44 protein-coding genes (2 of these 44 only partly in view) are annotated in these 57,671 nt (G+C 57.8%); 17 read left to right on the forward strand and 27 right to left on the reverse strand.

Translation table 11 applies throughout. The annotated features are described in order from the left end of the window. The 3 genes in view from bcsG to bcsE are tightly spaced (each overlapping or abutting the next) and all read right to left on the reverse strand, a layout consistent with a single transcriptional unit that may run on beyond the window. Positions 1–1,343: the 5' portion of a cellulose biosynthesis protein BcsG gene (gene bcsG, locus FKM52_RS11195; RefSeq protein ID WP_141176264.1), read on the reverse strand. 319 nt of this gene lie to the left of the window's left edge; only the first 1,343 of its 1,662 coding nucleotides appear in the window; it begins with the start codon at positions 1,341–1,343; its stop codon lies beyond the left edge, outside the window. Continuing rightward, positions 1,343–1,531 carry a cellulose biosynthesis protein BcsF gene (gene bcsF / locus FKM52_RS11200; RefSeq protein ID WP_141176265.1) on the reverse strand — a complete coding sequence of 63 codons (189 nt, stop codon included), beginning with the start codon at positions 1,529–1,531 and terminating at the stop codon, positions 1,343–1,345. Before bcsF ends, bcsG begins: the two co-directional genes overlap by 1 nt. Beyond that, positions 1,528–3,081 (reverse strand): cellulose biosynthesis protein BcsE, encoded by a 1,554-nt coding sequence (gene bcsE, locus FKM52_RS11205; RefSeq protein WP_141176266.1) that lies wholly within the window; start codon positions 3,079–3,081, stop codon positions 1,528–1,530. Before bcsE ends, bcsF begins: the two co-directional genes overlap by 4 nt. 172 nt (positions 3,082–3,253) lie before the next feature. On the opposite strand from bcsE, the gene bcsR reads away from it, so the two are divergent. The 9 genes from bcsR (at position 3,254) to FKM52_RS11250 (ending at position 19,483) form a co-directional block, all read left to right on the forward strand. After that, positions 3,254–3,463 (forward strand): cellulose biosynthesis protein BcsR, encoded by a 210-nt coding sequence (gene bcsR / locus FKM52_RS11210; RefSeq protein ID WP_141176267.1) that lies wholly within the window; start codon positions 3,254–3,256, stop codon positions 3,461–3,463. Beyond that, complete coding sequence (gene bcsQ / locus FKM52_RS11215) at positions 3,451–4,182, forward strand: cellulose biosynthesis protein BcsQ (RefSeq protein WP_141176268.1); 732 nt, start codon at positions 3,451–3,453, stop codon at positions 4,180–4,182. The genes bcsR and bcsQ overlap by 13 nt, the downstream gene beginning before the upstream one ends. After that, complete coding sequence (bcsA, locus tag FKM52_RS11220) at positions 4,179–6,785, forward strand: UDP-forming cellulose synthase catalytic subunit (protein ID WP_141176269.1); 2,607 nt, start codon at positions 4,179–4,181, stop codon at positions 6,783–6,785. Before bcsQ ends, bcsA begins: the two co-directional genes overlap by 4 nt. Before the next feature lie 19 nt (positions 6,786–6,804). Next, positions 6,805–9,105 carry a cellulose biosynthesis cyclic di-GMP-binding regulatory protein BcsB gene (gene bcsB, locus FKM52_RS11225; RefSeq protein ID WP_141176270.1) on the forward strand — a complete coding sequence of 767 codons (2,301 nt, stop codon included), beginning with the start codon at positions 6,805–6,807 and terminating at the stop codon, positions 9,103–9,105. A gap of 23 nt (positions 9,106–9,128) precedes the next feature. Beyond that, a complete protein-coding gene (gene bcsZ / locus FKM52_RS11230) occupies positions 9,129–10,214 on the forward strand; it encodes a cellulose synthase complex periplasmic endoglucanase BcsZ (RefSeq protein ID WP_141176271.1) in 1,086 nt (361 codons plus the stop codon). Beyond that, positions 10,202–13,696 carry a cellulose synthase complex outer membrane protein BcsC gene (bcsC, locus tag FKM52_RS11235; RefSeq protein ID WP_141176272.1) on the forward strand — a complete coding sequence of 1,165 codons (3,495 nt, stop codon included), beginning with the start codon at positions 10,202–10,204 and terminating at the stop codon, positions 13,694–13,696. Before bcsZ ends, bcsC begins: the two co-directional genes overlap by 13 nt. 113 nt (positions 13,697–13,809) lie before the next feature. Continuing rightward, complete coding sequence (gene hmsP, locus FKM52_RS11240) at positions 13,810–15,825, forward strand: biofilm formation regulator HmsP (protein WP_181407929.1); 2,016 nt, start codon at positions 13,810–13,812, stop codon at positions 15,823–15,825. 338 nt (positions 15,826–16,163) lie between these two features. Next, positions 16,164–17,453, forward strand: coding sequence for a dicarboxylate/amino acid:cation symporter (locus FKM52_RS11245; protein WP_141176274.1), 1,290 nt, complete (start codon positions 16,164–16,166; stop codon positions 17,451–17,453). A 536-nt stretch (positions 17,454–17,989) separates the two neighbouring features. Further along, positions 17,990–19,483 carry a M16 family metallopeptidase gene (locus FKM52_RS11250; protein ID WP_141176275.1) on the forward strand — a complete coding sequence of 498 codons (1,494 nt, stop codon included), beginning with the start codon at positions 17,990–17,992 and terminating at the stop codon, positions 19,481–19,483. A 115-nt stretch (positions 19,484–19,598) separates the two neighbouring features. On the opposite strand, the gene FKM52_RS11255 is transcribed toward FKM52_RS11250, so the two are convergent. From FKM52_RS11255 to kdgK, 3 genes are all read right to left on the reverse strand, one after another. After that, positions 19,599–20,489 (reverse strand): alpha/beta hydrolase, encoded by an 891-nt coding sequence (locus FKM52_RS11255; RefSeq protein WP_141176276.1) that lies wholly within the window; start codon positions 20,487–20,489, stop codon positions 19,599–19,601. Between the two features lie 350 nt (positions 20,490–20,839). Beyond that, positions 20,840–21,487 (reverse strand): glutathione S-transferase family protein, encoded by a 648-nt coding sequence (locus FKM52_RS11260; protein WP_141176277.1) that lies wholly within the window; start codon positions 21,485–21,487, stop codon positions 20,840–20,842. 46 nt (positions 21,488–21,533) lie between these two features. After that, positions 21,534–22,469: a 2-dehydro-3-deoxygluconokinase gene (gene kdgK / locus FKM52_RS11265; RefSeq protein WP_141176481.1), complete on the reverse strand. Its 936-nt coding sequence runs from the start codon at positions 22,467–22,469 to the stop codon at positions 21,534–21,536. Between the two features lie 264 nt (positions 22,470–22,733). Here kdgK and pdeH point away from each other — a divergent pair, with 264 nt between their 5' ends. Both pdeH and FKM52_RS11275 read left to right on the forward strand, forming a co-directional pair. Continuing rightward, complete coding sequence (gene pdeH, locus FKM52_RS11270) at positions 22,734–23,507, forward strand: cyclic-guanylate-specific phosphodiesterase (protein ID WP_141176278.1); 774 nt, start codon at positions 22,734–22,736, stop codon at positions 23,505–23,507. 59 nt (positions 23,508–23,566) lie between these two features. Beyond that, positions 23,567–25,624, forward strand: coding sequence for an AsmA family protein (locus FKM52_RS11275; RefSeq protein WP_141176279.1), 2,058 nt, complete (start codon positions 23,567–23,569; stop codon positions 25,622–25,624). A 104-nt stretch (positions 25,625–25,728) separates the two neighbouring features. Here FKM52_RS11275 and FKM52_RS11280 read toward each other — a convergent pair whose 3' ends face one another. Both FKM52_RS11280 and FKM52_RS22220 read right to left on the reverse strand, forming a co-directional pair. Then, the gene (locus tag FKM52_RS11280) at positions 25,729–26,025 is read right to left on the reverse strand and encodes a YwqG family protein (protein ID WP_141176280.1); all 297 of its coding nucleotides are present in this window, start codon (positions 26,023–26,025) and stop codon (positions 25,729–25,731) included. Between the two features lie 169 nt (positions 26,026–26,194). After that, entirely contained in the window at positions 26,195–26,275 is an 81-nt protein-coding gene (locus FKM52_RS22220; RefSeq protein ID WP_425462652.1) for a hypothetical protein, read from the reverse strand. Positions 26,276–26,823: 548 nt separating this feature from the next. On the opposite strand from FKM52_RS22220, the gene FKM52_RS22110 reads away from it, so the two are divergent. Further along, positions 26,824–26,955 carry a hypothetical protein gene (locus FKM52_RS22110; RefSeq protein ID WP_281284984.1) on the forward strand — a complete coding sequence of 44 codons (132 nt, stop codon included), beginning with the start codon at positions 26,824–26,826 and terminating at the stop codon, positions 26,953–26,955. 543 nt (positions 26,956–27,498) lie between these two features. Here FKM52_RS22110 and FKM52_RS11290 read toward each other — a convergent pair. The 14 genes from FKM52_RS11290 to FKM52_RS11350 all read right to left on the reverse strand — a co-directional run bounded on the left by FKM52_RS11290 (position 27,499) and on the right by FKM52_RS11350 (position 47,689). Continuing rightward, positions 27,499–28,395 (reverse strand): leucine-rich repeat domain-containing protein, encoded by an 897-nt coding sequence (locus tag FKM52_RS11290; protein WP_141176281.1) that lies wholly within the window; start codon positions 28,393–28,395, stop codon positions 27,499–27,501. Then, on the reverse strand, positions 28,395–32,537 hold the full coding sequence (locus tag FKM52_RS11295) for an RHS repeat-associated core domain-containing protein (protein ID WP_141176282.1): 4,143 nt from the start codon (positions 32,535–32,537) through the stop codon (positions 28,395–28,397). The genes FKM52_RS11290 and FKM52_RS11295 overlap by 1 nt, the downstream gene beginning before the upstream one ends. A gap of 22 nt (positions 32,538–32,559) precedes the next feature. After that, positions 32,560–32,688 carry a hypothetical protein gene (locus FKM52_RS22115; RefSeq protein WP_280115524.1) on the reverse strand — a complete coding sequence of 43 codons (129 nt, stop codon included), beginning with the start codon at positions 32,686–32,688 and terminating at the stop codon, positions 32,560–32,562. Beyond that, a complete protein-coding gene (locus tag FKM52_RS11300; RefSeq protein ID WP_141176283.1) occupies positions 32,685–34,292 on the reverse strand; it encodes an ATP-binding protein in 1,608 nt (535 codons plus the stop codon). Before FKM52_RS11300 ends, FKM52_RS22115 begins: the two co-directional genes overlap by 4 nt. A 32-nt stretch (positions 34,293–34,324) precedes the next feature. After that, positions 34,325–36,610, reverse strand: a complete 2,286-nt coding sequence (locus FKM52_RS11305; protein WP_141176284.1) for a type VI secretion system Vgr family protein — start codon at positions 36,608–36,610, stop codon at positions 34,325–34,327. A 273-nt stretch (positions 36,611–36,883) separates the two neighbouring features. Beyond that, the gene (locus FKM52_RS11310) at positions 36,884–38,215 is read right to left on the reverse strand and encodes an MFS transporter (RefSeq protein ID WP_141176285.1); all 1,332 of its coding nucleotides are present in this window, start codon (positions 38,213–38,215) and stop codon (positions 36,884–36,886) included. Positions 38,216–38,500: 285 nt separating this feature from the next. After that, on the reverse strand, positions 38,501–39,508 hold the full coding sequence (gene yhjD, locus FKM52_RS11315) for an inner membrane protein YhjD (RefSeq protein WP_141176286.1): 1,008 nt from the start codon (positions 39,506–39,508) through the stop codon (positions 38,501–38,503). Between the two features lie 55 nt (positions 39,509–39,563). Next, the gene (locus tag FKM52_RS11320) at positions 39,564–40,463 is read right to left on the reverse strand and encodes a LysR family transcriptional regulator (protein ID WP_141176287.1); all 900 of its coding nucleotides are present in this window, start codon (positions 40,461–40,463) and stop codon (positions 39,564–39,566) included. Positions 40,464–40,850: 387 nt separating this feature from the next. Next, entirely contained in the window at positions 40,851–41,702 is an 852-nt protein-coding gene (locus tag FKM52_RS11325) for a PhzF family phenazine biosynthesis protein (protein WP_141176288.1), read from the reverse strand. A 157-nt stretch (positions 41,703–41,859) separates the two neighbouring features. Then, positions 41,860–44,259 carry a phosphoketolase family protein gene (locus FKM52_RS11330; protein WP_141176289.1) on the reverse strand — a complete coding sequence of 800 codons (2,400 nt, stop codon included), beginning with the start codon at positions 44,257–44,259 and terminating at the stop codon, positions 41,860–41,862. A 203-nt stretch (positions 44,260–44,462) separates the two neighbouring features. Beyond that, entirely contained in the window at positions 44,463–46,067 is a 1,605-nt protein-coding gene (mqo, locus tag FKM52_RS11335; protein WP_141176290.1) for a malate dehydrogenase (quinone), read from the reverse strand. A gap of 357 nt (positions 46,068–46,424) precedes the next feature. Beyond that, positions 46,425–46,820, reverse strand: a complete 396-nt coding sequence (locus tag FKM52_RS11340) for a YgiW/YdeI family stress tolerance OB fold protein (RefSeq protein WP_141176291.1) — start codon at positions 46,818–46,820, stop codon at positions 46,425–46,427. Between the two features lie 48 nt (positions 46,821–46,868). After that, positions 46,869–47,264 carry a YgiW/YdeI family stress tolerance OB fold protein gene (locus tag FKM52_RS11345; protein ID WP_141176292.1) on the reverse strand — a complete coding sequence of 132 codons (396 nt, stop codon included), beginning with the start codon at positions 47,262–47,264 and terminating at the stop codon, positions 46,869–46,871. 182 nt (positions 47,265–47,446) lie between these two features. After that, positions 47,447–47,689, reverse strand: coding sequence for a DUF1158 family protein (locus tag FKM52_RS11350; protein ID WP_141176293.1), 243 nt, complete (start codon positions 47,687–47,689; stop codon positions 47,447–47,449). A 1,142-nt stretch (positions 47,690–48,831) separates the two neighbouring features. Here FKM52_RS11350 and FKM52_RS11360 point away from each other — a divergent pair. Continuing rightward, positions 48,832–49,755, forward strand: coding sequence for an alpha/beta fold hydrolase (locus FKM52_RS11360; RefSeq protein ID WP_141176294.1), 924 nt, complete (start codon positions 48,832–48,834; stop codon positions 49,753–49,755). Beyond that, positions 49,748–51,139, forward strand: a complete 1,392-nt coding sequence (locus FKM52_RS11365; RefSeq protein ID WP_141176295.1) for a hypothetical protein — start codon at positions 49,748–49,750, stop codon at positions 51,137–51,139. The genes FKM52_RS11360 and FKM52_RS11365 overlap by 8 nt, the downstream gene beginning before the upstream one ends. A gap of 81 nt (positions 51,140–51,220) precedes the next feature. On the opposite strand, the gene FKM52_RS11370 is transcribed toward FKM52_RS11365, so the two are convergent. The 4 genes from FKM52_RS11370 to FKM52_RS11385 form a co-directional block, all read right to left on the reverse strand. Next, entirely contained in the window at positions 51,221–51,697 is a 477-nt protein-coding gene (locus tag FKM52_RS11370; RefSeq protein ID WP_141176296.1) for a YciE/YciF ferroxidase family protein, read from the reverse strand. A gap of 296 nt (positions 51,698–51,993) precedes the next feature. Then, the gene (locus tag FKM52_RS11375; protein WP_038629516.1) at positions 51,994–52,158 is read right to left on the reverse strand and encodes a con-10 family general stress protein; all 165 of its coding nucleotides are present in this window, start codon (positions 52,156–52,158) and stop codon (positions 51,994–51,996) included. 617 nt (positions 52,159–52,775) lie between these two features. Then, entirely contained in the window at positions 52,776–53,705 is a 930-nt protein-coding gene (locus FKM52_RS11380) for a nucleoside hydrolase (protein WP_141176297.1), read from the reverse strand. 122 nt (positions 53,706–53,827) lie between these two features. Next, positions 53,828–54,976: an acetyltransferase domain-containing protein gene (locus FKM52_RS11385; protein WP_141176298.1), complete on the reverse strand. Its 1,149-nt coding sequence runs from the start codon at positions 54,974–54,976 to the stop codon at positions 53,828–53,830. Between the two features lie 328 nt (positions 54,977–55,304). On the opposite strand from FKM52_RS11385, the gene crcB reads away from it, so the two are divergent. Next, on the forward strand, positions 55,305–55,682 hold the full coding sequence (gene crcB / locus FKM52_RS11390) for a fluoride efflux transporter CrcB (protein WP_141176483.1): 378 nt from the start codon (positions 55,305–55,307) through the stop codon (positions 55,680–55,682). A gap of 77 nt (positions 55,683–55,759) precedes the next feature. Further along, positions 55,760–56,578, forward strand: a complete 819-nt coding sequence (locus FKM52_RS11395; protein ID WP_141176299.1) for a sugar phosphate isomerase/epimerase family protein — start codon at positions 55,760–55,762, stop codon at positions 56,576–56,578. On the opposite strand, the gene FKM52_RS11400 is transcribed toward FKM52_RS11395, so the two are convergent. After that, the gene (locus tag FKM52_RS11400; protein WP_141176300.1) at positions 56,573–57,187 is read right to left on the reverse strand and encodes an alpha/beta hydrolase; all 615 of its coding nucleotides are present in this window, start codon (positions 57,185–57,187) and stop codon (positions 56,573–56,575) included. The genes FKM52_RS11395 and FKM52_RS11400 overlap by 6 nt on opposite strands. A gap of 225 nt (positions 57,188–57,412) precedes the next feature. Between FKM52_RS11400 and FKM52_RS11405 the strand changes: the two genes are divergently transcribed. Then, positions 57,413–57,671 carry the start of an ABC transporter ATP-binding protein gene (locus tag FKM52_RS11405; protein ID WP_141176484.1) on the forward strand. The gene runs 1,574 nt beyond the window's last position, so the window shows 259 of its 1,833 coding nt (coding positions 1–259); it begins with the start codon at positions 57,413–57,415; its stop codon lies beyond the right edge, outside the window.

Genomic DNA, 57,671 nt, shown 5'->3' on the forward strand with positions numbered 1-57,671 from the left:
ATTTGCATCTTATCGCCCACCACCGCCGCGCCATGCTCCGGCACCACCATCACCATTACCCGCCGTCCCGATTTTTCCAGCTTAGTCAGGAAAGCGTCGAGCTGATCGAACAGCACCTGCGCGCGCGGCTTCCAGGGCGCGGTGCTGGTGGAACCCAGCTCGCGCGTGCCGTCATGCAGCGGGATCAGGTTATAGAAGGTGGCGGTGCGCGCCTCGCTGCTTTTGGTGCGCTCGTCCAGCCAGCGCTGCATCAGCTGCGCATCGTTAAATACCGGCGAGCCGTCAAACGAGGTCAGCTCCGGCGCAATGCCTGCCTGCGACATCAGCGGCGCCTGCAGATCGCCCTCTTCGCGCAGCTCTTTCAGGTAGTTACCGAACACGCCGGTATGGTCCATCATCAGCTGTTCTTTAAAACCCAGCTGCGCCAGATTATCAAACAGATAGCACTGCTGCTGCGTCGGCTTATAGAGATCGCTGTGCGATGCCTGACCGCAGCTGGCGCGCAACAGGCGAATCCCCGCCGGGCCGCTGTAGCCGGTCGCGGAATTGTAGTTGTTAAGCAGAATATCAAAGTGCTGCCACAGCGGATGATCGCGCAGCTGCGCCGCATCGATATCTGACCAGGCAAGCGAGCAGATATTGATAATCAAAATATCGAACGGCTGAGAATCGGGCGATAACGACGCGGGAAAATGGGTGACGCGCTGCTTCTCCGTCTGGTAAAAGCGGTTCAGATAAGCGGTCAGGTTAGCGCTGGTGGGCGGCGCGGATTCGTCCAGCGCGCCGTTATCCGCCGCGGCGTTGCCGACGGACGGTTTGCTGTTCAGCACCACTTCCGGCGTGGCGGCCCGCGACGGCAGCAGCGAAATCGAGGGGCCGGCGATATTAATCACGTTTATCCAGATCAGCAGCAGCGTAACCAGCACGGTGATACGCACCCACTGCGAGATAAACAGATAGAGCACCAGCATGACAAAGGCGACGCCCACCATCTGCCAGTTTATGAACCGGTTAAAAAGATCGAGCAGGTAGGCGCCGGAAAAGCCCGCCACCTGTCCGCCCTGGCTGAGAATGCTCTGCGGGCCGGGCAGCCAGGTATCGTGCCAGAACAGGCCAATAGCGATCGGCAGCGAAATCCAGTGGCGCAGGCGATGCAGGCGCACTGAAGGCAACGGCAGCAGCAGCCAGGCAAGAAAAACCAGGTTCGCCAGCGCGTGGAAGTTAAGATAGCCGAACCACAGCAGGGCGAACTTAATCAGAAAATAGAAGTTCCAGCCGCCCAGTCCGCGCCAGCTGCGCCAGAAAGCCGCGGTGGCCGGCTGCGTCTTTTTACCGTCAGTCATTATTTTTCTTTATCCGTCTTGGTAGAGCGGCGTTGCCAGGCGCCTTCATATTTTAACGAGCGGGGCGGCAGCAGCCGCTGCGTCAGGCCGCGCCAGCGGGCAGGCAGCCAGCGGGTGTAGAGCGGTTTCGTCAACAAGGCGATCAGCAGCAGCAGAATCAGGATCTGCACTCCATCCATTAAGGTCATTCGTGCGGCGTCCCGGTTGGTTGAATGCTGAGCGTTACCGGCTGCGGCGTCTGGCGCAGCGTCGCCGCAGGCGCCGGCGCGACGCTGGCTGGCGCGACGTTAAGCTTCGGCGGCATATCTTTCCACGCTTCCGGCGCCAGCGCCTTCAGCTGTCTGACTTCGGAAAGGATTTGCAGATCCTCGAACCACACCAGCCGGTTGGAGAACAGCTCGTCGTGCGGCAGGCGGAAGATAAACTTCAGCGCGGTATCAAGATCGTTATAACGGCACGAAGAGAGAAACAGATAGAGACGATCGCCCAGCAGCGTCACCAGATCGCCGTAGCGTCGCGGTTTACAGAGCGTCAGCGCCTGCTCCGGCTTTAGCCCCGGCACCGGTCGCAGCGCCACCAGCAACCCTTTGCCGTTTTCCGGCAGCAGCGTATTGTCCACCAGCTGCGTCACCGCCTGGCAAAAGCGCTCCAGCGGTAAGAAGCCGCGTAGCTGTAGGGGCTGAAGCGAAAATAGCAGCGCCTCCAGGTTGACGGGTACGTGGCGGTTATAGCGCTGGCCCTGCAGGCTCTCCAGCGTGGTCAAAAAGCGCGACATCGGCGCGCCGAACGGCACGATAGCGTTAACGCCGCAGGCCAGCAGCAAACGCTCATCGCTGTAGCGCAGGCTGGTTTGCATCTCGCGGATAACGATTTTCAGCCCGGCGCCGCGCGACAGCCGCAGGCTGTGTACCTGCTGCGCCAGGGCGCGGATCTGTTCGTTATGGCTCAGCGAGAAGATCACCGTGGCGGAATCGGCCTGCTGAGCGCGCGAGGCGACCAGCTCATTGCTGTCAAACAGCTGCCAGTAGCTGGAGAGCGGCGGCGCGCCTTCCAGCACCTGCTTTTCCGCAATGCAGACCGCTTCGTCATTGAGCGTCAGCGGCGTGTTCTGCTCCTTTTCATGGATAGCGGCAAAACCCGTCTGCCGACAGGAGAGACGCAGTGCGCGATCCGCCATCAAACGATGATGATGGCACCACCAGCTAACGCGATAATTCCAGCTGTCCGGTTGATATTCCAGATGCGCCAGGCCATTTAGCTGACGAAAAGTATTAAGTAATGACTGACGTAAATTATTTACCCCTGAACCAGAAGTAATAATTAACAGGCAGCAATTACGTACGGAAAGTGTGTGATTAATTTTTTTTAGCCAGATAATTAATTCCGCAGGTGATAGTTTTTCAATGAAAGAAAAATCATTAAAAAATAAAATCAGCCGTGGCTTTGCTGAAAGGATTCGCGCTAAATCTTCCGGTAAATCCAATAACGCCCGGCGTTTTTCCGCCAGCGAATAGCATGGAATACGATCTGGCCCGTGCGCAAGAACCGGTTCCAGCAGCGACTGCGGCTTTTCGCCGGCGCTAATTAACGTGAGCGCGCTTTGCGCCGCTATAACCTGCCGCGCCAGCCTGCGCGCGTCCTCAGGCCGGTTAACGGTAAGCCAATAGCAGCCGGGCGGCTGCATATCGATTAATTCATTCTGAACCTGCTCAATACCGAGCGTAAAAGAGATTGCCATAGAAGTTTCGCAAATTGGTTCAACCGAAGCTATTTTATTATAGACAGCGATTTATTTCGCCTGGATAATTTTAATGAATATAATAAAAAAACGGGCCGCAGGTATCGCCTGTACTTTTACCGCAGGTCTCAAAAATTAACGCTGGTCGGCGTCCTCTTTGATGGCAAGATAAATGAAGCAACCGCAAGAAATTTCTGCAATAAACGCGAATACCGCAATGCCGGATGATATCAGTACGCTCGGTGAGGTATTTTCTTTTTCTGCATTTCGCTATGTCGATATTGCACGCGAAGAGAGGCTGACGGCGATTCTGGCTCGCTGGCCGTTACTGCATGAGCTCTCTACAGCGCAGCAGGAACAGGAAAACCTATGCCGGTTTTAGCGCTACAGGGCGTGCGCGGCGGCACTGGCGCCACCTCGATTACCGCGGCGCTGGCCTGGGCTTTGCAGCAGCTGGGCGAAACGGCGATCGCTATGGACTGGTCGCCGGCGAATCAGCTGCGCCTGCATTTTAATACGCCGCAGCGCGAGACGCGCGGCTGGGTACGCGCGGCGCTGGACGGCGAAGCGGCGTCACAGGCGGCGCTGCGCTATCCGGACGGCCCCGATTTCATTCCCTTCGGCCAGCTTAGCGGCGAGGAGCGCAGGCGCTTTTATTCCGATCCCGCGCCCTTCGTTACGCCCTGGCTGCAGCACCTGGCGGCGCTGAGAAGCCAGTACCGCTGGGTATTGCTCGATCTTCCCGGCGATGAGCAGCCCTGGCTGCAGCCGGTGTATGCGCAGGTCGATCGCCTGATTCAGCTGCTGACGGCGGACGGCAACTGCCATATGCGGCTGCACCAGTCCGGCGCTGCCGTGCCGCCGCTTTATCTGCTTAATCTGTTTAACGCCAACAGCAAGGTTCAGCAGGATCTGCACCAGCTGTGGATCGGCACCCTGCGTAACCTGATTCCGCTGCTGATTCATCGCGACGAGGCGCTGTCGGAAGCGCTGCTGAACAAGCAGCCGGTGGGCGAGTATCGCCCGCACGCGCTGGCCAGCGAAGAGATCGTCACCCTGGCGAACTGGCTGATTATGCATACCGGCGGGGAGGCAGCATGAATCCGTTACGCTGGCTGATCGCCGCGCCGGCCTGGCGAATGCTGAGCGCGCGCTACGACGGCTATCGCCTGGCGGGCGCCTCCGCGCTGGCGGCGGGCATTCACTGCTGCTGGCTGGCGCTGGGCTGGGCGCTGCTGCGCTTTGAGGCGCCGGGCTGGCAGCGTATTATCGCCCGCCGCCGCACGCTCTGGCCGCATATCTCGCCGGAACGCCCGCGCCCGCTCGATATCCTGCGTTTTCTCACGCAGAGCCTCTGGCTGCTGCTGTTGCTGCCGCAGGACGGCAGCGCCCGCAGCCAGCGCAAAAGGTTCAACGCCTTTCATCGTCTGTTCAGCTGGCGTCAGCAGGCGCTTCTCTGGCTCGATCGCCTGCCGCAGCGCATTCAGCAGGGGGAGCGGCTGGAAGAGCGGCTTAACCGCCTGGCGCCCGGCCTGCGCCGGCTGCTGTTTATCGGCGGCAGCCTGGTCGCCGCTGCGCTGGCGCTGCTCTGTATTTCGCAGCCGTTCGATCTCTTCACGCAGTTTATTTTCGTGCTGATGCTCTGGGGACTGGCGCTGGTGGTACGGCGCGTGCCGGGGCGGCTGGCGACCATGATGCTGATCGTACTGTCGCTAACCGTCTCCTGTCGTTACCTGTGGTGGCGCTATACCTCGACGCTCAACTGGGACGATCCGGTGAGCCTGACCTTCGGCCTGCTGCTGATCGCGGCGGAAACCTACGCCTGGGTGGTGCTGGTGCTGGGCTATTTTCAGACGCTGTGGCCGCTGCATCGCCAGCCGGTCTCGCTGCCGGACGACACGCGCCTCTGGCCCAGCGTCGATCTGCTGGTGCCGACCTATAACGAGCCGATGAGCGTGGTTAAGCCGACCATCTACGCCGCGCTGGGCATCGACTGGCCGAAAGATAAGCTCACTATTTACATCCTCGACGACGGCAACCGCGCGGAGTTCCGCGAATTCGCCGCCAGCGTCGGCGTGAAATATGTGGCGCGCCCGACCCATGAACATGCGAAGGCGGGCAATATCAATAACGCGCTGCGCACCGAGTGTAACAGCGAGTTCGTCACTATTTTCGACTGCGACCATGTGCCGACGCGCTCTTTCCTGCAGATGACGCTGGGCTGGTTTGTGAAGGATAACCAGCTGGCGATGCTGCAAACGCCGCACCACTTCTTCTCGCCCGATCCCTTTGAGCGCAACCTCGGCCGTTTCCGCCGCACGCCGAATGAGGGTACGCTGTTTTACGGCCTGGTGCAGGACGGCAACGATACCTGGGACGCCACCTTTTTCTGCGGCTCCTGCGCGGTGCTGCGCCGTAGCGCGCTGGATGAGATTGGCGGTATCGCGGTCGAGACGGTAACGGAAGATGCGCACACCTCGCTGCGCCTGCACCGGCGCGGCCATACTTCGGCCTATATCCGCATCCCGCAGGCGGCGGGACTGGCGACGGAGAGCCTGTCGGCGCATATTGGCCAGCGTATCCGCTGGGCGCGCGGCATGGTACAGATTTTCCGTCTCGATAATCCGCTGCTGGGGCGCGGCCTGAAGCTGGTGCAGCGCCTCTGCTACGCCAACGCCATGCTGCACTTTCTCTCCGGCATTCCGCGTTTGATCTTCCTGCTGGCGCCGCTCGCCTTCCTGCTGTTCCACGCCTATATCATCTTCGCGCCGGCGCTGGCGATCGCCATTTACGTGCTGCCGCATATGCTGCACACCAGCCTGACCAACTCGCGTATTCAGGGGCGCTATCGTCACTCTTTCTGGAGCGAAGTGTATGAAACAGTGCTCGCCTGGTATATCGCCCGCCCAACGACGGTGGCGCTGTTTAATCCGCATAAGGGCAAATTTAACGTCACGGCGAAAGGCGGCCTGGTAGAGGAACAGCATCTCGACTGGGTGATCACCAAACCCTATATGATTCTGGTGCTGCTTAACCTGGCGGGCGTCGCCATGGCGGGCTGGCGCATCTTTTATGGCCCGCAAAATGAAGTATTAACGGTGCTGGTGAGCCTGCTGTGGGTGTTCTACAACATGATTATCCTCGGCGGCGCGGTGGCGGTTTCGGTCGAGGCGCGCCAGATCCGCGAGGCGCATCGCGTGGAGATGGCGATGCCCGCCGCCATCGCCCGTAACGATGGTCATATGCTGCCCTGCACGCTGCGCGACTATTCGGACGGCGGCGTCGGCGTCGAGCTGCGCGAGCCGGATGCGCTTGGCGACGGCGAAGCGATTCACCTGCTGCTGCGGCGCGGCCAGCAGGAGTTTAGCTTTCCCGCCACGGTGCAGCGCGTCTTCGGGCGTCGGGCCGGTATCCGCCTGAGCCAGCTCACCACGGAACAGCATATCGATTTTATTCAGTGCACCTTTGCGCGCGCCGACACTTGGGCGCTGTGGCAGGACGGTTTCCCGGAAGACAAACCGGTGCAGAGCCTGACCGACATTATGATTCTGGGCTTTAAGGGCTATATCCGGCTGGCGGAGTATGGGCCGGCCCGCCTGCGCCGCCTGTTCCGAATGCTGACCGCCTTCCTCTGCTGGCTGGCGTCGTTTTTTCCCCAAGGCGTGGGAAGCGCGCCGGCAGGCATTGCCGGTGTAAAACCGTGACTTAACTGATGATGCGACAATGACGAGAAAAATAAGCTGGTTTACCGCCGTGCTGATGGGCCTGACGCCGCTGGCCTATGGCGCTCCTGAATCTAACCCGGCCCCGGCCCCGGCGTCGGCCGGCATGGCGCAGCCAGCCGAGGCGCCGGCGGGCAGCGCCGCGCCGGTCGATCCGGCAGCGCCGGTGCGCAGCAGCGCGCTGCTGTTCAGCAACGTCGCGCCTGCGCCAGGCAGCTTTAAGCTGCAGGGGACGCGTCCGGACGGGCAGATTGAGTTCGGCGTGCGCAGCGATGAGCTGGTCACCCAGGCGGTGCTGCATCTCAGCTATCGGCCTTCGCCCGCGCTGCTGCCGACGCTGTCGCATGTGAAAGTCTATCTGAATGACGAGCTGGTGGGGCTGGTGACTATCACGCCGGAGCAGCTGGGCAAAGAGAGCCAGACGACGCTAGCCATCGATCCGCGCTTTATCGGCGATTTTAACCGCGTGCGCTTTGAGCTGGTAGGCCACTACACCAACATCTGTGAAAATCCGGCCAGCAGCGCCATCTGGGTGGATATCGGTAAAGCGAGCCGCCTCGATCTCACTTTGCAGAAGCTGCCGCTGAAAAACGATCTCGCCGATTTCCCGGAGCCGTTTTTCGACAGTCGCGATAACCGTCCGCTCCAGCTGCCGATGGTGTTTGCCGCCGCGCCGGATCGGGCGCAGCAGCACGCTGCGGCGCTGCTGGCCTCCTGGTTCGGCGTGCAGGCGCAGTGGCGCGGCCAGTCGTTTCCGGTGCTCTATAATCAGCTGCCGCAACAGCAGCATGCGGTGGTGTTCGCCACCAATGCGCAGCGGCCCGACTTCCTGAAAGATTACCCGCCGGTGGATAAGCCTACCGTGGAGCTTATCAGCCAGCCCGACAATCCTTATCAGAAAATGCTGCTGGTGCTGGGCCGCAACGATGCCGATCTGCTGACGGCGGCGACAGGCATCGCCCAGGGCGAGCTGCTGCTGCGCGGTCAGTCCGCTACCGTTGAGGCGGTAAAAGCGCTGGCGCCGCGCCAGCCTTATGATGCGCCTAACTGGGTGCGCACCGACCGCGCCACCAGGTTTTCCGAGCTGCAACAGTATGAAAATCAGCTGCAGGGCGATGGTATTCAGCCCTGGCCGGTCAGCCTGACGCTGAATCTGCCGCCGGATCTCTTTCTGGTACGTGCGCGCGGTATCAATATGGATATCGCCTATCGTTATACCTCGCCGCGGCAAAACGACGGCTCGCGGCTGGCGATCCATCTAAACAATCAGTTTATGCAGGACTATCCGCTGCAGGTCAAAAGCGACAGCGGCAAGCAGCTGCTGCATATTCCGCTGATTCAGGGTTTGCAGGATAACAGCGCCTCGCTGACCATTCCGGCGCTGCGGCTGGGCGTGGTAAACCAGCTGCGCTTCGATTTTGACTACGCCTCGACCGTTATCGGCGGCAGCAGCGAAACGCGCTGTGAAACGGTGACGCCGGTGACCAATCATGTGGTAGTGGACGGCGACTCCACCATCGATTTTTCCGGCTATCGCCACTATATCGAAATGCCGTCGCTGCGCGCTTTCGCCAACGCGGGCTTCCCCTTCAGCCGGCTGGCCGATCTGTCGCAAACCCTGGTGCTGGTCAACGCGCAGCCGCGAGCCGACCAGGTCAGCGCGCTGCTGAACGCGCTGGGTAATATCGGCGCGCAGACCGGCTTCCCGGCGCTTAACGTGCAGATCACCGACGACTGGTCAAAAGCTAAATCAACCGATGCCGATTTGCTGATGATCGGCGCGATTCCCGCCGATCTGCGTGAAGACAGCCGCATTAACCTGCTGGTGGATGCGGCAAAGAGCTGGGTGAAAATGCCGGTGCGCCAGGCGCCGCTGGATAATATGAGCGCGCCCGCCGGCGATCGCGCCGTCGCCAGCCAGACCACCATTGTCTCTGACGGGCCGATGGCGGCGATTGTCGGCTTTCAGTCGCCGTTTCACCAGCAGCGCAGCGTGGTAGCGCTGCTGGCGGATAGCCCTCGTGCTTATCAGCTGCTCAATAACGCGCTGCTCGATAGCGGCAAGCGCGCCGCCATCTACGGTTCCGCCGCGATTATTCGTGAGTCGGGCGTTAACAGCCTGCGCGTCGGGGATACCTACTTTGTCGGCCATCTGCCGTGGTGGGAGCGGCTGTGGCATGCGCTGGCTACCCATCCGGCTCTGCTGGCGCTGTTCGCGGTGATCGTGGTGGTTATTGTGGCGATGATGGTCTGGCGCCTGATGCGTCTGGTTACCCGTCGTCGTCTTGGAGATGATGATTGAGGCGCCTGAGGTTACGGCTGGCAATGGCGCTGATGCTGCTGGTCACGGCGGTAAGCGCCGGCGCGCAGTGCATTAGCTGGCCCGACTGGGAACAGTTCAAACGCGATTACATTAGCGAACAGGGGCGAGTAATCGATCCCAGCGACGGCAAAAATATCACCACCTCTGAAGGGCAGAGCTATGCGCTGTTTTTCGCGCTGGCGGCTAACGACCGCCCGATGTTCGATCTGCTGCTGGGCTGGACGGAGAACAACCTGGCGGCGGGCGATTTGACGCAGCGCCTGCCTGCCTGGCTTTGGGGGCAGGAGAGCGCCAGCCAGAAATGGCAGGTGCTGGATAACAATCCCGCCGCCGATGCCGATCTCTGGATCGGCTGGACGCTGCTGCAGGCAGGGCGGCTGTGGCACAGCCGCAGCTATCAGGTTACCGGTACGCTGTTGCTGAACCGGGCGGCGAAAGAGGAAGTCGCCGATCTTACCGGCTTCGGCCTGATGCTGATGCCGGGCAAATATGGCTTTATCCATGACGGCAGCTGGATGATCAACCCCAGCTACCTGCCTTTGCAGCTGCTGGCGGGCGTTGCCCATCTGCCGGGACCGTGGGCGGAGGTTAATCGCAACGCGCTGCGCCTGCTACAGCAGAGCGCGCCGAGAGGACTGGCGCCCGACTGGTATCGCTGGCAGCGCGACAGCGGCTGGCATCCCGATAAGTCGAAGGGGCCGCTGGGCGGCTACGACGCTATCCGCGTCTATTTGTGGGCCGGAATGCTTAGCGATGACGATCCGCGCAAGGCCGCGCTGCTGACCCACTTTGCGCCGATGGCGCGTCTGACGGAAGAACAGGGCGCTCCGCCGGAGCGGGTAAACGTGCTGACCGGCGCCGCAACTAACCAGGGCAATGTCGGCTTTTCCGCCGCGCTGCTGCCCTTTCTGCAAGGCTCTTTCGCTCTGACGGCGCAGCAGCAGCGCGTCCGGCAGCAGCCTCCCGGCAGCGATGCCTATTACAGTAGCGTGCTAGCGCTGTTTGGCGTCGGCTGGGATGAAAAACGTTTTCGCTTTAGCGCGCAGGGCGATCTGCTGCCGGTCTGGGATCAACCATGCAAAAATTGAAATTACGCTGCCTGAGCCTGCTGCTGCCGGGCCTGACAGGCCTGGGCGGCCCCGTTTTTGCGGCGCAAGAGGCTGCGCCGACGCGTGAGGTAGCGCCGGTGGCCTGGCTGCTGGAGCAGGTGCGCGCCGGCGAGGCGACCAATAAATATGATCTGGTGAACCAGGCGATCTACCGGCTGGAGAAGATCGCGCCCGATGACCCGGAGGTAATTGCCGCGCAGCTGCGTCTGGCGCTGCATCAGGGCGATCGGGCAAAAGCGCAGCAGCTTATGGCGCGGCTTAAGCAGGGCGCCCCCGATGCGCCGGCGACGCGGGAGGCGCAGGCCGCGCTGCTGTTAACCAGCCCCGAAGGGCGGCAGCAGCTACAGCAGGCGCGCCTGCTGGCGACCTCCGGGCGGGCGGCGGAAGCGCGCGCCGCCTGGGATCGGTTGTTTAACGGCAGTTTCCCCGGCGTGGATATCGCGCTGGAATACTGGAGCCTGGTGGCGCGTATCGACGGTCAACGTGCCGTGGCGCTGGCTAATTTGCAGGCGCTGGACCGCCGTTATCCCGGCAACGTCGGCGTCAGGTTGCAGCTGGCGCGGCTGCAGTATCAGAACAATAACCCCGCGCAGGCGACAGAAGCGTTGAAAACGCTGGCGGATAATCCCGCCGGGCGCGATCGGGCCGCCGCGCTGTGGCTGAGCGCTATCCAGGCGCAGCCGGTGACGCCGCAAAGCGTGGCGCAGCTGCGGGACTATCTCGATACCTTTACCAGCGGCGATGCGCGCAGCAACGGCGAGCAGGAGCTGGCGCGCCAGCAGAAAATGCTGGCCGATCCCGCTTATCAGACGCGGCTGCGCGGCCTGGCGCTGGCGGATAACGGCGACGGCGCGGCGGCGATTGCGGCCTTACAGGCGGCGCTGAAGCTGAATCCAGACGATGCCGAACTGCTGGGCGCGATGGGCCAGGCGCAGGCGCGGGCGAATAACCGCGCCGGGGCGGTAGGCTATCTGCAGCAGGCGATTCAGGCGGGGCAGCAGAGCACCAGCGTCGGTAAATGGCAAAGCCTGTTGCAGACTAACCGCTACTGGCTGGCGATCGAGAGCGGCGATAAAGCGCTGGCGAAAGGCGACGTTGCCGGCGCCGGGCGGTACTATCAGCAGGCGCGCGCGCTGGACAGCAGCGACAGCTATGCGCTGATAGGCCTCGGCGACGTGGCGCAGGCGCGCAAAGATGAGGCCGGCGCGGAGCAGCTGTTCCGCCAGGCGTGGCAGCGGGATCGCACCAACAGTACGGCGGTCAGGCGGCTGGCGGCGATATATCAGCAGCAGTCGCCGCAGCAGGCGATCGCCTTTATCAATAGTCTGAGCGGCGTACAGCAGCGGGCGCTGGGCAGCACGCTCAGCAGCCTGCGTAGTGATGTTCTGCGCGCCGAAGCGGATGCGCTGGCGCAGCAGGGTAAATGGGCGCCGGCGGCGGAGAAATATCGCCAGGCGCAGCAGGATGCCCCGGACGACGTCTGGCTTAATTACCGGTTAGCCGGCGCGCTGCGTAACGCCGGCGAGCCGCAGCAGGCCGATGCGCTGATGGCTGCGATGGCGCGCCGTCTGCCCGACGATGCGGCGCAGGTGTACGCTTACAGCCTCTGGCTCTCCGGCAGCGACCGCGCCGATGAGGCGCTGCGTGAGCTAAACCGCCTGCCGCAGGCGCGCTGGAATCAGAATATGCGCGAGCTGGCCGATCGTTTGCAGCAGGACAAAATTTATGCGCGGGCCGATGCGCTGCGTCAGGCGGGCAACGCCGGCGCGGCGACGGCGCTGTTGAATCAGCTGCCCGCCTCGCCGCGTCGCGATCTGACGCTGGCCGACTGGGCGCTGGCAGAGGGTTATCCGCAGCAGGCGCTGGAAGGCTACCGGCGCCTGCTGGCGCAGGATCGGCAGAATCAGGATGCGGCGCTGGGGCAGATTGAGGCGCTGGTGGCGCTGAACCGCAAGGCGGAGGCGCGCGATGCGCTTAACGCGCTGCCGCCGGGCAGCGGCGAGACGAGCCTGAACGTTGGGCGTCGGCAGGCGCTTGCCTGGCGGAGCGTTGATGAAACGGCCCGCGCGCGCCAGCTCTATCAGCAGCTGAAGCCGCGCGCGCGGCAGGAAGCGCCTTCGCAGGCCAGCGCGCTGCTGTTTCGTGACGCCGCCCGGCTGGAGGCGCAGCAGCAGCCCGCTCTGGCGCTGATGGACTACCGTCAGGCGATGGTCGCCAGCGGCATTACGCCTGCGCTGCCGAAAGATAACCTGCGTTTTACCCGTCTGATGCGCAATCACCCCAGTGATGACTGGCTGCAGCGCGGCATCCGCAGCGACGCCGCCGAACTTTATCAGCGTCAGGACACCATGCTGATGCTGGAGCAGGACTACTCGCGCAATAAGGGCACCGGCGGCATCTCCGATCTGACGGCGCATACCACCATGCTTCAGCTGGAAACGCCGCTCGCCTCCGGCAAAAGCTTTCTACGCGTCGATCGCGTCGAGGTATCGGCAGGCACCTTCTCCACCAGCAACGGCAGATATAGCGAGGTGTTCGGCACCTGCGCCGATAACGGCACCGGCTGTAACCGCGATTTGCAACAGCGCCAGCAAGGGGTGGCGCCTGGCGTCGGCTGGCAGAATGAGCGCTGGTCAGTGGATATCGGCGCTTCGCCAATCGGTTTTGAGGTGGTGAACTGGGTGGGCGGCCTCAGCTGGAATACCGATGTAAAAGATATCGGCCTGACCTTTACCGCCTCGCGACGTCCAATTTCCAGCTCGCTGCTGGCTTACGCCGGCGCGCGCGATCCCAGTCCGCAGGGCGGACGGCGCTGGGGCGGCGTGGTGGCGACCGGCGGCTCGGTCGGGCTGAGCTACGATCGCGGCGGTGCGCACGGCGTTTGGGCCGATCTCAGCGCCCACCAGATTAGCGGTAAAAACGTCGCGGATAACAGTCGCGAGCGTCTGATGGCCGGCTATTATTATAAGTTGATCAATGAAGATAACCGGCGCGCCACCGTTGGCTTAAACAGCATGCTGTGGCACTACCAGAAAGATCTCAGCGACTACGCTTTTGGACAGGGCGGCTATTACAGCCCGCAGCAATATTTCTCGCTGGCGGTGCCGCTGAACTATCGGCAGCGTACGGAAAACTGGTCGTTTGACGTTGGCGGCTCTGTTTCCTGGTCGCGTTCCAAAACGCGCGCGCAGCAGCGCTATCCGGTCTGGCCGGGCTACCAAACGGCGCCGGGCGATCCTTCCACGGACAGCTCCGGCAGCGGCTTTGGCTATACGCTGCGCGGCGCGGTGGAACGCCGTCTTACCGCTCACTGGACGCTGGGCCTGGCGGTAGATATCCAGCAGGCGAAAGACTATACCCCCAGCCATGGTCTGATTTATGCCCGCTATTCGCTGGCGGGCTGGGAAGGCGATCTTAACCTGCCGCCGCAGCCGCTGGCGCCGCTGGCCGACTTCAAATAACGATCAATCGGTTTACCATCGATACTATCTTTACTTAAAAATCAGCAACCATGAGATATACTCCTGGTTGCTTTTATCGTTATTGCCCGCTTTCCGGGGCCTGGAGAATAGCTTTGCGCGTTAGTCGGTCACTTACGATCAAGCAGATGGCAACGGTTTCTGGCGTTGCGGTAGTGACCATCTGTATTTTTATCGTTATCCAGCTCTTCCACTTTGTGCAGCAGCGCAGAACGGACTACGCCCAACAGATGGAAAATATCGCGCATACGGTACGCCAGCCGCTCTCCGAGGCGGTGCTGCGCGCCGATATTCCTGAGGCCGAGCGCATCCTCAACGCCCTGAAGCCCGCCGGGATTCTGACGCGCGCCGACGTGGTGCTGCCGAACGCCTTTCAGGCGTTGCACACCGATTTTGATAACGAAAGGCCGGTGCCGCGGCTGATTGCCCGGCTGTTTGAGCTGCCGGTGCAGATTACCGTGCCGCTCTATTCGGTGCAGAGCGCCGCCTCGCCTAAGCCGCTTGCCTATCTGGTATTACAGGCGGACTCCTGGCGCGTCTATCAGTTTATCCTCAGCACCATCTCCACCATGCTGACAACCTATTTGCTGCTGGCACTGATCCTTTCCGTCGCCATCAGCTGGTGCATCAACCGTCTGGTGATCCATCCGCTGCGTGATATCGCCGGTACGCTACAGGATCTGCCGCCGCAGGATATCCTGACCCATAAGCTGCCGCTGCCGAAGCTGCACCATGACGATGAGATCGGCATGCTGATCCGCAGCTATAACCGCAATCAGCAGGTACTGGAATCGGTGCATGATGAGATGAGCCGCCTGACCACCCATTACGCCCTGACCGATCTGCCGAACCGCACGCTGTTTCTGGCGCTGCTGGAGCAGCATCTCAAGGCCGCCGTTTACAGCGGGCCGTTCAGCGTGATCGTGGTGCGCATTGAAACGCTGCTGGAGGCGAACGGCGTGCTGACGGAAGAGCAGCGCGATACGCTAACCCTGACGCTGTTGGAAAAAATTCGCGCGGCGATTGAAGAGCGTACCGTGGTTGGCCAGCTGGGCGTCAGCGATTTCGCGCTGCTGGTAAAGAAGGCTAACAATCCGTTCCGTGCTTACCGGCTGGCGCGTAACCTGATGAACCGGCTGAATCAGTCGGTCAGCCTGCAACAGGTACAGCTGCGTCCGACGCTCAGCATCGGTATCGCCCAGCGCGATACGGCGGAAATGAGCGCGCCGGAGCTGCTGGGGCGGGCGGTTTCCGCCATGATGTCGGCGCGGCATCAGGGAAAAAATCAGATTCTGTTTTTCGATCCGCAGCTCACCGAGCGGGCGCAGCGCCGCCTGACGCAGGAACACGATATCCTGCAGGGGCTGGAACAGGAGCAGTTCGCGCTGTTCCTGCAGCCGCAGATTGATATGGCCAGCGGCAAGCTGGTCGGCGCCGAGGCGCTGCTGCGTATGCGCCAGCCGGACGGCAGCTACAGCCTGCCGGAAGAGCTAATCGCCAATGCGGAAGAGATCGGCGTGATTGGCGCGCTGGGACGCTGGGCGCTGGAAGAGGCGTGCCGCGTGCTGGCGGGCTGGCAGAAACGCGGCATTCCGCTGCCGCTGAACGTTAATATTTCCGCTTTACAGCTGCGTGAATCAGGCACCGTCTGGCATTTACAGGAGCTGCTGGAACGCCATCGTATTCGTCCTGGCAGCCTGGTGCTGGAGCTGACGGAAACCGCGCAGATTGGCGATGCCGCCCAGGCAAAAAGCCTGCTTGGCGCGCTGCAGGAGGCGGGCGTGGCGGTGGCGCTGGATGATTTCGGCACTGGTTACGCCAACCTTAGCTATCTGCATCAGTTCCGATCTTTGCCGATCAGCAAGCTGAAAATGGATCGCAGCTTTGTTTCGATGCTGCCAGATGATGACACCATGGTCAGGATCGTCGCGGCAATCGCGGAAATCACCGATCTTGGCGTGATTGCCGAAGGCGTGGAAACCGAAGCGCAGCGCGACTGGCTGCTGGCGCGCGGTATTACTATCGGCCAGGGCTACCTGTTCGATGGCCCGCTTTCCCTGGCCGATTTCGAGAAGTGGCTGGCGACGCTTTCGCCATCTGAGGTCTGCTAACGCTGCCGAATGGCATCTGGTTAGCAAGCGGTCCGCTTTTTCGGCGCTGTTTATTTCCTTCCTTCGCTTTTAACGTCGTGCTGTGTTGTTGCTCCGCGTCGCTCTTCCCTGCTGAGTTCGTCTGTTTTGCCGATGGAAATAGCTTGCAGTTGGCGGGTAGTCTGCCTTTTAGTTATGGTTAAATCCGCTGAAGCGTTTCAGTTCATAAATTGTGCTTATGCCCGTTAGAAACAGGGATAGATGATATCAATCTTGTTAATGCGGTGTTATTTTTGTGCAACCTTTTGTTGATGATAACAGCACACGCTTGTCCCCACGCCGTCAACGGATACGATTCTATGAAAACCTCGCTGTTCAAAAGTCTTTATTTTCAAGTGATTACTGCAATCGCTATCGGTATTCTGCTTGGTCACTTTTATCCGGAACTGGGCGCTCAGATGAAGCCGCTGGGCGATGCCTTTGTAAAGCTGATTAAAATGATCATCGCGCCGGTAATTTTTTGTACGGTAGTGACCGGTATTGCCGGCATGGAAAGCATGAAAGCGGTAGGGCGTACCGGTGCGGTCGCGCTGCTCTATTTCGAGGTGGTCAGCACCATTGCGCTGATTATCGGGCTGATCGTGGTTAACGTTCTGCAGCCGGGCGCGGGAATGAATGTCGATCCCGGCACGCTGGACGCTAAAGCCGTTGCGGTGTATGCGCAGCAGGCGGAGCAGCAGGGGGTGGTGGCTTTTCTGATGGATATTATCCCCGGCAGCGTTATTGGCGCCTTCGCCAGCGGTAATATTTTGCAGGTGCTGCTGTTTGCCATTCTGTTCGGCTTCGCGCTGCACCGGCTGGGCGATAAGGGCACGCTGATTTTCAACGTTATTGAAAACTTTGCCAGAGTGATTTTCGGCATCATCAACATGATCATGCGCCTTGCTCCCATCGGCGCTTTCGGCGCGATGGCTTTCACCATCGGTAAATATGGCGTCGGCTCGCTGGTGCAGCTGGGCCAGCTGATTATCTGTTTCTATATTACCTGCATCCTGTTTGTGGTCATCGTGCTGGGCGCTATCGCCCGTTTTACCGGTTTTAATATTTTTAAATTTATCGCCTACATCAAAGAAGAACTGCTGATCGTGCTTGGCACCTCTTCTTCTGAATCTGCGCTGCCGCGTATGCTGGATAAGATGGAAAGGCTGGGCTGTAAAAAATCGGTGGTGGGGCTGGTGATCCCGACCGGCTACTCTTTCAACCTTGACGGCACTTCTATCTATCTGACGATGGCGGCGGTGTTTATTGCCCAGGCCACCAACAGCCATATGGATATTGTGCATCAGGTAACGCTATTGGTAGTGCTGCTGCTCTCCTCAAAAGGTGCGGCGGGCGTTACCGGCAGCGGCTTTATCGTGCTGGCGGCCACGCTGTCGGCGGTAGGCCATCTGCCGGTGGCGGGGCTGGCGCTGATCCTTGGCATCGATCGCTTTATGTCGGAAGCGCGTGCGCTGACTAACCTCGTAGGGAATGGCGTTGCGACGATTTTCGTGGCGAAGCGGGTCGGCCAGCTGGATGAGCGGCAGCTGCGTGACATGCTCTCGCCGGCAAAGAACGCGAAAAAGCTGTCGGAAACCACTCGCTACTAGCACAGCTGCGCGAGCTGTTAACCGGGCGGCGTCTGAACACAGGCGCCGCCTTTTTTATTTGCTCTGGCGAGACCAGTGCCGCTTAAACCGCGAGGTTCACCCGGCGGCGTTATTACCGCTGCGATAAATATGCCGCACAGGCAACGCGCATCTCAGCGCTGCCTTTCTCTCTCCATCATTAAGGGTATTTCAGCCGTCGCTGCCGGTTTGCGCGCGTAATGAGCAGTTTCTGACGGGAAAAATCGGTAAAAATATAAAACTTTGCAAAAAATCGTTATCTGCGTCCGCCGCTGCTTGCCCTTACGCCAGCCATTTGCATAATAAAGCCCACAAAGACTGTGTCAGCTCATACGCTGCCCATGCGCAGGCAAAAACACGGTTAAATTTATTTTCAGATGATATTTCACTTCGTTGCGTGACAACCTTGTTTTTGCGTGGTCTAACTGCGGTACGCCCGCCGTGCGTTATCTTCAGGACGATAACGCCTGACTATCGCGCGTCATCAATGAGACTAAGTGGGTAATTTAGGGGTTCACATGCAGGGCACCAGAATTCGTCTTTTAGTTGGTGGGCTGCTGCTGGCGGCCGTTAGCGGCACGTTGCAGGCTGAAACACTCCAACCCGATCCCGCCTGGCAGCAGGGAAGATTAGATAACGGCTTTAAGTGGCAGGTGCTCAGTACGCCGCAGCGTCCCAGCGATCGCGTGGAGATTCGCCTGCTGGTGAATACCGGTTCGCTGATGGAAAACGCCCAGCAGACCGGCTTCAGCCATCTGCTGCCTCGCCTGGCGATGGTGCATAATACCGCGCTGGATCCGGCGCAGCAGCGCGCGCTCTGGCAGCAGGCGATGGACCCTGGCCGCCCGTTGCCGCCCGCCGTCACCTCCTATGAATTTACGCAATACAACCTTAGCCTGCCGAACAACCGCCCCGATCTGCTCAAGGATGCGCTGGCGTGGCTCGCCGCTACGGCGGGCAAAATGACCATTAATGAGCAGGTGGTCAGCACCGCGCTGGGCGCTTACGATCCCGGCGCCAGCTGGCCGGCTAATCCGCACGATGTCTGGTGGCGCTATCGGCTGAAAGGCTCAACGCTGCTGGGGCACGATCCGGCGGAAACGCCGAAGACGCCGGTAGACGTTAACCAGCTCGGCAGCTTCTATAAGCAGTGGTATACGCCGGACGCCATGACGCTGTTTGTGGTGGGCAATATCGACAGCCGCGCGCTCAGCGAGCAGATTAATAAGGCTTTTTCACCGCTGGAAGGACGGCGTGAAACCCCTGCGCCGGTGCCTACTTTGACGCCGTTGTCCACCCAGCCGGTGGTGCTGGTCAATCCGGCCCTGAAGCAGGATCGCCTGTCGCTGATATGGGATACGCCCTGGCAGCCGATTCGCGAATCACAGCATCTGATACGTTACTGGCAGAGCGATCTGGCGCGCGAGGCGCTGTTCTGGCACGTACAGCGCGCCCTTTCCGACAGCAAAGCGCAGGGCGTGCAGGTGGGCTTCGACTGCCGCGTGCTTTATCAGCGGGCGCAGTGTGCTATCAGCATGGATTCCGGCGCGGCAACGCTGGAGAAGAATATGCTGCTGATCGCGCGTGAGCTGGCGAACGTGCGCGATAACGGCCTGCCGCAAACGGAATTCGATGCGCTGATGGCGCAGAAAACCGCCGAGCTGAACAAGCTGTTCGCCACCTATGCGCGCACCGATACCGATGTGCTGATGAGTCAGCGTTTGCGCTCGCAGCAAAATGCGGTAGTGGATATCGCGCCGGAGCAGTATCAAAAATTCCGGCAGGATTTCCTTAATAGCCTGACGCTGGCGGCGCTGAATCAGGAGCTGCGCCAGCAGCTTTCGCAGGAGCTGACGATGGTGCTGATGCAGCCGCAGGGCGAGCCGGAAATCAATATCCAGGCGCTGCATGACAGCTGGCAAAAAATTATGGCGCCGCCGCCCGCGCCGGCAGTGGCTACGCCGGAAGAGGGGAAACCTGTGGTTTCCGATATACCGGCTCCTCAATCATGAGTTGCGGGCCGGACAGAGCGAAGATGCTGTACTATCTCTCCCGCCCGCCTGCGTTCGCGCTTTAGCGGCTCAGATGTAAGTGTATACTTACTTTTATTACGGGCCGCCTGGCCCGTTAGCCCGTCTTAATTGCTGTTTTCTGCGCCCGCAGCCATTCCGTCACCAGCATCGGCCAGCTCGCCAGCGGCGAATCGGCCAGATTGCGCATGCCGAAGCCGTGACCGCCTCGCTCATAGAAGTGCAATTCTACCGGCACTTTCTGCTCACGCAGCGCGCTGAAGAAGGCCATGCTGTGGGTTACCGGCACGCTCTCATCATCCACCGCGTGGATCAGCAGTACCGGCGGCGTTTGCGGGCTGACACGCGTTTCCAGAGAGTAAGCCTCGACAGTTTTATTATCCGGCCAGTCGCCCAGCAGCCGCTGGCGTGAGGCTGCGTGCGCCATGCCTTCGCGCATGGTAATCACCGGGTAGACCAGCACCAGCGCATCGGGACGCGGCGACAGGCTGTCGATATCATCCTGCGGCGGATAAAGTTTTTCCGTAAAGCGCGTGCCAAGGCTGGCCGCTACGTAGCCGCCGGCGGAAAAACCCAGCATCACGATGCGTTTACCGTTCAGACCACGGGCAGCGCGATCGCGCAACAGGCGCACCGCGCGCTGGGCATCGGCCAGCGGCGCATCGGCCCCCTCGTGATGTCCGTCGGCGGGCAGGCGGTAGGTCATCACCGCCAGCGTGTAGCCCATGGCGGTGAAGAAAGTGGCCAGCGAGCTGCCTTCTTTATCGATCATAATGCGCGAAAAGCTGCCGCCCGGCGCTACCAGCAGCGTGGTGCCGTTCGATTCTTCCGGATACCAGACGGCCAGTTCAGGACAGCGAACGCCTGATGCTGCGCGGTTGTAAGGCTCAAACTCTTTTGCTAAGTCGATAATTTGCGGCCTGGCGGAAGACTGGCTGGCGCCAGGCGCATCGCCGTGCGGCCATAGATTGAAAATATCTGCTTTCATAACCTGTCCTGATCAGCGTGATGGTTAAAGGCCAGCGCCGCCGCAATGGGGATAAAAACCAGGCGGCTATTTATCATTGGCGGCGATGGCGCCGCGCGTCCAGCGTTTCCTGGCGGCGCAAAAGCAGTTTCAGATTTAGCCTGGCGACGAAAAACGCAGTTTGAACCAGGCGATAAACTTCAGCGTTGCTGCTGTGTTTAACCCTGGAAATCGTTATTGTGCGGTGCGAAAAAGCGATGCAGAGCAGCAGCGTCCAGCGCGGTTAAGATAAATCAGAGCGGTAATAAGATGAATAAGGCGGCATACTTTAGAGCAGCCGCCTTATATACATGATGTGAATATTTACTAACTTATTGTAATCCGACGCGCAGCTCGTCCCAGGAGATCATGACGTGTTCCTGATAGGCGGGACGCTGTGTTAAGCGCTGGTAATAGTTTTCCAGCGCCGGCAGCAGCGGACGAGCGATTTCCAGCGTGTAGTAGCGATAGAGCAGCGTGCCGAACATAATATCCGCTACCGTCAGCCTGTCGCCTGCCAGATAATCGTGCTGCGCCAGCCGATCGTCGGCGATTTTCAGCAGCTTCGCCAGATTATCTACCGCCTGCTTCACTGCCTCGATGTCGCGTTCCTCTGCCTTCTGGGCAACCAGCGGCCAGAAGATGGGACGAATAAAAGCCACGTAAACGCTGGATTTGGCCCACTCCGCCCAGATATCCACGCCGGCGCGCGCCAGCGGCTCGTGCGGCCAGAAGTCATCGCTGCCGTAGCGGCTGGCCAGGTAGCGGACTATCGCCGCGGATTCAAACAGCGGCTGGCCTTCGCCGTCGCGCACAACCGGCACCAGGCCGTTGGGGTTCATCGCCAGAAATTCCGGCGTATGATTGCCGCCATATTTGTGGCCGATATCAACGCGCTGATACGGCAGCCCCAGCTCGCCGATACACCACATCACAGCCTGTACATTCGACGAGGTTTTACGTCCCCAAACCTTAAGCATTTTTTACTCTCCTGTGCGATGACGGAAAGTAACAGCATAGGCGCAGTCAGGTTTGCGGCATAGCGCTCAGCGGAATTATCGCGCCGCGATGCTGAATTACCGTGCTGGCGGTCAGGTGTCCGCGCTCGGCTGCCTGTTGAGCGCTGCCGCCGCACAGGCGTACCGCCAGATAACCGGCGCTGAAGGAGTCGCCGGCGGCGGTAGTATCAATAATTTTCTCTTTTTCCAGGCGTATTGCCGGCACTTCCAGCAGCGGCGCATCGTCCAGCGCCACCAGACAGGCGTCGGCGCCGCGTTTAATCACGATTTCACTCACGCCGGCGGCGCGGGTACGGGCGATAACCTGCTCTTCAGACGCCTCGCCCCACAGGGCGACTTCATCATCCAGCGTCAGGAAGGCGATATCGGTGCAGTCGAGCATCGCCTGGTAAGCCTGCTGTGCGGCTTCGCGGCTCGGCCACAGGCGCGGGCGATAGTTGTTATCGAAAATGACCTTAGCGCCGTTGCGACGGCAGGCGGCCAGCAGCGCCATCAGTTTCTGCCGATCTTCCGCAGGCAGGATCGCCAGGCTAATACCGCTGAGATAGAAGTAGTCAAACTGCAGCAGCTGCCGACAAATCTCCTCCGCCTGCGGGCTTTGCAGCCAGAAGCGCGCGGCGGCCTCGTTGCGCCAGTAGCTGAAAGTACGTTCGCCGTGCGCATCCGTTTCAATCACATACAGGCCGGGCAGCCGGTTTTCCATGCGCTGCACCAGATGCGTATTTACCCCTTCCTGCTGCCAGGCAGCCAGCATTTCAGCGCTGAAGCTGTCGTTGCCGAGCGCGGTGACATACTCTACCGTAAGCTGCGCTGCATCTGTCTGACGCGCAATATAAACGGCCGTGTTCAGGGTATCGCCGCCGAAGCCGCGCTTCAGCGCGTCGCCCTGCTGTGAAAGTTCAATCATGCACTCGCCGATTACCGCTATTTTTTTCCCTGCCATCATGGTTACCCCGTCATGAAAATCTGCCTTAGTCTCTATCGGGCGCGACGGTGAGTCAATATTTTAAAACGTCGTTTTAATTTAACTTAAGTGACTAAGTTGCTGATATAAGCGGCGATCAAACGATAAATCACGGCCTTATTGTCAGGATTGAAAGCATATCCGCCTGATAAAGTAGGCGGCCTTAACGTGACGTAAGTCCGTAAAGCTTTGCCAACGTGCTGCCCTCAGCTGAAGAGATGGCCTGCTAACCGGGATAAAATTATGCGGTTGAAGAAACTCAGCTATCGGCTTCCTTCCTCCATTGTCTCGCCGCAGCATCAGGAGCCGCAGCGCTACTGGCTGGCGTGCCAGCGTGCTTACACCTTTCAACCGATTTATCAGGTAACGGGACGCCTGATGGCGATCGAGCTGCTGACCGCCGTAACGCATCCCTGCGCGCCGACGCAGCGGATTTCACCGGAGCGTTATTTTGCCGCGCTGAGCGTCAGACAACGCCTGGCGATAATTTACGAGCAGCTGGAACTGCTGGGAAGCCGGGAGCATTTTTTCCTCGATTCCGATCGCGTTGCTTCCGTTAATATTGATGGCCCGACGCTGCTGGCGATCCAGCACCATACGCCGCTGCGCGCGCTGATTGCGCGCCTGCCGTGGGTGCGTTTCGAACTGGTTGAGCACCATATTTTGCCGCAGGAAGAGATGGTGGCGCAGATGCCGGAGCTGGGCGCGCTATGGCTGGACGATTTTGGTTCGGGAATGGCGAATTTTTCCGCGCTGACCGAACTGAATTACGATTACATCAAGCTGGCGCGCGAGCTGTTCGTGCTGCTGCGCGCAAGCGAAGAGGGGCGTAATCTGTTTACTATGCTGCTGGCGCTGATCAATCGCTACTGTAAGGGCGTAATTGTCGAAGGGGTTGAAACCGCCGAAGAGTGGGAGCAGGTACGCCAGTCGTCCGCCTTTGCCGCGCAGGGCTATTTCTTCGCCCGCCCGGCGCCCTTTCATCAGCTCGGCGATCTGCCGCTGCTGCTTCCCTGATGTCGTTTCCGCCGCTCTCTACTATCTTTACCAGATAGATTGCAGGTAAGGAGACGGAGATGTCACGCGCAGGAAAAATTGCCGGCTGGGCGATCGGAATTATATGTTTGCTGTTGGTGGTGATAATTGTCGTTATCGCTACCTTCGACTGGAATCGCCTGAAACCCACCATTAATCAGAAAGTTTCGACGGAGCTGAACCGCCCGTTCGCCATTCGCGGCGACCTCGGCGTTGACTGGACGCGCAACCGCGAAGAGCCGGGCTGGCGCCGCTGGGTGCCCTGGCCGCAGATTCACGCTGAAGATATTGTGCTGGGCAACCCGCCGGATATCCCGGAGGTAACCATGGTGCATCTGCAACGCGCCGATGCCACTATCTCACCGCTGGCGCTGCTGCATAAAGAGATTTTTATCCCCTGGATTAAGCTGCAGCAGCCCGACGCCCGCCTGATCCAGACGGCGGATAAAAAGAATAACTGGACCTTTAACCTCGCTAACAGCGGCGAGGAAGAGGAGCAGAACCAGACGCCGTCCGCCTGGTCGTTTCGGCTGGATAATATTTTGTTCGATCGTGGTCATATTACCTACCGCGATGCGGTGAATAAGGCCAACGTGAAGATGGATGTCGATCCGCTGGGCAAGCCGGTGCCTTACGGACAGGTAGCTGGCGGCGATGATAAGCAGAAGGGCGCGGCGGACTTTGTGTTTGGCTGGCGCGCCAGCGGCACTTACAACGATCAGCAGCTACAGGGCAGCGGCAAGCTGGGCGGTATGCTGTCGCTACGCAGTAAAACCACGCCGTTCCCGGTGCAGGCCGAAGTACGCAACGGCACCACGCGCGTTAATATTACCGGCAGCCTGCAGGATCCGTTGAACCTTGGCGGTCTGGATCTGCGCGTGCGTTTTTCCGGCGATACGCTGGCTAACTTATATGAACTGACCGGCGTGCTGCTGCCCGATACGCCGCCGTATGAAACCGACGGTCATCTGCGGGTAAAATTCCGCGATAAGGGCGGCGCCGTTTTCCACTATCAGAATTTTAATGGACATATCGGCGACAGCGATATCCACGGTTCGCTGACCTATACGCAAGGTAAACCGCGTCCGAAGCTGAGCGGAGAGGTTGAATCACGCCAGCTGCGCATGGCGGATCTCGGTCCGCTGATTGGCGTAAATACCGGTAAAGGCAGCGAGAAAACGGCGAAGGCGAAAGCGCAGCGCGGCGATGCCGCCACGCAGCCGGCCGATCGCGTGCTGCCGCACGATCGCTTTGATACCAAAAACTGGGATGTAATGGATGCCGACGTGAAGTTTAGCGGTAAGCGGATCGAGCACAGCGATTCGCTGCCGTTAAGCGATCTTTATACCCATCTGGAGCTGAAAAACGGCGATCTGTTGCTCGATCCGCTGCGTTTCGGCGTGGCGGGCGGCAATCTCAACGCGACGGTTCGTCTCGAAGGAAGCCGCACGCCGATGCGTGGCCGCGCCGATCTTCACGCGCGTAAGCTGCATCTGCGCCAGCTTTTCCCCGGCGTGGAGGCGATGCAGAACAGCCTGGGGCAGCTGAACGGCGATGCTTCGCTGAACGGCAACGGCAACTCGGTGGCGGATCTGCTGGCGACCAGCAACGGCGAGGTGAAGCTGCTGATGAACGATGGCGTTATCAGCCGCAGCCTGATGGAGATCGTCGGGCTGAACGTCGGCAACTATGTGGTCGGCAAGCTGTTCGGTGATGATGAGGTGCGTATCAACTGCGCGGCGGCGAATCTGGACGTGCGTAACGGGCTGGCGACCTCGCGGCTGTTTGTGTTTGATACCACTAATGCGGTGATCAACCTTTCCGGCAACGTTAACTTCGGCAATGAGCGAATGGATCTCAGTATTGATCCGGAGAGCAAGGGGATACGTATTATCACCCTGCGATCGCCGCTTTACGTGCGCGGCACCTTTAAAAATCCGGACGCCGGGGTGAAAACCGGGCCGCTGCTGGCTCGCGGCGCGGCTGCCGTGGCGCTGGGCGCAGTAGTGACGCCGGCCGCCGCGCTGTTGGCGCTCATCTCGCCCAGCGATAATGAGGATAATCAATGCGTTAACGTGCTGCAGCAGATGAAGAAGTAGTGGCGAAACAGAGGGGAACGCTGCCGCCTGAGTTGCAGGCGGCAGCAGCAAGCCTAACCGTGCCGGGAGAACTTCATTTTTATGCGGCTGCTGTTTAAGCCTGCTTAATAAAATTCGATAAATGATTGGACTTCAATACAATCCAGACAGACGAATACATAAATCATTCCGCAATCTGCAATGCAGTAGTTATCATTAATTGAGTCTAACTGCGCATAAAATGTCATTTGTTCACCACACTCTGGACAATCAGGCCAGATACCGCCCTGAATAAAATCGGGAGTGCCGCCTAATTTATGACGAGAGCCAATTGGTTCAGGCGCCTTTTTAAATTTAGGTAAGGCTTCAGCCTTTTTAGTCAGAGGATGAGGTATCAGCTGGAAAGGTGGAATTTTTTTCATTAATTTACTTCCTGTGTAGGTAGATATCTGCCTAACTAAATCCTGAGATAACTATTAATTTATTTTCGATGAAAAGCCAGGTTCTGGCGCACGGCTACTACAAAACTATTATTAATAGCAGCGGGGCAGTTCAGGCAAGTGAAATTTATTGCGTACTGATAAAAAAGGGTTATACCGGATAATCCGCTGGGTTCCGGCGGATAAAACTGTCGCCGTGTGGATTGTAGTACCGGTAGCGGCTGTAGTGCAAACCGGTCTCTTTATCATCATGCTGCTTCTGATAACGCAGTGAATGGCCGTTGAGGTGGGGCTGCTTGCCGGGCAGGGTGCCGCCGTCCTGCCAGAATCAGGTAATTTCACTCAGATTGATAGTTTGCTTTTAAATAATTAATCGATCCGGTCTGGCGCTTAAATCTGTTATTTTTTTAGCTAATAATATTTTTATCAGGCGAATAGAAAAAATATATCTACATAGATTGTATATGTATAATAAAAAAATCATCTTCTTTACGATGAAAATGTTTTTATTTGGATGTGCCTTATTCCATTTTCACAGTAAGGTCTATGTCTTTTATATACAAATGCTTCGTCATGGTAAATTCCACCGTAGAAATAGCTTTTGTGAAATTAATCCTCTCTTTGATTATTAATAAGAGGCTTCTCAGATAAAATGTCCATTTAATACCAAATACACAGGATAGAATAAAGAAATACTCTGGTAAATTGATTTTTTTAAAAGAGAGAAGGTTTTCTGATGTCATGAATGGAATAGTTATAAAGTACGCACAGAAACCTATCATGTCTGGTTCTCTTTACTTTTCTCCACAGGATAAAAACTATTTCACCGACTTTGTTATGGATATGATTTTGCCTGAAAAATTATTTTGTGTAATATCTTCTTCTTTTGAAGAGAAAGAGTTGTTTTTTTAATTCAACAGAATATGTTTCGTCGCTATATCCAACAATTTCATGGGCGTCTTATAAGATATTCTATAGGAAATTATTTCCCACATCATTTTTTATTTTTTTTAAGATCATTCAAGCTTTCACCTGTTTAGTATATTTCCTAAGGGCGTCTTTTATTTCATTATTTAGAATAGACTGAAATTATTTAATTTATTTTAGTATAATAATTTCCTCAATTAGCTCTTCGTTACGTCCCCTCCCTTAACTATTATAACCTAGATAGTTACCATGAAATGGTCTGTCTAACTTTATCAATTCATTGATGAATTTTTAAATGCCTTGTGAAAATTCTCAGAAATTAAATTTAGTAAAGCTTGCTAATAACTTTATCCTTGAGGATACGGTTTATTGCACCGATGTTAATATTTTTTTATTTTCCTAAAATTATTGACGGGAATTTACACTGCAATTAACGAAAAGTATTGATGTATAAATATATTATTTTCTCAAGCCAGGATTGTATTATTTATGAGTTTTCCTAAATCTTATTTCCAGTTTATATCCAGGTCATGCAGATAGTCTTCGGCGAGCAATAATTTCATTTACTTCTTGCTGCGTGTGTGTGTAATGCTTTTTATTTGGATAGAAAGTTATTCTTTCAATATGGGGTATTTCCAAGGCTAAAGCAATATTGCCATCAATCAGTTCATCGAATCCAACTGTTTTTAAGTTCGGCATGTAACGGATAAAGTCAAGGGAATCGACCCTGTTTAATCCAAGCTGTTCTATAGAACAATTACCTTTTAAGCATGAAAAGTTAACCATTTGCTTGCTATTTATAATAAAAACTCCATTGAGCTTTTTTAACGCATCTATTCCTGATAAATTTAGCAGCTTCGTACATCTTATTAAATGTAATTTTTCTAAATTTTCACAACCAGATAAGCCATCTAAGCTTCTGATTTGTGATTGTGTTATTTTTAATTCCCGCAAATTAGGGAAGTCTCCGAAGAAACCAAAATCATTAGTATTTAAATGCCATAACCAAAGGTTTCTTAAATTAGTTAGCGCGCTAAAGTTAGAAAATTTCTTTGAATATGTTGCTGTTAAATTAGTTAGCTTGCTGAAGCGATTAAAATCTATTGAGATACCCTTAACATGTATTGTTAAAGAGGTTAGTTTAGATAGTGCATAAAGTGGAGAGAAATCCTGATCTGGTGAAAACTTTATATTAGGGCCGATAGCCAACTCATCTATACTCCTAACCCTGTCAAGGAGAGAAAAATCAATGTTTACCTGTTGAGTTTGAGAAAATGAGTCTGCTTTTAAATAAAAACCATTACAATTTAACTGAGTGGCTAAAAAAACCCCTTCAAGATATTTATTATGTTCGGCGCTAATAATTCTACGCCCATCTTTATTTATAAAGTTTATTCCCTCTGGGAAATCATCTTTTTTCATCATTAACATCCTCCACTTTTCTTTGAATTCTTGGCTCTTGCTTTTTTATCTGCTTGAAATTTTGCTTCAAGTGCATTTGCATTTTCGTTTACTTGAGATTTCATATTTGAATTTGCAGCAGACTTTTTCAATCCTGGTGAATTAATTTCATTCAATAAATTTGGATTTGTTCCAAAATTATTTCTTTGCATAATTTCATTTTCAACCATAAACCCCATATCATTTGATTGGAAATCTATATGTGCTTGCCCAACCACTTTAGGTGTAGGGGAACCGGGAGGTAACGAACGTGTAACTTGTGCTAGTCTCTCTTTAATCGAATCGTTCATTCTTTTCAATGTTCCCTTACCGATATATTTATCCCCTGTGTCGAATTCAAAAATATAAGCACCGGTTAACCCCAGCGGATCGATCCAGCTAATCGGATTCGGCGCATACTGATAAACATTCACCCCGCCCAACAGCCCTATCGGGTCCTGGCTGATAAAGCTGCCGCTGTGTGGATTGTAGTACCGGTAACGGTTGTAGTGCAAACCGGTCTCTTTATCATAATATTGTCCCTGAAAGCGCAGCGGGTTATGCACCTGCTGCGTCAGGCGTTTTACTCCGCCCCAGGCATGGTAGTGCGCCTCCCAGGTGATATTGCCGTCGCCGTCGGTCAGGCGCAGCGGGCAGCCGTTGAGGTCGTTGTGATAATAGTGGATGCGCGCATCGGGCTGCGTGCGGTCGGGCAGCAGGGCGAAGGGAATAAAGCTGCCGGGCCGGTAAACGTACTCCTGCATGGCAGGCCAGAGCGCGCGCGCCGCCAGCCTGCGCTGTGCGCTGGCTTTAGCGTCGTCAGGGTCAGCGGCGGCGGTGTCCGGCAGGCCGGGCGTGCTGTTGGGGCGAGTCACCTCGCCAAGCAGGGCGTCGCCGTCCCACCAGAACCAGGTGGTTTCCTGCGCGTTGCGCTTGAACACCCGCCGCCCGGCGGCATCATAGCCATATTCGGTGGTGTGATGCTTATCGCGCGAGCCGCGCAGGCGTTGGTTGCCGTCCCAGCGCAGCTGGCGATGGTTGCCGTCTCGGTCGCTTTGCCGGCGCAGATTGCCCGCGCGGTCAAACAGGTAGCGCACGCCGTGCAGCTCGCCTTCGCGCCACCAGCCCTGCGGGGTATCATCCTGCGCCCGTATCTGCGTCAGCAGCTGGTTGCCGGCGGCATCCTGGATAAAACGGGTGACGCGCCCTTCCGGACAGGTGTGAGCCAGCAGCCGTCCCACCGGATCATAGCTGAAGTATTCGTGTCCCAGCCGGCTGTCGCTGCGCTCTTCCGGATTGCCGTTGCGGTCGTAACGGTAGCCGGTACTGAACAGTCCGGCGTCGTTACGGCTGACCGCCTGGGAAACCAGCCGGTCGCGTGCGTCATAGCGGTAGCGACGGCTCAGCGTTTCGCCCAGCGTTTCGTCCTGTAGTCTGCCGCAGGCGTCATAGGCAAAGCGGCTGGTTTCGCCGTCCAGCGTGACGGCGACGGGCTGCCCGCGCTGGTTATAGCGCCACTCCGTTCGGTGACCGGCATCGCTGTGCCGGCTGATGCAGTTGCCTGCGGCATCGTAGCGCCAGTAGATGCCCAGTCCGTCCTGGCGTTCCTCCGTGAGGCGGCCTGCAGCATCATATTTGCGCGTAACTTCGCGCCAGGGATTAAGCAGCGCCGTCACGCGGCCGCAGCGGTCATAGCGGAAACGCTCTTTCAGCGTCTGCTCTCCGTCCCGGTAGCGCTTCTCGGTCAGCCTGCCCATGCGGTCGTGGCGGTATTCGGTGAGCTGCCCCAGCGCGTCGCTGCGTGCAACAAGATTGCCCGCCTCATCGTAGCGATAGCGGGTCTGCTGACCATAATAATCTTCGGTTTGTATTATTCTGCCCGCCCCGTCGCGCCGCAGCCGGTAACGCTGGCCCAGTTCGTTTACCACCGCCGTCAGCTGCTCTTCGCTGTCATATTCACAGCGCACCGTTTTACCGTCCGGCGTGGTGCGGCTGGTCAGCACGCCCATGCCGCTGTAGCTGAGCCGGGTTTCGCCGTTCAGCTCGTCCACATGGCGGCTGGGATTATCACAGGCGTCCCAGCCCAGCGTCTGCACGCTGCCGTCCTCCGACTGCCAGCGGATCAGTCGTCCTTTGGCGTCGTAATCCCAGCTGCAGTGGCGGCCCATGGCGTCGGTACGCTGGCGCAGCAGGCCACGGCTGTCGTAGCGGAACGTGGTGCGTGCGCCTTCGCCGTCGGTGTGGCTGCGTAAGAAGCCGTAACCATCGTATTCCAGCTGCGTTTCGCATCCGGCCGGATCCATGCTGAAGATAAGATCGCCGAAATCGTTGTAGCGGTAGATGGCGATCTGCCCCAGCTCATCGGTCTGGCTGATGAGCTGGCCGTCGCGGCTCCATTCATACAACCTGCTGGCGCCTTCTTCATCGGTCTCTTTTATCAGGCGGTTATCAAGCCAGACGTAAAGGCGCCTGCTGCGATCGGGATGGGTCAGGGTACAGAGATTGCCGGCATCGTCCCATTCAAAACGGGTTTCGCGGCGTGCGGCATCCACCTGGCTGACGGGACGCCCGACTTCGTCGTAGCGATAGCGCGTGGCGCTTCCTTCAGGATTGATCTCACAGATCGGTAGCCGATCTGCATCAAACTGGATCTGCGTGCGGTTGCCCAGCGAGTCGGTAATTTCCACTTCGTTGAGCAGATCGTGATACACAAAGCGATAATCGTACAGCCCGTCATCGCCCCAGGAATGGCAGACTCTTTGCTGTTCATCGTACTGATAGTGAAAGGTCAGGCCGCTGCGCAGGCTATGACTGATCATTTTTCCCTGCTGCCAGCCGTAGCGCCGGCACAGGCCGACCGCATCCTCTTCGGCTACCAGCTGGCCGCGATCGTCATAGTGATAGCGCGTCAGGGGCAGGTTGCACTGGCTGTCTTCATCACTGAAGGTCAGCGCCGTCAGGCGATGGTTCTGCCACTGTGCCTGTAGCGTTCGTCTCCGCTGGCCTGCGGCATCCCACTCTACCAGCTGTTGTAGTTCTCCATTGCGGCGTACAAACTGCCAGCGGTTACCAACCAGATCGCTTATCGCCTCCAGCAGCATCGGCTTTTGCGGCAGCGGCTGTGTGGCGGGATAGCGAAAGTAATAACGTTTCCCTTCTTTGGTTTCCACCACCAGCTGGTTGCTGTCCGTTTCCGCTATCTGCCAGACCACGGCACCGTCCACCAGCTCCATCACGGCATGTTCACGCCCTGGCGCGGCGGGAAAGCCGGGAAAGACGGTCAGGGTCAGCGCTTCGTGAAAGAAAAGCGCATCCAGTTGCGCATCGTAGCTAAGCTGTATATCCGCCGGCGTTTGCCAGCCTTCGCCGCATGACGGGGCGAGCAGCGTAACCGGAGAAAGAGAGGAGCGATAATAGCGCGTCCACTCCAGCGGCAGCCGGCCCGGCAATTCGAAATCCTGATGCTCAATGAGCACGCTACCGTCACGAACATCTACCGGATCGCCGAAAACCCACCGACATATCCATGAGTTTTCGCAGTTCATATTAGGCAAGATCTTTTTACGTAGCGCTTTGGCCGGACCGGAGCGGATCAGTTTCTTCAAACCCCACAACCCCGCCTTCATCGCCATCGCAACCAGATTGATGGTTGAGGGGCCGCCCACTTCCACGCCGTTAGGCAGCGCAAGGTTCAGCGCCAGCGGCAGTTCGAGGGAGAGGGGTTTCGGCTTTGTCGCCTTTTTCAGGCGAAACGGGGGAACAAGGCCAACAATATTACAGTCCAGCACCGGTTCTGAAAAACGGGACATGGGATCACCGTCAGCAATAACGGTTTTACTGCCCATAAAGATTTCGTCAGTGATTTGCGGCCCGGCGGTCATTTCCGCTACCGGTATCCATGAACCGCCTACCGGTATATGTATGCCCATTCCGCCGGTGCCTGCCGTACCCCGGCGTAGCCAGTTAATGGTTACCGTGCTGCCGATAATGGGAATATAATCAAAAGGATCGAATACCGCCGCGATACGCGGCGTGGGGAGCGGCACCGGCGTGGGAGAGGGCGGGATCAGATAGGTATGAACATCAACGCCCAGTTGCGGATCGGTATGGCAGGTTGAGTGGGGCATCTTTTCTTCCCTGAACAGAGGCTCAGATAATTCTTCTCAGCGCATTTAAAAACGATCTGGCTTCATTGCCATATTCTTCACCCATGCAGCTCACCAGAATCATCATTACGACAATGGCGCCGCCGATAATCACTAATCGCTTCTTTGTCATAAAACTTCCTTTAATTCGCTGGCCGGCATTTCCGTCTGTAGCAGCTGCTCGGTTGATTTTGGCTCCGGCGTCATAAATGACAGCGGCGCATCCCATTCAGCTGGCTCTTTATCCAGCGGATGGGCGATATCGGGGATGCCGCTCCAGTTAGGCGCCAGCAGTTCGCGTCCGGCAAAGATAATGCGCTGGAATGGAATACTGGCCTGACGTATCAGTGATTCCCGCTGCTCACAGCAGTGCAGAAACGCCTGTTCCATCGCCTGCTCCATCCGCTGCTGCAGCCGGGCGGTTTTTTCCGGCGCCGGATATTTTCCCAGCGCCAGCGCCTCTTTTTCGGCCTTACGCTGTATATCCGTCAGCTGGTTGCAGTACGCCTGGGCTTTTTTTTCCAGCGCCTCAGCTCTGGCTTTATCCTGCATGGTCAGCAGCGCATGCAGCGTGATGCCGAGCGTGGAAAACTTACGCTCCGCCAGCGGGAGCTGCGTCGCCGCCCGTATCGCTTCGGTATAGAACTTTGTCGCCAGCGTGGTATGGCCTTTGCGCTGATAGCAAAAGCCCGCCATGCGGTAACCTTCGATAACATATAGCGGATGCGGTACGCGCTGCGCCTCGGCGGCGGCGCGCGCGTAAACCTCAGCGGCCTGCTCATAGCGCCTGGCGGTAAACCAGGCGCCTGCTTCGCCAAATAAACTTTGCGTAATTAGCTGGTGTTTAATCGCCGGCTGTTCGATCTGCACCGCTCGCTCCGCCGCCAGCCGGTAGGACTGTACCGCCCTGGGGATATCCTGCCCCTTAAGCCAGGCGCCGGCGATAATGCTGTGCATAACCACCTGCTGTTCCGGCCATCCTTTTTGCTGCGCCAGCTCCAGCGCGCGCTGCGCGCGCTCGGTAACCTGCTGCGGCGTGCCGCGTTGCAGCAGTACCATACTGTCGGTCATATAGCGACGATAGAGAAAAGTCTCGTTATCCTCGGTGCTCTGGCTGGCCACTTCTGTTATCAGCGTATGCTGCTGGAGATCGGGTATCAGCTTTTGTATGTCGTGCGGCCGGGCTTTTTCCAGCGGACGCCAGCATGGATTGCTGTGGCTGTGAAGCAGCATAAATCGCAGATTGGCGGGCCAGCTGCTCTGCAGCGCCAGGTCAATCCACTGTTGCCAGGAGCTATGCAGGCTGACGGCGTCGGGTGAAAGGGCTACCACAAGGTAACGGAACTGCGCCTGATAGTAGTGGGCAAAAGAGGATAACGCGGCCATAAAGCCATCAACCGAATCGCATTCCGCCAGCGGCGGGTAGCGCCAGTCTGTCGCCAGCTGTTGCTCAGCCAGCGCTTCTTTGCTGTGTTGATAGTTTTCCAGCAGCTCATGGCGTAGCGCGCGGCTGTAGCCAAACAGCGTATCGAACGGCGCGCGAAAAGTGATAAACAGGTCAGGGAGATCGTATTCCGTTTCTTGCTGCTGCAGCGCCGTAAAGGCCTGGATAAGCGACTTCGCATCATCTTCCACTTCCCAGAGAAAAATGCGGGCGTCACGGCCGCTCTGCTCCAGCCACAGCCGATGTAAAATCGCCATCCGTCGTTCAACCGGATTTCTTTCTACCGTCGCCATAAAAGGGTTCCCTGAGGCATTGATTCACTTCCCTATGCGTTCAGCTTAATTTTTTTACCGTCCATCGATATGCCGCTTCCATCAATGACGATGACCGACCCGCTGGCCTTAATAGATATTTCACCGCTTTTAATAGTGATACCGGTACCACCTACTTCCAGGGTAATGCTACCGCTGGCGCTTTCGCTAAGATTACCGTTGACGGTGCGGGTATCTTCTCCGGTAACCGTTAAATTACGGCCCGCCTGTAGCGTTACTTCCTGCGGACCAAGCACCGTAAACTTATGCTTAGCTTTAAAGGTTTCCTGAACCACACCGTTAACGGTAGTTTCTTCCGCGCCGGTAATGATCTTGGTGCGCTTGCCGGTAACGTCCAGCTTTTCCTCGCCTTTAACGATAGCCGTCCTGTTACTGATTACGGTGGTCTCCTGATTACCCTTTACCTTAATCTCCTGGTTGCCTTTCACCGCCACTTCGCGCTTACCATCCACCGCTAACCGGTCATCAATCTTCACGTTGCGCGTGCGGTTCTTTTGTACGGTGATGGTTTCATCGCCTTCCACCGTCGCTTTCCGGTCTTGTTTGATAGCGATGGTCTCTTTGCCGCTGACCTGCTCGTTACGGTTACCGCTAATTTCCAGCGTTTCGTTACCGGCAACCTTTTCGCTGCGGTTACCGGCGATGGTAATGGTTTCGTTGCCGTTAACGGTTTCGGTGCGATCCTGCTCAATGGTGGAGGTTTCATTCCCGGCGACGTTTTTCGTGCGGTTGCTGCCGACGGCATGGGATTCATCGTTTTTAACGTTGGTATCCATATTGCGTTCGGCCTGAATGAATACCTGCTCGGCTCCCGCTTTGTCTTCAAAGCGCAGCATATTGGCGTTGCCCGGCGTGCCGTCTTTGGTGCGGCTCATAAATCCCATCTGCGTTGCCGCCGCCGGCAGCGACCAGGGAGGCATGCTGGCTTCGTTATAAACGCGCCCGGTGATGATCGGACGATCCGGATCGCCGTTGATGAAATCGACGATAACCTCATCGCCCACGCGTGGGATCTGCACGCCGCCGTAGCCCTGGCCGGCCCAGGCGCTGGAAACGCGTATCCAGCAGGAGCTGGTATCATCCCCTTTAGCTTCGCGATCCCAGTGGAATTTCACCTTTACCCGGCCAAAGCGGTCGGTCCAGATCGATTCGCCGGCCGGTCCCACCACCCTCGCCGTTTGCGGGCCGTAGGTACGCGGCCACTGCGTTTTCGCTTCAGGGCGGAACGGAATATCCGCCGGCAGCGCGGTGAAATTAAGCTGATGGATTGAGGTGCCGCCGCTGCCGCTGGCGTAGGGGTTTTCTTCAAGCTGGTAGTCAACGGCGGTAATCAGATAGTCGCGGTTATCACTAAGCACCGGCGCGTTAATCAGCGTAAAGGTATAGCCGGGGCAGATGCCGATAGCCGTGGCGGTAGCATGAATCTGCATATGATCGACCGCCCAGCGCTGCTGGCGAATGCGGGCATAAAATTCGCCGTGCCCGTGCTCTACATAACGTCCCGGCCAGTCGTAAACGTCGATATTGCCCGGCTTTGGCGAGGCCGGGTTCTGCCTGGCCTGCAGCAGCCAGGCGTGCGGCTTACGAAAATCGTAGTCGTCAACGCTGTAAAGGCCCGGCGTGACGCGCATTTCCGGCTGCCAGCGGGAAACGCCCTCCGCGTCCGCCACGCCGCCGGTGGCGGTCTGATAATAGGGAATCGCTTCATAAGCGGAGAAGGGCTTATGCGCATCGGGGCCGTCGGTTAACACCAGCGTATGGTTGCCGTCTTCATGGCGGAAGAAATAGCTGATGCCCTCCAGCTCCATCAGGCGGCTGATAAATTCCAGGCTGCTTTCCTGATACTGCACGCAATATTCCCAGCTGCGGTAGTTGCCGGTCAGGCGATCTTCCACGTTAACCTGGTACTCGCTCAGCAGGGTTTTAACGATCAGCGGTACGGTGGTTTCCTGAAAGATGCGCAGATTGCGATCGCGCTTCATCGGCCACAGATCTGATTCCAGCGTCAGGGCGTAAGAGGTATAGCGGGTGCCGTCCAGCTCCTGCGAGCCTACCACGACGCGGGTAATTTTGCCGTTCAGCCAGCGGAATGACGCGCTGTGCTGCAGCGGGATTTGAAGGGTGAGCGGCTGTCCCAGCAGGGTGGCGTTGTCAATGCGCGGATGAGAGCTGAGTAACGTTACGTTAAGGCTGAAAGATTCAGACAGCGCTTCGCGTCCGGACAGCTTCCAGAATAGTAACTCTTCTGCCGGAGAGCGGGCGATAATTCGGTTAAGCATAATTTATCATCCATGAACAGCGCACAGCATTTTCTGTATATTTTCCGATTAGTACAGCCGGAAAGAACGAGGGTCAATTAAGCAATGCTAAACAATAAATTGCCGGAAAGCGTAGGTGGTTTTTTCCTGGAACGAAAAAAGGCGCCATCAAGGCGCCTGCGGTAGATGAATAAATTCTCTTGCGGAGCGGCGATTGCGCACTGCAAGCAAAGCGGCATCCATGCCGGCCGCGTTATTCGCGACGCCTGGCCTTCTGCCGGCTATGTCAGCGCATCAGACTTCGTACAGCGTCTGATGGCGGGTCTCTTTACAGGCGAGCAGCGCCAGCAACGTCAGCAGCGCCATCGCTGCCAGATAAAGCCCCACGGCGAACAGCCCGTAGTGTGCGTTAAGCCAGGCCGCAATATAGGGCGCGACCGAGGCGCCGAGGATCGACGACAGATTGTAAGAGAACGACGCGCCGGTATAGCGCACCTCTGTGGGAAACAGCTCCGGCAGCAGCGCGCCCATCGGGCCGAAGGTCAGCCCCATAATGCTCAGGCCGATCAGCAGGAACAGCATCATCATTGCCTGGCTGCCGGAGGCCATTAGCGTAGGGAACAGCAGGGCAAACAGCATAATCCCCAGCGTGATCGCAATCATGGTCTTACGGCGTCCGAAGCGGTCAGCCAGCAGGCCGGCAACCGGCACCATCGCGCCGAAGCCGATCACCGCCACCATCAGCATCCACAGCAGGCTGTTGCGTGAGAAGCCAAGGCCGGCGGGCGCCGGCGCGGTGCCGTAGCTCATCGAGTAAACGGTCATGATATAGAACAGCGTGTAGGTCGCCAGCATAATAAAGGTGCCGAGAATCGTCGCGCCCAGATGCTTGCTCAGCAGGGTGCCGATCGGCACGCGCACCTGCTTTTTCTCTTTCTGTACCTTAGCGAAGACCGGACTTTCATGCAGCGAAACGCGCACGTAGAGGCCGATAATTACCAGCACGGCGGAGAGAATAAAAGGCACGCGCCAGCCCCAGCTCATAAACTGCGCGTCGGTCAGCAGCCAGGAGAGCAGCAAAAATGTGCCGTTGGCGAAGAAGAAGCCGATGGGTGCGCCAAGCTGCGGGAACGAGCCGTACAGCGCGCGTTTTTTCGCCGGCGCGTTTTCCGTCGCCAGCAACGCCGCGCCGCCCCATTCGCCGCCGAGGCCCAGCCCCTGACCGAAACGCGCCAGCGCCAGCAGCAGCGGCGCAAAAACGCCGATGGCGTCGTAGCCCGGCAGCAGGCCGATGAGCACCGTTGAAATACCCATCGTCAGTAACGAGGCAACCAGCGTCGCTTTACGCCCGACGCGATCGCCGAAATGTCCGAAAAGCGCTGAACCTATGGGGCGGGCGACAAAAGCGATGGCGAAGGTGGCCAGCGACTGTAGCGTGGCGACGGTGGCATCGCCCTGCGGAAAGAAAATATGCGGAAAGACGATCACGGCGGCGGTGGCATAGATATAAAAATCGAAAAATTCGATGGCGGTGCCAACCAGCGAGGCGATGACGACTTTACCGCGCGAGTTAACCGGCGCGGCGGCGGTTTCTGTGTCGATTGTTGGTGCGATGGTTGCTTGCATAATTGTTTCTTATTTGTAAACCGAACAAAGAATCTTACGCACAGCTTTCAGCAGGTTCAATGGTGAAAAGCCGCGTCAGCGCTGGGCTGAGCGCATGAAAAGTGGATAATTTTTAACAAAAAAGCTTTACTGGCGGATGGCAGGGGAAACGGCCTGTTTTCTGGCGGGAATCACTGCAAAACGGGAAAATAAAAGTGAGGGGTTAGTTATTCATGCTGGGCGTTGGCTGAATTTTGCGCACGACGCGGCATATTTCGCTATTGTGCCGCGCCGTGTGCGCTTCGCTTACTTTTTCCGTCGCAGGTTAAGCGGCGGATCGTTTTCATAATCGGCGGTAGCGATCCAGGCGGCGCAGAACAGCGTCAGGCGGGCAAAGAAGTAGAAGAACGCCATCAGCCCCAGTACCGAACCGAAGGCGGCGCCGGAGGGCGACGAGGCGAGCTTGGGCAGCGTCAGGGTCATGATGAACTTGATCGCCTCAAAGCCGATTGCCGCCAGCAGCGTGCCGCGCAGCAGCGCTTTTTTATGCGGGCGATGGCGCGGCAGAATCCAGAAGATCCACAGAAACAGCAGGTAGTTAGCGAAAATGGAGATCGACAGCGCGATCAGCGTCATCGCCGGCCGCAGCCATTCGATATCCTCCAGCCCCAGCGCGCGCACGATCGCCGCCTGCGCCGCGCCGGCAATTGAAGTTAGCGACAGGGTAATAATCAGCGCCAGCACCAGCCCGGTCAGAGAAATAAAGTCGCGGGTATATTTGAAATAGATCTTCTCTTTGTCCTGGGCGCCGCGCTCCCAGACATCGCGCGACTGGGCGCGGATCGCCTCGCGCAGGTTGCCCATCCAGCTGATGCCGGAATAGAGCGCCACCAGCAGACCGGTAATGCCTACCGTGGTGCGCTGTTCAACGGCGGTATGCACGGTATTTTTTAGCGTGCTGGCCAGCGTGGGATCGCTGATGCTGTTAACGATGCGCTCAATCAGTTCGTTCAGCAGCATCGGATGGGAGGCCAGCACAAAACCGACGGCGGCGAACGACACCATCAGAATCGGGATCAGCGACAAAAAAGAAAAATAGGTAATGGCGGCGCCGAACTGGCTGCCGAGGCGATCGGTAAAGCGCTCCCCGGCGCGAATAAAGTGCGCCACCGCCGGAATCGCCCGAAACCAGCTGACAAAGCGTGAAACGCGGCTGAGCGAACGATCGACTGTATGATTGCCGGTTTTAATTTTAATCAGCGGCTTATCTTCTTGCTGCCGCTGTTCAGGGGGCTGCGCATGTTTTTCCGTCATGAACCGGACTCATCCTTCTGTTTTATTACGTCAAACGCTCATTATAGCCGCGCCGTCACGCGGCGTACTCTTTCATTACCTGCGTTAGCCACTCCATAAATACCCTGACGCGCTGCGTCAGGTTGCGGCGGTGCGGCCAGAGCAGCGACAGCGGCAGCGGGCGGGCGCAAAAGTGGGGCAACACTTCTACCAGCTGCTGGTTTTCCAGCAGCGGCTGCACGCCGTAACGCGGCGCCTGAATAATTCCCAGCCCGGCCAGGCAGGCGTGGCGGTAAGCGGGCGTGGCGTTAACGGTCAGCGCGCCGCCGGTCTGAATAAAGTGGCTGCGCTGGCCGTCATAATACTCAAAACCTGCCGCAGGGGCGCCCAGCTGCTGGCTGTAATGCACCATCGCATGCTGCGACAGATCCTCCAGCCTGAGCGGCATCCCGAAGCGCATCAGATAATCGGGGCTGGCGCAGTTGACCATCGCCAGCTGGCCCAGCGAACGGCTCATCAGGCTGGCATCCTGACGCTGCCCGATACGCACCACGCAGTCAAATCCTTCACGGATAGCGTCTATCTGGCGATCGCTGCTGCTTAGCTCCAGTTCCAGGCCGGGATAGTGCTGTAAGAAATGGGGCAGCCTGGGAATAATCATATCGGTTGCCAGCGTGACCGGCATATCTACCCGCAGACGACCGCTAAGCGTGGCTGGCTCGTTCTGAAACAGCGCGTCCATCTCATCCAGCGTCGCCAGTACGTCGCGGCAGCGTTCATAGTAAATCAGCCCGTCCTGGGTGAGCTGAACGCGACGCGTGGTGCGGTGCAGCAGGCGCGCGCCCATGCGCTCTTCCAGCGCCTGCACCTGTCGCGATACGCTGCCCTTCGGCTGGCCCAGGCTTTCCGCCGCGCGAGTAAAGCTTTCCATCTCGGCGACGGTAACGAACACCTTCATTGCGTGAATTTTATCCATCTTCAAACCCGTTTGTTGCCGTAATGGTGACAATGAGGCGCTGTGAAGCTTCTTTATTAACTAAAATTAACTCAATATGCTTGTTTTTCACCCGCTGGCAAGAGAGTTATCGATAAAAGGTTAATAAAATCACGTTAATTACCGGTAACAGTGCGCTTTCAGCGGATACAGCAGAGGAAAATCGGCGCAAAATGGCGGCGGCGGCGCTTTTAGCCGGCGGCGTCGGGGTAAAAGGGGTAGCAGAGGAGAGGCGGCGGCAGAGGGAGAAAATGCGGCAGCTGCCGGCCGCCAGCTGCGGGTATGGCTGCTGCTGACGCTTGCCGCGCTAACACCGCCGGCGCAATCAAACGTCCGGCGGTACAGGCGCCAGGCTGGCCGCCGAAGCGCTTAAACCGTCAGGGTACCGTCAATCAGCGTGGCGGTGCGGCCGCCGATCCAGATAGCTTCCTCGCGGAAGCGTACGCTGATGCGTCCGTCACGCCGGATAACGCTGCCCTGCCGCGCCAGATAGTCGTGCGGCCGCCCCTGCGCCGCCAGGTAGCGCGCCAGGCAGGCATTGGCGCTGCCGGTTACCGGATCTTCGGTCAGCGCGCCCTGTTCCACCAGCAGCCCGCGCACTTCCCAGGCGACCGCGCCGTCGCTGGCTGGACCAAACGGCATCAGGCCGGTAACTGACGCATCCGCCAGCAGCTGCGCCAGCCGCGGCACGTCGGGGCGTATATCCAGCACCGCCTGCGCCGAACTCATCGGCACCAGCAGCCAGCGAATACCCATATCGACAATAGTGACCGGCTGCTGCATATCAAAAGCCTCGCTGTTGAGCGCGGCGGCGAGGCCGGGATGCTGCCACGGCGTCAGCGTCGCCTGCGGCGCAGCAAAAGCCAGTTCGCCGCTCTCGCCGATGGCGATATGCACCAGTCCGACGCCGCACTCCTGCACCAGACGGCCCGGCGTTTTCGGCCGCCGTCCCGCCTCCAGCAGCGCGTGGGCGGTGCCCAGCGTCGGATGGCCGGCGAAAGGCAGTTCGCCTTCAACGGTGAAAATGCGCACCCGATAATCGGCTGCGGGATGCCGGGGCGGCAGGACGAAGGTGGTTTCGGAAAGCTGGGTCCAGCTTGCGATGCGTTGCATCTGGGCGTCGCTCAGGCTGCTGCCGTCAAGAATCACCGCCAGTGGATTACCGCTCAGGGGCGTGGTGCTGAATACATCGACCTGCTTAAAAGGAAGCGTGGCTGCCATTATCGTCTCACCGTTGAGAAACAGAGATCTGATTAGTAGGCGTTCCTGCTGTTAAGGTCAATGGGGTGCCGATGAATAACGTTCAGGGCGTTTAACGCTGGCGCCGGACGCTAGCGAAGTAAAGCAGGGCGGCCCCCCGTAGCAGGCCGCCTGCGGATTACTCCGGCGCGTTGCCGCTGCCCTGCTGCGACGGCCATTTCCAGTTACGTACTTCCGGTACGTCTTCGCCATATTCGCGCACGTAGCGGTGATGTTCAGCGATTCTCTCTGCAAGATCGTCGAGAATTGAATCCGCTTTACCCTGCAGCGCGGGCACGCGCAGGATCGCCTCCTGCGCCAGATGATAGCGATCCAGCTCGTTCATCACCGTCATATCGAACGGCGTAGTGGTAGTGCCTTCTTCCATAAAGCCGCGTACGTGGAAATTACGGTAGTTATTACGTCGATAGGTCAGCCGGTGAATCAGGCTGGGGTAGCCGTGGAAGGCGAACACGACCGGACTGTCGCTGGTAAACAGCTGGTCGAACGCCTCATCCTCCATGCCGTGCGGATGTTTATCTTTGGTTCGCAGCGCCATCAGGTCGACCACGTTTACCACGCGCACGCTCAGATCGGGCAGGTACTCACGCAGCAGATCCACCGCCGCCAGCGTCTCCATGGTGGGGACATCGCCGGCGCAGGCCATTACCACATCGGGCTGCCGGCCCGGCTGTTCATTGCCCGCCCACTCCCAGATGCCCATGCCCGCTTCGCAGTGCTTAATCGCCTGATCCATCGTCAGCCACTGCGGCTCCGGCTGTTTACCGGCAACGATCACGTTGATGCGATCCCAGGTTTTCAGGCAGTGATCGCCCACCCACAGCAGCGTATTGGCATCCGGCGGCAGATAGATACGCACAATATCCGATTTCTTATTCGCCACGTGATCGATAAAGCCGGGGTCCTGATGGCTGTAGCCGTTGTGATCCTGACGCCAGACGTGCGAGGAGAGCAGGTAGTTCAGCGAGGAAACCGGCTCGCGCCACGGCAGCTTGCGCGTTACCTTCAGCCATTTTGCGTGCTGGTTAAACATCGAGTCGATAATATGGATAAAGGCTTCGTAGCAGTTAAACAGGCCGTGACGCCCGGTAAGCAGATAACCTTCCAGCCAGCCCTGACACTGATGCTCGCTAAGGATTTCCATTACCCGGCCATCGGGCGCCAGCTGTTCGTCATAGTCGCGCACCTCTTCCATCCAGGTGCGGCTGGTAACGTCAAATACCTTGCTGAGGCGGTTAGAGGCCGTTTCATCCGGGCCGAACAGGCGAAAGTTATCTTGATTAAGCTGGAAGATGGCGCGCAGATACTCCCCCAGCACTTCGGTGGACTGCACCTGTTTTTCGCCTGGCGTGGCGACATCAACGGCAAAATCGCGGATATCTGGCGTCTTCAGCTCGCGCCGCAGTCGGCCGCCGTTGGCGTAGGGCGTGGCGCCCATGCGCTTAGCGCCCTGCGGCGCCAGCGCGCGCAGTTCCGGTTGCAGCCGTCCCTGCTCATCAAACAGATCTTCCGGCTGATAGCTGCGCATCCAGTTTTCCAGAATCTGGCGATGCTCATCGTTTTCGCGACAGGAGGAAACCGGCACCTGATGCGCGCGCCAGAAATCTTCCACTTTTTTGCCATCCACCCTTTGCGGGCCGGTCCAGCCTTTCGGGCTGCGCAGGATAATCATCGGCCAGCGCGGAATCGGCTCCGACGTTTCGCCGCGCCGCGCGCGCTGCTGATAGTCGCGGATTTTATCGCAAGCGTTATCCAGCGCCCTGGCCATCAGCTGATGCATCTTCTCTGGCTCATGGCCGCAGACGAACAGCGGCTCATAGCCGTAGCCGCTGAACAGCTGATGCAGATCTTCGTCGCTGCTGCGCCCCAGCAGCGTCGGGTTAGCGATTTTATAGCCGTTGAGGTGCAGTATTGGCAGCACCGCGCCGTCGCGCGCCGCGTTCAGGAATTTGATGCCGTGCCAGCTGGAGGCGAGCGGGCCGGTTTCCGCCTCGCCGTCGCCGATAACGCAGGCGGCGATCAGATCGGGATAGTCAAACACCGCGCCGAAGGCGTGCGACAGCGAATAGCCCAGCTCGCCGCCTTCGTTAATCGAGCCTGGAGTTTCCGGCGCGGCGTGGCTGGGAATGCCGCCGGGAAAAGAGAACTGCTTAAATAGCCGCTGCATTCCCTGCGCATCTTCGCTGATATCGGGATAGATTTCGCTGTAGCTGCCCTCCAGCCAGGTATTGGCAACCATCCCCGGCCCGCCGTGTCCGGGGCCGCAGATATAGATCATATCGAGATCGCGCTGGCGGATAATGCGGTTGAGGTGCGCATAGATAAAATTAAGCCCTGGCGTGGTGCCCCAGTGCCCCAGCAGGCGCGGCTTGATATGTTCTGCTGTTAGCGGCTCGCGCAGCAGCGGGTTATCCATCAGATAAATTTGCCCGACCGACAGATAGTTGGCGGCGCGCCAGTAGCGATCGAGCAGGGCGAATTCTTCGGCGGCGTTCGTTGTTGACGTTGGGAGCGTCATGTTTCCCCTCCTGTGACAGCAATCACAACTACGGGACCAGCCCGCAACGGAATTTATTACTCCTTAAACCTAATAGAAGAATGCCCTATCAGCCAAAAAAGCGGCGCTTTTAGGGATTTTTACCTGGAACTGCTGCGGAGGGGACGCTGCGCTAATAAAAAGAGCGGCATCGCTGCCGCCCTGAGGGGATAGTGCTGAGACGCCTATTTGCCCATTACGGCGGCGGTATGCGTCGGCTCGTCGTTGGCGGCCGCCGGCGTCATCGGCGTGTAGTCCAGCTGCAGAATGCGGCTGGTTTCCGCCAGTTCACGCTCGGTCGCGCTGATATTGCCGTTCAGCTTCTGGCCGAGCGAAGGAATCAGCTCTTTCAGCTTCGCCTGCCATTCCGGCGTGGCGAATTTTTCCTTAAACGCTTTTTGCAGCAGGTTCAGCATAATCGGCGCGGCGGTCGAGGCGCCCGGCGAAGCGCCCAGCAGCGCGGAAACGGAACCGTCCTGCGAGACGATCACCTCGGTGCCCAGCTGCAGCACGCCGCCTTTTTTGGCGTCTTTTTTGATGATCTGTACGCGCTGGCCTGCCTGCACCAGACGCCAGTCCTCTTTTTTCGCCTGCGGGAAATAAGCCTGCAGCGCTGCATAGCGATCGTTGTCGCTCAGCATCAGCTGGCTGAGCAGATATTTCACCAGGTTGAAGTTGTCTTTACCTACGCAGAGCATCGGCAGCAGATTGCTGGGGGTGATAGATCCGAACATATCCCACAGCGAGCCCTGCTTGAGGAATTTGGTGGAGAAGGTGGCGAACGGTCCGAACAGCAGCACCGGCTTGCCGTCCAGCACGCGGGTGTCGAGGTGCGGCACCGACATCGGCGGCGCGCCGACGGAAGCTTTTCCATACGCTTTCGCCAAATGGCGTTTCACTACTTCCGGGTTTTCGGCTACCAGGAAAGAGCCGCCCACCGGGAAACCGGCATAGTTTTTCGCTTCCGGAATACCGGTTTTTTGCAGCAGCGGCAGCGCCGCGCCGCCCGCGCCGATAAACAGATATTTCGCGTTAACGGTTTTCAGCGCGCTGCCGTTCGTCAGATCGGCCAGCGTGATCTGCCAGCTGCCGCTTTCGTTACGCTGAATTGCACGCACTTCGTGACCGGTGCGCAGCCTAAAGCCGGGCTTTTTGCTCAGCGCAGCTACCAGCTGACGCGTAATCTCACCGAAGTTTACGTCGGTGCCGATGTTAATGCGCGTTGCGGCGACGCGCTGCTGCGGATCGCGTCCGGCCATCATCGCCGGCGCCCATTTGGCAATCTGCTCGCGATCTTCTGAGTACTCCATGCCGCGGAACAGGGTGCTTTTTTGCAGCGCTTCATAGCGTCGGCGCAGGAAACTGATATTGTCGTCGCCCCAGACAAAGCTCATATGCGGAGTGGTGTTGATAAAGCTGCGCGGATTGCGCAGGGTGCCTTTCTGCACCAGGGACGCCCAGAAACGGCGGGAGACCTGAAAGGATTCGTTGATCTCAACGGCTTTACTGATATCGATCGCGCCGTTTTTTTCCGGCGTATAGTTCATTTCTGCCAGCGCGGAGTGACCAGTACCGGCGTTATTCCAGCCGTTTGAGCTTTCTTCCGCCACTTTTCCCTGGCGCTCTACCATCTCGATAGTCCAGTCCGGCTCCAGCTCCTGAAGATAAGTGCCCAGCGTGGCACTCATGATCCCTCCGCCGATGAGCAGTACATCGACGTCCTTTTCCCCTTCTGCAGCTGCATGCCTGCCATTCACAGACAGCGTTGAAGGTAATGCTGATTTACGCATGAGGCGACATCTCCGTCCGTTGATGACTCAACGGTAATTGCAGGTGAAAGAGACCGTCTTCTTTCAGGCGGGTTACCCTCTTTCCATAAACATCTGAAATAAACCCGGTATAACCATACTAAAAATGCAGGTTAACTGCACGTTATATGTACCGCATGAAATATAACATTTTCGCAATAAAATTGAATAAATTGTTTAAAAATTAAAAGCTGGTTAAGTTTTAACCAGCATAATGAGATGTAGCTCACAGGACGTATGTTAAAGATGTTAAGAGAGTGTAGGGCTTACTACAGCAGGAATAGCAGGTAAGCGTTCCCTTACTTTGGCCTCTAAGGGAACGCGAAACAGGCGGGGAAATTACAGCAGGTAGAGCTTTTCGACTTTCACCAGTACGCGCTTGTTATGATGACTTACGGTACCTGTTACCGCGATTAAATCATCAGGTTTGACCTGCTGGCCTCGCCAGACATCATCGTCGATCTGCAGCTGCGCCGTGCCCGATCGATCGCGCAGCTGCCAGGTTTTAGCGCCGCTCTGGCGGATAATATTACCCTGTAGCGTGACCGTATCGCCGCTGGCAAGCTGCGGAAGCTGCTGCGCGGCGGTGATCTGCTGGTTATCGGTCACGGCGCGGTAGCCGCTCTTTTGATCTGCCGGCGGCGGCGCGCTGCCGTGCGGATTAAAACCGCCGTCGGCGGCGAAAAGCGGGGCGGTAAGCAGAACCGCCAGCGCAAGCGTCAGCATTTTCTTCATCTTCGCCTCCCATGCTCTCCGCCGGTTGGACGGAGAGCAGGTGTTTACTCAGGGTACGCCCAGCTGTTCAACGTCAATCCAGCGGCGTTTACCATCGTGGCGCAGGCGGCCGTTCAACCGCACCTGATCTTCGGCGTCGTAGGTTTTTCCGTCAAATACCTTTTTCGGGATCACCAGATCGATATTATCTTTCGCCCGATCGCGTAGCTGATAGCTCTGCTCGCCTTTTTGCCTGACGATATAGCCTTCCAGCGTGACCCAGGCGCCGTCGCGCATGGTTTTCACCTGGCTAATGGGCGGGGAGGTGGTGTCTTCGGTGCCTTTATAGCCGCTGTCCTGGTTACGCGGCGGCGTTTCGCCGCTTTTATAACCGCCCGCGTCTTCGGCAAACACGGGCAGCGTAAACAGAGCGATCAGCGCGGCAACGGTAAATTTTTTAACCATAGCTTCTCCTTAATAATGGTCCTTTCAGGCCGGTACACCGGGCCTTATCCGTTAATAAGCCTGGCACAGACTGATTAAGTTGTGCGGATTCGCAGCAAAAGGGCGCGGATTAGTCGCTACAGGCTGGGCGGCGGCGCTATCAGGTTGCCTGACAATATGAAAACAGGCCGTACGCGCAGAGGTTATACCTGCCCGAAGCGGCGCCAGAGAAAGCGGATGATAAAAAACTCAATGATGCCCAACAGTAGAAACCACAGGCAGAGAACAATGGTATAGAGCTGGCCCAGATCGCTGAAGTGGAACAGCGACATCAGACGGGCCGAAAGCTGCGGGCCGAGCGCGGGCGCGGGCAGCAGCAGCGCGGAGAGAAAGCCCAGCAGTAAAATACTCAACGGCGCCAGCCAGTTTTCGAAGGTAGATTTCATAATGGTTAAAAAATAGTAACAAAGCAGAGGGCCATTCTCCGGCAATTGGCGCGTCGGTTCAACGCTTCGCGCCGCAAAGCCTGAGAGAACGTTATTTCACGATATAAATTAATAGCAGGGGCTAAGTAATAAATATGTGTAAAGCAAATTCCGTGCACGCTTTGTTAAAAAATACTTTTGGGCAATGACGGATGATGCCTCATTGAGCACCGGGGGCGTCCTGTTTTACCTGAAGAGGCCGCAAATTTTTTAAGTGAGTATGCCGCCGCGCTAAAGGTCGATATGACCATTTCCATTTCAACCAATATTTTCCGCGCGAAGGCGTACCGTTCCTTCCTGCCAGACGCTATCCTGCCCGCCTTTATGCGCACAGCACATCACGCGCCGCAGCCGCTAACCGTAGCGATGTTAATCGCCAGCGCTGCAGCGGGGCGCTCAGGCGACTACGTTTTTTCTGCGCCGCTAACATATCCAATAAAAAAACCGCCCGGTAAGCCAGGTTTAACCAGATGATTTTAAAAGTAAAGTTTCCTGTACTCTTCCCGTTTTGAACGGAAGCAGGCGATTAACCGCTGTTTAAGAATAAATTTTCATAAATGTGCGAAATTTTGTGATCTACCTCAAGAAAATATTGAAGCTGGCAGCGACGCTGGTTATAATTTTTGTTGTAATTTTCAACAAAATTTTAGCAGGTCATCGATTATGAAAAAGTTTTTCCGGTATGTATTTCATGCTTACGTTGAAGCCTTTAAGCATGTGCCGCCGGGCGCGCTGAACTAACGGCGCTGCCGACAGCAAACCCTCGATAACCGCGGCCAGGGAACGCCGATGGTTATCAAACTCCTGTTATTCTCCTGCTTCATCCTCTTTTTTCCCAACGCTGATGTTTATTACAGCTGCGCGCAGACGTTCAGAGTACGAGTGCGGGCTGCTGACGAGCCGTTGCTAACCATCTTGTCCGGCACGCCGGCAAAACAGCGGTGCCGGGCCGCCTGCGCTGTCACTCTCTTTTTCTCCTAAATAGCTATTGTTGATAGCCGCCGCACAGTTTTGTCACTCTGCCCGCCCGATGGCCCGGCAGGTAAGGCGAAGCGCCATTTAGCACCTAAACTTAGCGGGTATCCTTACTCTGAGGGCAGCTGATGAAGAGAATATCCCGGCGGCGCGGGCCAGATCACCGCGTACTTCTTCTCGGTATGGCTGCCGCCGCAGCCGGAAGCGCGCTGTTTGTCAGGCAGTGGCGTAAATGGCAGCAGACGCCGCCAGTCGGCATCCACAGCCACCAGGCGGGCCTGGCGGGCTACTATCAACAGATCGGTCCGTGGCGCATGTTTACCCGCACCACGCCGGAAACGCGCCCCGGCCTGCCGGTGGTGCTGCTGCATGGCCTGGTGCTCTCCGGGCGGGCGATGGAGGATCTGGCGCTGGCGCTTGGCTGGGAGTATCGCGTGCTGGCGCCCGATCTGCCCGGCTTCGGCGGCAGCGCCTTTCCCGCATCGCAGCCGGTGCTGGATGTCGATCGGCTGGCGGAAGCGCTCTGGATGTGGATGCAGCAAAACCAGCTGTCGCGCGCGATCTTCGTGGGCAACTCATTTGGCTGCCAGGTACTGGCGGCGCTGGCGGTGGCGCATCCTGAGGCGGTCGCCGGGCTGGTGTTACAGGGGCCGACCGTCGATCGCCGCTGTCGTTCGTTGCCGCGCCAGCTGTGGCGCGAATGGCGCAACGGGCGCCGTGAGACGCATCGCTCCTCCGCCGCGCTTAGCCGCGTTGATTACGCTAAAGCTGGCGTCTGGCGCGCTTTCGCCACCATGCGCGCCATGATGCGCGATCGTATTGAGCAGCGCCTGCCCTATATCCAGGCGCCGACGCTGGTGGTACGCGGTTCGTTTGACGTGGTTTCGCCGGCGCGCTGGGTAGAAGAGATCGTCGCCCTGCTGCCGCACGGGGAGTTGATGACGCTGCCGCAGGGCACCCATTCGCTGCACTATGTCTACCCGTGGAGCTACAGCCGCGCCATTCGTCCCTTTATTGCCCGTGTGCAGAAGGAGCAGGAAAACCATGAGTAAACCTCCTCGCGGCATCGCCCGCTATGATTCTGCGGTGGCGATGGTCACGGCGTTAAGCAATGCGCTGCATCAGCGTCCGTTCAGCAGCCCCAGCCAGTCGCCGACGCTGGACCGCGTGCTGCCCGCGCTGAATCTGTTGCCCGATCGTATGCGTGAGTGGAGCTACGCGGTGGGCGGTATGACGGAAGGCGTCACCCTCAATCAGCTACAGCAGCTGGATATTGAAGGGATCGCGCGCTGGATCGCCGCCCGCTATCCGCAGCAGCATTATCCGGCGGTATTTGTCGGCGCCTCTAACGGCGCGATGGTGCATCTGGCGGCGGCGATGGGCGTACCCTGGCTGCCGCAGACTTTCCTCTGCCCGGTGCGTTCGCTGCATAACGATCCCGATAATGCGCAGGAGGGAATGGCGAACGGCAAGCCGGCGACCGATGCGCTGCTGGCTACTTCGCCGCATATCGCCGTGCACCAGATGCAGGATCCGAATCAGGGCCGCCTGATGCTTGAGCAAATCGCCTGGTTTTACCTTAAGCACCGTAAGCTGCCGCTGGAATACAGCGAATTTTTATTAAGCGCGCTGCCGCCGGGCGGCACCCTGGTGATCAACCACTGCACCCAGCAGTGGCCCGCCACCCGCACCAGCGATCGCTCGTTTTACCAGTTCGGCGCGCCGGGCGGCGCAACGGAGCAGGAATATTTTCAGGGCGGGTCGCGGGTGGCGGAACATCTGGCGCGCTATGGGCGCGATGAGGAAAAATGGACGCCGCCGACGCCGGACGTTATCGTGCCTGAAGCGGAATGGGGCTTTGACGCGCACCTGATGGCGGAACTGAAAAAGCTGGCCAATACCCAGGGCTGGAAGCTGGTAGAGCTGCGCTATGAAAACCCTGAAGCGCTGAGCTTCGTCACCGCCGAAATTTATCGCGACTGGTATATGTCCGCCGGCGTCATCGCTTCGCGGCTGGTGGTGGATAGCTTTTTACTGATGGATCCCTGGACCACTATCCAGCAGCGCGCCATTCCTTTCTGGCTCTCGTTCTGCACCGAGCCTTCCGCCAATTCGCTACAGCGCTACCTCGATCGCCAGCCGCCGTTCCGCAATATCGATCTGATGCTCTTTTCACACGGAACCGAGAGCATCGGTATGGCGCCTGTTGAACGCTGGCAGCAGTTATTAAACTATGCCAGCGATGAAGGCGCCTTTGTCGGCGTCGATGTGGAACGTTTTCCGCGTGATTTTGCCGCGCTGTCGCGCTTCGATCGTGAATTACAACAGCGGGCGCCGCTATTGCCGCCGCCCGAAGCGCTCTCTACCGCTGCTTTTCTGGCCGGCGTACAGCGCTACGGTGATAAATTCCAGGTAGAGTGTTTACGGCATAATTAAGCGTGGGTGACGCCCAGGGGGGAATAAGAGAGGAGAAAAGCGGTGGGGAGGGTCAGGCCGCGCGGCCTGACCTGAAAACCATTACTGCGTTTTTTCTGCGATGATGGTCAGCTTCTCATCGGTCGCTTTCTCTTCTTTCAGCGTTTCTTCCAGCAGGCGCGCCGCTTCTTTATAGCCCAGCTTCAGCGCCAGCGCGCGTAGCGTGCCGTAAGCGGCGATTTCGTAATGTTCCACTTTCTGCGCCGCGCCGATCAGGCCGGCATCGCGTACCACGCCTTTTTCAACGGATTCAATGATTTCCTGCGCTTCTTCCACCAGGCCTTCCAGCGCATGGCACTTCATGCGTTTGATGCGCGCTTCAGGCGTGGCTTCAACCAGCTGGTCGAGGCGCTCGATTTGACCCTGGGTTTCTTCCAGATGAGTTTTAAACGCTTCGATAAGTTTTTCATCGGTAGCAGCGCGCGCCATTTTTGGCAACGCACGGCTGATTTGTTTCTCAGCGCTGTAAACATCAGAGAGATCGTGAATAAACAGGTCTTCCAGCGTCTTAATACTCATAATTGACTCCATAACCAAAGGGATTAATTTATTAATTAAATATGTCAGGGCAGAGTGCCCTGTTAATTCAAGTATAGACAAGAATAATTAAGTGCAATGGATGAAATGCAGCTTTAAGACTCATCCGCACCTTACCGCTTCGGCTGTTTTAAATAGCAGCGGAGCGCTATGGTTATTAGCGCCTGAAAAGCGGCTGGCGGCGGATAAAAAAACAAGAGCGACAAATGAGATTTCCCGCAGTGCGGCATGCACACTGCGGGTTGAGCTAAACTTACCGGCGGCTGCCCGCGCTAAGATTAGCTACGGCGGCTGTTCTGACCGCCTTTTTTGCCTGCTTCAGAAGCTTTTTCACGGTCATTTTTAAAGTTGCCGCCGCTCTGCTGGCCGCCTTTCTTACCTGCTTCAGACGCCTTCTGACGATCTTCTGCAAAGTTACCTGAACCACCACGATGCTGAGTCATATTATTTCTCCTCGTGTGAGTTAACAGCGTGCATATATTTATCAGTGGGGGGAGATAAATATATGCGCATCCAACGCTTTTAAATCTAGCGGGTGCGTATGGCTTTGCAAGCGCGGCCCAGCGAAAAGATTTTCTTATGACCGGAAAATATAACTTAAGTTGGTGTGGCGTAACGATAAAATGAAAATGTTATATTTTATTAATGATGCGTAAAATAAGCGAATGCGTCGCGCCGGCGTTTTTATTGAAGCTTCCCATAAAATTAATTATAAGCCAGGAATATTCTTAAGAAAAAATCTTTCCGTTTCGTTTAATCTCTGCTTTAAGAACGAAGCAGCACTGACTTACTGTAACGGAGGAGAGGTCTGATGCAGACGACATGGTTACGATCCCGCGAGTTTCCTCACTTAGGGGCGTTCATCGTGTTGAAGAAGGGCAAGGCTGCGTGGCTGCTGCTCCACAGCGGGGGAGCGATGTTGCGCTCTGCGCAGTGGCTACAGCGCCATCGTCACTCCTTTGAGCCGGTAGCCGGACCGGGCCGGAAGCAATAGCCATCGCCAGGCGCCGCGCGGCGCCTTCTCACCGGGCGGACGGTTTTCCCGGTTTATTACGGCCGCTTACGCCGCCTGCCGGCGCAGCGTTTGTAGAAAGTGCGCCTGCGCCGCCGCGGCGTCCACGCCCAGGCAGATCTGCTGCGCCGGGCAGCCGGCAAAGGCGTTGTCGCGTGATGCCAGCGAGGTTAGCTGGCGCTGGGTCTGCCCGCTGGCGATCCCTTCGCTGATGACCCGTATCGGCGCGCGTACGGTGCGAAACCAGCCGGGATTTACCAGCCAGCTGATGGTTAGGGTATCGTGCAGCGCCATACCTGCGAAGCGCTCTTTTTGCCGGCTGTAGTCAAGGTAGCTGCGTGAAATCGCTTCCAGCACCGGCTGCTGTAAGGTGCGGATTGCCTCGCCGCTGATTAACACCTGATGCGTAACGTCCAGCGGCACCAGCACTATCGGCAGCGCCGAGGTTAGCACCTGATCGGCGGCGTGCGGATCTTTCCAGATATTAAACTCGGCGAAAGGCGTAACGTTGCCCGCGTGTCCGTCGGTGCCGAACGCGCCGCCCATAATCACCAGCTGTTTGACGCGCGCCGCGATTTCCGGCGCCTGGTTGATGGCGCTGGCGATATTGGTCAGCGGGCCGATCGCCACCAGGGTAATTTCGCCGGGGCGGGCGTTAACGCTGCGAATAATAAAATCCACCGCGTTCTCCGCCTCGCTGCTGAAATGATTGCTGAACACGCCGCCCAGCCCGTCGGCGCCGTGTATCCATGTCGCGGGCGGCGTCGGCGCCTGCGCCAGCGCGCGTGAGCAGCCGCGCAAAATCGGCGCGTCGATTTGCATCTTATGGCAAAACAGGCGGGCGTTTTTTACCGCCTGCTCTACCGCCACGTTGCCGAAGACGGTAGTGATGCCCAACAGCCGCTGGGTTTTGGCGGCATAGGCCAGCGCAAAGGCGTCATCGACGCCGATATCGGTATCCAGAATAATGTCGTGCACTGCGTTCTCCAGGAAAGAGCTTTGGTGGCTTCAGCATCCGCCATCCGGCAATGGAGGGCAAGAAACCGGGTTTCCAGCCGGGCGCTTTCTCGTTTCGGCCCCGTTTTCCTGCCGTCGCCAAATCAAAAATATTTCAGCCAGCGGAGATCGCGCCTTCGCTGTTTCAGCTGGCCAAAGGCGCGCACCGGCCACCACAGCAGCAGCGCTAACAGCAGCGTCATCAGCCAGAGCTGCCAGACCGCGTTAAAGCCGAACCAGTCGCCCTGATTTTTTCCCCAGCAGGCTTCGGCGGCCAGATAAAGCCCTTTTAAAACGTACAGATGCAGCAGGTAGAAGAACATCGGCGCTCCGCCGAAGGTCGCCAGCCAGAGGAGCGCGCGGCGTCCCTCCGCGCGCTCAAACAGCGCCAGCAGCGCCAGCCCCAGCGCCAGCGTCAGGCAGAGAAACAGCAACGACGGCGGATATTTAGTGATATTGAAAAAAGCCATCGCGCTTTCGCCGAAGGTCGCGCCCGCCTGCCACGGTTTCTCGCCGTAACCGTTCAGCAGGCGCAGCAGCACAAACAGCCCCAGCAGACCGGCGGCGGCGGTAAGCAGCGCGCGGCCTCTCGCGGCGGGAAGGCAGCCGGGCCGCCAGAGCTTTCCGGCACAGTAGCCTGCGACGATAACGCCGATCCACGGCAGCAGCGGGTAAGAGGTGCGTATACGCAGCGCATCGCCTGCTGCAATCCAGCTGCGATCGTGCAGAATCGCCCACGGCAGATGCCACAGCGAATCTGGCGCCGCATGCAGGTCGTCGAGCAGATTATGTCCCGCTATCAGCAACAGGCTAACGGCCGCCAGCGCCCGCAGCGGCAGCCAGAGCAGGGCGCTCAGCGCTACCATGCTCAGGCCGATGGCCCAGATAACCTGCAAATAGAGCGTTTCCGGCGGAAAGCGAAAGGTCCAGGCGAAGTTAACCAGCGTCAGTTCCAGCGCAATCAGCACCAGCCCGCGCTTGAGTAAAAAATGAGAAACGGCTTTACGGCTCTGTTTTTTCTGCTGGTAAAGCGCCGCCGACAGGCCGGTAAGAAAAACAAAAACCGGCGCGCACAGGTGCGCCAGAGTGCGGCTGATAAACAGCGTCGCCTCAGTCGTCGCCACATCGATCGGATCGGCCAGCTGCTTATGCAGATAAAAGGTTTCGCGCACGTGATCCAGCAGCATCAACAGCACCACCAGCCCACGCAGCGCATCAACCGCCTGTAAACGTTGTACCAGCTTAACGGACATATTCCTTCCCGGAAGTAAGAAAAAATATGTTATAACATAACAATTGCCGTCAACTCAACGTAATACCGCCCGCGTCGAAGCGCGCAGCATTAAACCCCCGAAATTAAAGGGTTACGCGCAGCGCCCGGCTGCACTATTGTCTGCCATGTCCGCCATCGCTACACTACGCCCTTAAGGCGATGGCGCTCTACCTTTCCCAACCGCTCCTTTCCAGGGCTGACGCTGCCTGACGCGACAGATAAAGGTGCGGCGCATGTCAGGAGCACAGGCGTTTTCGCCGAGCGGCCTGCCCCGTTAAATAATCATCTTCTGTTGGGTTGCTACGATGATGCTGAAATCGATGCTGGCCGTAATGTTCGGCGGCGCCGCAGGCTGTACGCTGCGCTGGTTAATCTCTTTACGCTTTAACGCGCTGTTTCCTAATCTTCCTCCCGGCACGCTGCTGGTCAATCTGGCGGGCGGGCTAATCATCGGCATGGCGACCGCCTGGTTTATGAAGCATCCGCAGCTTTCGCCGGAGTGGAAGTTGCTGATCGTCACCGGGCTGTGCGGCGGCCTGACCACTTTTTCCACCTTCTCCGTAGAGATAATGACGCTGATGCAGGGCGGAAAATATCTCTGGGCGCTGGGGCATATGCTGATACATGTGGTCGGTTCGCTGCTGATGACCTTTGCCGGTTTTCTGCTGGTCACGCTGCTCGGCTAAGAGCGATAACCTTCTACAGTTAAACAGGGCGGTATGCGATCTGGCATGCCGGGAGTCCCGTTCAACAAGGAGGATCGATGAGCGACAACCTTACATTCCTTAATTTAGTGCTGCTTTCCGGGGAAACCCCGGCGCAGCTACAGGCGGCAAAACAGGCCGGTTTCGATCGGGTGGAGATCTGGCAGCGCAACGTTGAGTCCGCTGCGGGCGGCGCGGCGGCGGTGCGCGAACAGGCGCGGCAGCTGGGGCTGGGCTTTATCAACTGTCAGGTGCTGAGCGATTTTGCCGGCGCTCCGCTGGCTATCCGCGACGAAAAACGCCGGCAGGCGCAGCAGTTTTTTCAGCTGGCGCAGGCGATTGGCTGCGATACGGTACAGGCGCCCGCCTGCACCCGCGCCGACTGCCAGGCCGATCTGATCGATGAAGATTTACGCTGGCTTTCGGCTGAGGCGGCGCGCCGCCAGCTGCGTATTATGTATGAGCCGATGGCCTGGAGCGCCGTCGACAACCGGCTGGAAGCGATCTGGCGCCGGCTGGAGCGGCTGGCGTTGCCCAATGTCGGGCTGGTGGTGGATCTGTTTCATATTACCGCGTGCGGCGATGACGCCAGCGTGCTGGACGCTATCCCGATGGAACAGATTTATGAGGTGCAGCTGTGCGATACGGTTGAAGCGGTTACGCCGGGAGACAGGCAACACCTGATCGAGACGGCGCGCCATCGCCGGCTGCTGCCCGGCGACGGTAATTTACCGGTGGCGGAGTTTGTTAGCGCGCTGAAACGTAAGGGCTATCACGGCCCGGTAGGGATTGAAGTATTTAACGACCGGCTGCAGCAACAGCCGCCGCAGCGTGCGGCGCAGCAGGCCTTCGCCGCGCTACGCCGCTGTTGGTCATAGCGCGTCGGTAAGGCCGAAGCAGCGGGCGATAAAGCTGACTGCCCGCTGCGCGCCCGTCCCGGAAATAGCGTGGCCGACGCCGTTTTCAAACAGCGTCTCTACCGGCAGACCCGTCGTCTTCAGCCGCAGCGCGGCGGATTCGCTCTCTTCCCAGGGAATCACCGCATCAACCCGGCCATGCGCCAGCAGCACCGGCGTCTGGCATCGCGGCGTCAGCGGATCGGGCGTCGCCAGCCGGCCGGAAAAAGCTACCACGCCCGCCAGCGGCCAGCGCCCGGATGCCAGCGCATCCAGCGCCATCATTGAACCCTGCGAAAAGCCCACCAGCAGTACATTCTCCGGCCGGGCGATCTGCTGCGCGCTCAGCAGAGCGTGCAGGGTAGCGTCGAAGGCGGAGCGGGCGGCGATCAACCTTGCGGCGCGGTTTTGCGGCGTAATGGCGTCAAGGCTGAACCACTGATAGCCGGGGCCGTGATCGAAGCGAAAAGGGGCGTCGGGCGCGGCAAAGGCGACGCCCGGCAAACGGGGCGCCCAGTGCGGGCCGAGCCCGGCTAAATCATTGCCGTTGCTGCCGACGCCGTGCAGAAATATCACCAGTTTTTTTGTCACCTTCGCCTCCGGGAAACGCGCTATGCAGGAAATAATTTACGCTCTGTAAGCGCGGCAAAATGCCGGGCGCTTACGTTGGTAAGTGGCTGGGAGCAGCGAGGAAAACCGCGCCAGGCGCAGCGCAGAAGGCGATCTCCTTGCGCTGCGCTTCAGGAAGCGGCGGGCAAGCCTCGCAGCAATATGCACTAAGCTCAGAGTCTTGTCGTTTAAAAAGTGAGCGTGACCATGCTGTTCCGCCGTTTCGAACGTTATATCAATATCTTTCAGGATGCGCCGGGCGACGCGCCGCCCGATAACGTCGGCGCGTTTTACCGCTATTTTCTGCGCCAGGTCTGGCGCAGCTTTGCGGCGCTGCTGACTGTCGGCCTGATTACCGCCTTGATTGAGGTGGCGCTTTATCGCTATCTCAGCCAGCTGATTGATATGGTCAACGCCTCCTCGCCCGCCACGTTTTTTCAGCAGCACTGGGGAGCGCTGCTGTGGA

The organism is Mixta tenebrionis (genome assembly GCF_006517625.1).
GTDB lineage: Bacteria > Pseudomonadota > Gammaproteobacteria > Enterobacterales > Enterobacteriaceae > Mixta > Mixta tenebrionis.

Bases quoted from the DNA above. Each gene is read 5' to 3' on its own strand.
- bcsF (WP_141176265.1), bottom strand. From the start codon at position 1,531: ATGACCTTAATGGATGGAGTGCAGATCCTGATTCTGCTGCTGCTGATC.
- bcsE (WP_141176266.1), bottom strand. From the start codon at position 3,081: ATGGCAATCTCTTTTACGCTCGGTATTGAGCAGGTTCAGAATGAATTA.
- bcsR (WP_141176267.1), top strand. From the start codon at position 3,254: ATGAAGCAACCGCAAGAAATTTCTGCAATAAACGCGAATACCGCAATG.
- bcsQ (WP_141176268.1), top strand. From the start codon at position 3,451: ATGCCGGTTTTAGCGCTACAGGGCGTGCGCGGCGGCACTGGCGCCACC.
- bcsA (WP_141176269.1), top strand. From the start codon at position 4,179: ATGAATCCGTTACGCTGGCTGATCGCCGCGCCGGCCTGGCGAATGCTG.
- bcsB (WP_141176270.1), top strand. From the start codon at position 6,805: ATGACGAGAAAAATAAGCTGGTTTACCGCCGTGCTGATGGGCCTGACG.
- bcsZ (WP_141176271.1), top strand. From the start codon at position 9,129: ATGGCGCTGATGCTGCTGGTCACGGCGGTAAGCGCCGGCGCGCAGTGC.
- bcsC (WP_141176272.1), top strand. From the start codon at position 10,202: ATGCAAAAATTGAAATTACGCTGCCTGAGCCTGCTGCTGCCGGGCCTG.
- FKM52_RS11245 (WP_141176274.1), top strand. From the start codon at position 16,164: ATGAAAACCTCGCTGTTCAAAAGTCTTTATTTTCAAGTGATTACTGCA.
- FKM52_RS11250 (WP_141176275.1), top strand. From the start codon at position 17,990: ATGCAGGGCACCAGAATTCGTCTTTTAGTTGGTGGGCTGCTGCTGGCG.
- FKM52_RS11255 (WP_141176276.1), bottom strand. From the start codon at position 20,489: ATGAAAGCAGATATTTTCAATCTATGGCCGCACGGCGATGCGCCTGGC.
- FKM52_RS11260 (WP_141176277.1), bottom strand. From the start codon at position 21,487: ATGCTTAAGGTTTGGGGACGTAAAACCTCGTCGAATGTACAGGCTGTG.
- kdgK (WP_141176481.1), bottom strand. From the start codon at position 22,469: ATGGCAGGGAAAAAAATAGCGGTAATCGGCGAGTGCATGATTGAACTT.
- pdeH (WP_141176278.1), top strand. From the start codon at position 22,734: ATGCGGTTGAAGAAACTCAGCTATCGGCTTCCTTCCTCCATTGTCTCG.
- FKM52_RS11275 (WP_141176279.1), top strand. From the start codon at position 23,567: ATGTCACGCGCAGGAAAAATTGCCGGCTGGGCGATCGGAATTATATGT.
- FKM52_RS11280 (WP_141176280.1), bottom strand. From the start codon at position 26,025: ATGAAAAAAATTCCACCTTTCCAGCTGATACCTCATCCTCTGACTAAA.
- FKM52_RS22110 (WP_281284984.1), top strand. From the start codon at position 26,824: ATGTCTGGTTCTCTTTACTTTTCTCCACAGGATAAAAACTATTTCACC.
- FKM52_RS11290 (WP_141176281.1), bottom strand. From the start codon at position 28,395: ATGATGAAAAAAGATGATTTCCCAGAGGGAATAAACTTTATAAATAAA.
- FKM52_RS11295 (WP_141176282.1), bottom strand. From the start codon at position 32,537: ATGCCCCACTCAACCTGCCATACCGATCCGCAACTGGGCGTTGATGTT.
- FKM52_RS22115 (WP_280115524.1), bottom strand. From the start codon at position 32,688: ATGACAAAGAAGCGATTAGTGATTATCGGCGGCGCCATTGTCGTAATG.
- FKM52_RS11300 (WP_141176283.1), bottom strand. From the start codon at position 34,292: ATGGCGACGGTAGAAAGAAATCCGGTTGAACGACGGATGGCGATTTTA.
- FKM52_RS11305 (WP_141176284.1), bottom strand. From the start codon at position 36,610: ATGCTTAACCGAATTATCGCCCGCTCTCCGGCAGAAGAGTTACTATTC.
- FKM52_RS11310 (WP_141176285.1), bottom strand. From the start codon at position 38,215: ATGCAAGCAACCATCGCACCAACAATCGACACAGAAACCGCCGCCGCG.
- yhjD (WP_141176286.1), bottom strand. From the start codon at position 39,508: ATGACGGAAAAACATGCGCAGCCCCCTGAACAGCGGCAGCAAGAAGAT.
- FKM52_RS11320 (WP_141176287.1), bottom strand. From the start codon at position 40,463: ATGGATAAAATTCACGCAATGAAGGTGTTCGTTACCGTCGCCGAGATG.
- FKM52_RS11325 (WP_141176288.1), bottom strand. From the start codon at position 41,702: ATGGCAGCCACGCTTCCTTTTAAGCAGGTCGATGTATTCAGCACCACG.
- FKM52_RS11330 (WP_141176289.1), bottom strand. From the start codon at position 44,259: ATGACGCTCCCAACGTCAACAACGAACGCCGCCGAAGAATTCGCCCTG.
- mqo (WP_141176290.1), bottom strand. From the start codon at position 46,067: ATGCGTAAATCAGCATTACCTTCAACGCTGTCTGTGAATGGCAGGCAT.
- FKM52_RS11340 (WP_141176291.1), bottom strand. From the start codon at position 46,820: ATGAAGAAAATGCTGACGCTTGCGCTGGCGGTTCTGCTTACCGCCCCG.
- FKM52_RS11345 (WP_141176292.1), bottom strand. From the start codon at position 47,264: ATGGTTAAAAAATTTACCGTTGCCGCGCTGATCGCTCTGTTTACGCTG.
- FKM52_RS11350 (WP_141176293.1), bottom strand. From the start codon at position 47,689: ATGAAATCTACCTTCGAAAACTGGCTGGCGCCGTTGAGTATTTTACTG.
- FKM52_RS11360 (WP_141176294.1), top strand. From the start codon at position 48,832: ATGAAGAGAATATCCCGGCGGCGCGGGCCAGATCACCGCGTACTTCTT.
- FKM52_RS11365 (WP_141176295.1), top strand. From the start codon at position 49,748: ATGAGTAAACCTCCTCGCGGCATCGCCCGCTATGATTCTGCGGTGGCG.
- FKM52_RS11370 (WP_141176296.1), bottom strand. From the start codon at position 51,697: ATGAGTATTAAGACGCTGGAAGACCTGTTTATTCACGATCTCTCTGAT.
- FKM52_RS11375 (WP_038629516.1), bottom strand. From the start codon at position 52,158: ATGACTCAGCATCGTGGTGGTTCAGGTAACTTTGCAGAAGATCGTCAG.
- FKM52_RS11385 (WP_141176298.1), bottom strand. From the start codon at position 54,976: ATGTCCGTTAAGCTGGTACAACGTTTACAGGCGGTTGATGCGCTGCGT.
- crcB (WP_141176483.1), top strand. From the start codon at position 55,305: ATGCTGAAATCGATGCTGGCCGTAATGTTCGGCGGCGCCGCAGGCTGT.
- FKM52_RS11395 (WP_141176299.1), top strand. From the start codon at position 55,760: ATGAGCGACAACCTTACATTCCTTAATTTAGTGCTGCTTTCCGGGGAA.